This window comes from Psychroserpens ponticola (assembly GCF_023556315.2).
In the GTDB taxonomy this organism is placed as follows: Bacteria; Bacteroidota; Bacteroidia; order Flavobacteriales; family Flavobacteriaceae; genus Psychroserpens; species Psychroserpens ponticola.
In genome coordinates this window covers 3,163,015-3,220,685 of the sequence record NZ_CP116221.1, presented here as the reverse complement: position 1 = coordinate 3,220,685, position 57,671 = coordinate 3,163,015, and the positions used below count along the sequence as shown (strand labels likewise).

Genomic DNA, 57,671 nt, shown 5'->3' with positions numbered 1-57,671 from the left:
TATTCATTTTAAAGTGCCTTCGGAATGATTTACATTCTAACAGGAGCTATTAGAACAGGAAAAACTACAGCTTTACTAGATTGGTCTAATACTAGAACTAATGTTGACGGATTGTTATGTCCAGATGATGAAAATGGAAAGCGCTTTTTTCTGAAAGTAAAATCTAATGAAGGATTTAAACTTGAAGTTGAATCTGAAAATAAGGTAACTATTATTGGAAACTTTAAGTTTTTGAAATCAGCTTTTACTGAAGCAAATGATTTTTTACTTTCAAAATTTTCAGAAACTGAACATAAATTCCTAATTATTGATGAATTAGGAAAGCTAGAATTGAAAAATGAGGGTTTACATCTTTCTACTGAGGCTATAATTCCTAAATATATGCAGAATGAAAATCAACATTTAATTTTGGTGGTTAGAGATTATTTGTTGGATGCTATTTTGAAGCATTATACTATTTCTAAATATAAGGTTCTGAAAAAAGAAGATTTTAAATTATGGAAATGATTTGTTGTTCCTCATCACACAATCTGTTTAGTGGAAGTGTGATGAGGAATCCATTATAGAATAGAGTTATTACTCCAATTTAGCACGTCTGTCTTTCAATATTTTAGCAAACGAACGTGTTCTAATTTCATCTAATGTTAGTCCTGTAGCTAATACTTCGTCAATTGTAATCGCTCCACTGTTTAAGGCTTTTAAAAAGTAATTTAAAAGACCTTGTCCAGTTGCAGCATCATCAAATGTGTCACCAATTAATGTCGCTTGAGCAGCTTTTTCTACGAAGGTTTTTAAACGTAGAACAGCGTCATCATAGCTTTCTAAAAAGAAGGCATAAACTGCAGTGTAACGCATTGGTAATTGTGCTGGATTTAAATCCCAACCTTGATATAAACCTTTGTATAATGAATGACGAATATGCTCATAACCTTTTAACCAAGCACGATGAACAACTTTTCTGTTTTCTTCCTCTTCCTCTTCAGTTAAATCACCACGATGTGGTCCAATTGGCATGGTATTAGTAGCGCCATCAGACAACCAAATTCCGGTGTGTGCTAAAGCCACTTTTGTTGTGTAATGTGCAAAATCACACACGTCATGATCCATTTCTTGATATGAAGCTGTAATATTGTTTGAAGCAGTATAATCGTAAGTTCCAAAATGAGTTGCGATACAGCGACCTTTGCTTGCTGCTATAAATCTGAATAATGGATTTGTTCCATTGTGATCCATTATGGATTGTGTGGTCTCGACCATCATTTCCATTTTTAGTGTTCCAGATTCTAAATTGAATTTGTCTTCAATCACTTCAAAAAAGGATACTAATGCAATAATTTGCTCAGGAATGGTCACTTTAGGTAACATTACCACAAAATTGTTTGGTAATTTCCCATTGGTTTCTGACAGTAATGTTGTTAAGAATAAATCAAGTGTTCTTTGTCCACGATGTTTTAATTCTTCAGTAAAGGGTTTGATACGAATGCCTATAAAAGGAGAAACTGTTCCGTCAGTCATTCCTAGAGCGACTTGTTTTGCTGCAAAAACAGCAGTCTCATCTTCTTCTTTGTCAGAACGATTACCAAAGCCATCTTCAAAATCGATTCTAAAATCTTCAACACCTTCGCTTTTTAATTTTGCAATTACTTTTTGATATATGTTATAAGAAAATCCAGCTGGATGATTTTTTAATTCTTCACTAGAGAAGCCTTCTAACTTTTTTATGAGCTTTAATTGTTTCTTGTTTTTTGATGGTAATTTTTTGCTTCCTTTTAATTTAAAAGCTTTACCAAATTCAATACAATTAGGAGCATAATGCAACAATGATTTTAAAGCGATACCTCCTAAAATGTCGGTTGTATTAGATTTGAATAGATTTGCTCCACCATAAACGGTGTGAATGGGTTGTCTATCTTCTCTGTCTCCTCTATATATTTTATTGAACGTTTGATTTGCCGTTTTTAAATTGTCAAAAATCGTTTCTTTTTTATCTTCTGAAATACTTAAATTCATAATTGTAATTTTATTTAAGACCTCTCGACTGCGCTCGAGGAGACCTCTAAATTGTAATTTTGCTAGTGTCAGGTCGAGCGCAGTCGAGACCTTGTTTTAAAAATATTAACTTCCTCTATAGGTTGAATACCCAAATGGATTAATTAATAATGGAATATGATAATGGCTGCCATCTGTAACTTCAAATTGTATGGAAGCTTCAGGATAAAAACCATTTTGATTATTATTTTTATAATAGTTGGCTGTGTTAAATGTCATGGTATAATTCCCTGGACTTAAAAGTTGTCCTGGAGGTAACACATCAGAAATTCGTCCATCGTTATTTGTAATGCCAACACTCATTGGTTTCCATTGGTTATTACGTAAACCTTTTAAAGTTATGAGCATGTGTTTTGCAGGAACACCAATAGATGTATCTAAAGCGTGAGTGGTTAAATGACTACTCAGATCTGCTTTTTTAGAGAGATCTTCAATAAGTTTTGCTAAACGAATAACGGTGATTTTATGCTGCTCGTTCATTGCTACGTAAATTTCATCTTCTGTATTATTGTTCAATCTAGAATTGACAATAGCCAACATCTCTTCAGCCGATTTTCCACTAGCACTTACAATAAAAATATAGCCAAATTTATCTTCGTATAATTCATTTGCTTTTGCTAAGGCTTCGATGGTTTCCATATTTGCATCAGCAACTTTAGATTGTTCGTTTCCAGCCCAATCAGCTGTATGCGCGAATTTTTCTTTTAAACTATCTACATTTCCAATTTTCGGATGACCAGTAAATGCTTCTTTAAAATCTTCTACAGAACAGTCATTATACCAAATAGAAGCTGCAGTTTTTATCAACTCATTTTCCGAAGAAAAAGGTCTGATTTCAACCATTTTGCCTGCCCAAGTTTTAGAAACACAACATTGTTCTAATTTTGAAAAAGCTTCTTGCTCCGAAAGTAAATTAAGTTGTTCTAATGTTATCATAATCTTTATTTTGGTGCACCTTGATTGATCCAACAATTAATCATATCGCGCTCTTCTTGAGTCATTAGTGTTTGATTATTGTTAAATGGCATATTTTTGCTTACCACTACACGTTGAAAAATCTTGTCACGTAAATTATAAATCTGTTCAGCTGTATCATATTTTACACCATTAGGTGCTACTTTCCAGACATCATCTGTTGGATTGGATGAATGACAAGCAGTACATCTGTTATTAATAATGGTTTGGACTTCTGTAAAGGAAACGATTTCTTGGCAATTTTCATATTTTGGAGGCGTTGGAGCAGTCATGAATGCCATTCCGAATAAAATAACCACAGAAATTGGCATCACCCAAACTGACAATTCACCTTTTTCACGAATGTTTAAATAATGTTTAACACCAGCTGTTCCTAAAGTTATTCCTATAAGAACCAACCATTGATATGTGTTTCCAAAAGTACTAGGGAAATGATTGCTGATCATTACAAACAACACAGGAAGCGTAAAATAATTATTAGTGTACGAACGTAAAAAAGCTGCTTTTCCATCGGCTGGATTTGGTGGTAATCCTTTTTTTGCAGCCGCAACCATACGTTTTTGTCCAGGAATTATAGTAAAAAATACATTGGCTGCCATTAAAGTTCCAAGAAAAGCACCAAAGTGTATATAGGCAGCTCTGCCACTAAAAACTTGTGAATAAAACCAAGCAAATAGGAAAACTAAAGCTGTTATGGCCAAAGTGAAAACCACTTTATTGTTGCTTAATCGTTTGCAAATTTGGTCATATAAAACCCAACCAATAATCAAAGAACTTATACTAATCGCTATTGCTGTAGAAGGTAAAATGTCTAAAACTTCTGGATCTATTAAATATGAACTAGCATTAAAATAATAGACAATAGAAAGTAAACAAAAACCAGACAACCATGTGAAATACGCTTCGTATTTAAACCAATGTAAGTGTTTCGGAATTTTTTTAGGAGCCAGTTTATATTTTTCAACATAATAGAATCCGCCACCATGAACAGCCCAAAGGTTTCCGGCTAATTCATCTCTTACGTTTTCGGTTCTATTCAAAGCGTTTTCTAAAAACACAAAATAGAAAGAAGCACCAATCCAAGCAATGCCAAAGGTAATATGGATAAGTCTGACTGTTAAGTTTAGCCATTCAAAAAAGTGACTTTCGTAGATGGTTCCTTTTAAGAAGAGATACAAAATCCCAATTCCACAGACAGAACCAATAACAATTAAAGCATAAAACCAATTTTGTGATGTTTGAAGCGAGTCTGCTTTATCATCATTTCCTTGTTTTTTTTGTTCTTTAATAGAATGCTGTAATTTATATGTAGCAGCAACGATTACTGAAAAAATAACAACCCAAGCTATAAGTAAGAATACTTCAATCATTTAATTTATTTAATTGTTCCAAGAATACGTAATCTACTTACACCACCATCTGGATATATTTTCAATTTAACGTGTGTAATTGGATGTTCAATTTGTATGATTTCTTTTTCGAAATAATGTTCTTGATCTGCTTCTAATTTTTGTTTAGGCAGTAATGGTTTCCATTCATGGTTTCCACTTAAAACATCGTCACTATCACAATTACAAACATCGATAGCACAAGAATCAGGATAGTTCCCTTTAAAGTGTTTTGTGTCCACTATTATTTTGTGAACGATTCCAGGATGTCCCAATTTTAGAATTACAAAATCTTCATTGTTAGGTGTTCGATTACGTTTTGTTTCCCAACCGTCTCCCATGTTTTTTCCAGTGGTAGGCGAAATAAGATTATCCATGACACTAAAAAACATATCATTGCAATGCAAAGCTTTTCCGCAGTTATTTACCAAGGCTAAATCTATCAGGTCTTCTGAATTAACTTTAGACCAATCCTTGAAAACTTCGCCATAAACTCTAAAACGCGCAACTCCACCATCTGGATAAATATGCAGACGAACGTGTGTAAAAATTTTATCTGAATCGATTTCGAAAAAGTGTTGGCTGCCAGGATCTAAAGGTGATTTTGGTAAAATTTCTTCCCAAGATAATTCGTCACAGTTGCTCCAATCAGAACTATCAGTATCTAGATTTATCGCTTCAACAGATGCAAAAGGCGGATGATTTCCTAAAAAGTGATTGGTGTCAATATCGAAACCTTTAATTTTTCCTTCAGCACCAAGTTTTAAAATTGCCCAATCATGGCCTGAGGTTCTTTTTCGTCTGGATTCCCATCCATCCATCCATTTTCCTCTTTCGGTGTATTTATCTGCAATAAAAATGCCTCGACCTTCTTTAATAAGATTTTCTTTTTCAGCAAAAAAATCGTCTGTTGCGTATAATACTTGTCCGCCAATTCTCTCAGAAGCTAGGTCTGTATATTGTTTAAGTTTATCTTCTATCATCTATCTTTTAATAATAATTGTCCTTGTTGAAGTGTTTTTAATTTTGAATTCTCAACCACTTGAACACCATTAACAAATGTATGAATTACTTTCCCAAAAACCATTTCGTTTAAATATGGCGTTGCTTTGTGTTTGTGTTGAATAGTATCTTCAGTAATTTCAAATTCTTCAGAATCATCCCAAACTACAATATCAGCATCAAATCCAGCTTTTAAATTCCCTTTTTTGTGTTCAATTCCTAAAAATTCCGCAGGTTTTTTTGTGAGTAACGGAATTAGTTTTTCAGTTTGTAACCCTTTCTCTTTTCCATTAGTATATATTATGGGAAGCGTGAATTGTAATCCTGAAATTCCTCCCCAAGCTTTAAAGAAGTCACCACTTTCTAATTGCTTACGTTCGGGTGGAGCAGGTGAGTGGTCTGAGGCTAAAAAGTCGAAACCATCGTCTAATAAGAAATTCCAAAGTTTCTCATTATTTGCTTTCTCTCTAATAGGTGGAGCGCATTTGAAAATTGGCGATTCATTTGGAATTGTTTCAGCGTTAAAATATAGATAATGCGGACAAGTTTCTACTGTCAGTTTATCTGTTTTTGATTTACGTTGTTTGATGCGTTCAATACCTTCAGAAGCTGAAAGGTGCACAATATGCATTTTAATATCGAATCGTTTTTGAATATCTAAAGCTAAATCAATCGCATTGGTTTCCCAATGTTGAGGTCGCGATTTTAAATACTCTTGATAGCTTTTTGAATTTGTGACTTCTGGAACATTGTCATCAGTTAGCTCGCAATGCAATAGCAAAGGAACATTGTATTTTTTTAGAATAGGAGCAATAGCTTCTAAATCAGTTTTTGAAACATTTGGAAACTCATCAATTCCTGAATGCGTTAGAAACCCTTTAATTCCGAAAACACCTGCTTTTATTAAATCTTCAATATCATTTTTGTTGGAAGGAATAATGCCTCCATAAAATCCGCAATTTACATGTAATTTACCTTTTGAAGCGTCTTGTTTTAGTTGGAAAGCTTCTAGGTCTGTAGTCACTGGACTTGCATTTAAAGGCATTTCAATTAGTGTTGTTACGCCTCCAATTGCAGCAGCTTTTGTCGCTGTATCAAAACCTTCCCAATTTTCTCGTCCAGGTTCGTTAATGTGAACATGAACATCGATAATTCCAGGCATAACAATTAGATGTTCATAATCTAAAAAAGGAAGATTTGGCGTTTCATTTCTACCAGAATAAATACAAAGAATTTTATCACTTTTAATATGAATTGTGGACTCAATGAATTGGTCATTGATAAAGCAACGCTTACTGTAAATTAGAAATTCGGTCATCATCTTATTTACTATATAAACTCATTAAAACTTTTTCAGGAGTCATTGGTGCATGGAATTTTAAATCGTAGTTAGGATTGAACGCTTTAATGGCATTTTGAAGTGCAAAATAAGCTCCAATGCCATACATCAAAGGAGGTTCTCCAACAGCTTTTGATTTTAAAATAGCCATATCATTTCCTTCAGTTTCTACAGGAATTACTTCTACGTTTTTAGGAACTGAAAATATATCTGGAACTTTATATGTTGATAAAGCATTTGAAAGTAATCGACCATCTTCATTATAAGCAATTTCTTCCATAGTCATCCAGCCGATTCCTTGAATTAGAGCACCTTCAACTTGACCTAAATCAATACCTTCACTCATACTTTTTCCATAGTCATGAACAATTTTAACGGAATCAAATTCGTAAGTGCCACGAGTACAATCTACAGTAGTTGTAATAATGGCTGTTCCGTAAACATGATAGGCAAAAGGATGCCCTTTTTCTTTTGTTTTATCGAAGTGAATCTCTGGTGTTGCATAATGTGCATTTTCAGTTAAAGCCACACGTTTTAGCATGGTTTTACTGATGAGTTCAGTCCAAGATAATTCTGATTTCTTATTATTTACGTAAACAAACTCATCTTTTAATTCGATGTTGTCTTCGGAAGTGTTTAAGTCTTCAGAAGCTACAGTTTTTAAACGACCAAGTAAAGCATTACAAGCTTTTAGCGTTGCTTTTCCATTCAAATCTGCAGTAGAACTTGCAGCAGAAGGAGACGTATTGGCAACACGCGTTGTATTTGTTGTTTCAATTTTTGTTTTTTCAATAGGAATAGAAAACACTTGTGCAGCGATTTGCATCATTTTAGTGTTGACACCTTGACCCATTTCTACAGCAGCAGTGCTGATTCCGACGCTTCCATCGAGATAAATATGAACTAAAGCACGAGCGTGATTCATTGGTGTATTGGTAAATGAAATACCAAATGTAATTGGCATAAACGCTAAGCCTTTTTTGAAGTTTGAATTGGTCGCATTAAAGTCTTCAATCTCTTTCTCTAAGTCTTCACTATTGAAAATGGATTTTGCTGAATTCCAAGTGTTTTTAGCTTCAACTTTTTTAGCGATTTGACCATAAGAAAAGCTGTTGTTTTCATCTAATAAATTGGCTTCTTGAATTTGTCTAGGTGATACACCAATTTCATTGGCGGCTTTTGCAATAGCGGATTCTATAACGAACATACCTTGCGGACCACCAAAACCTCGAAACGCTGTGTTAGGAGGAAGATGAGTTTTACAACTAATTACTGTGGTTTCTACATTTGGAACAAAATAACTATTGGTTGCATGAAACAACGTTCGCTCAGCAATTGCTGGAGATAAATCGGCTGCAGCACCTGAATTTTGTAGAAATTCGGCTTGGTAAGCCAAAATTTTCAAGTCTTTTGATAAGCCAATTTTATAAGTGCTTTCATAAGGATGACGCTTGCCAGTCATTCGTAAATCGTCATGACGATTCAAGATCAATTTTACAGACTGATTTAAATGGTAAGCTGCTAAAGCAGCCATTACAGCCCAAGGTGTTGCTTGATCTTCTTTACCTCCAAATCCACCTCCAAGACGCGTGACATCGACTTCAATTTTATGCATAGCAACACCCAAAACCTGAGCCACTGTTTTTTGAACAGCAGTTGGCCCTTGAGTTGAAGATGTTATTTTTATGTTTCCATTTTCTAGAGGTTCAGCATAAGCGCCTTGAGCCTCGATGTATAAATGCTCTTGACCATTCGAAAAAGTTTCACCTTCAAAAATATACTCACAATCGTTGAATCCTTTTTCAGCATCACCTAAACTAAAAGAACGTGGTGCATTGATGAAACTTCCTTTAGCTTTTGCCTCTTTTGAAGTTGTAATGACTGGTAAGTCTTCGATTTCAATTTCGATTAAACCCCTTGCTTTTCTGGCAATAAATTCAGATTCAGCAACAATTAAAGCAATTGGCATTCCCCAAAAATGAACGTCATCTTCAGCAAATAAAGGTTCATCTGGAATAATACCTCCAATTTGGTTTTCTCCAGGAACATCTTTGTAAGTAAAAATACGTTCAACACCTTCCAAAGCTTCTGCTTTAGAATAATCGATATGTTTAATTTTTCCGTGTGCTTTTGGAGAATCAAAAACAACACCATGAAACGTGCCTTGCCTGATATTAACATCATCTACATATAGAGATTCACCACGAACATGCGTATACGAATCTAAGTTTTTGATGCTCTGTTTTAAAGCAATTGAAACGGCATTTAATTTAGAATCTAATGTGGTATTTGATTTGTGTTTATGCATGCTGAACAAAATCGTTTAAAGTGAATTGCTTTGGAAATAATTCTATGAAGTGCGCGAAGAATAATTGTCTACCAAGTAAACGCTTGTAATCACTAGTTCCACGAACATCACTAATTGGCGAAATTTCATTTTGAAGCACCTCATTAGCTTCAAGTATAGTTTCCGTAGTTAGTGTTTTTCCTTTTAAAAAACTTGAAGTATCGTGTAAGTATTTCGGAATAGCTGCAACTCCACCAATGGAAACATGCGCTTCAGAAATAACATTATTTTCAACAAATAGATGAATTGCTGAATTGACACTTGCAATATCTAGATGTGTTCGTTTACACACTTTTTCGAAATTGAAAAACGATTGCTTCGTTGGCAATTTAAAGCTAATGGTTTTTAGTAACTCTCCATCATTTAAATCATAGGTTTTATAGCCTTGATAGAAGTCTTTAAGTGGAAGAATTCGCTCTTTTTCGTTTTCATTTGAAATCGTAATAGTACTGTTTAGTGCTAAAAAGAAAATTGTCATGTCACCAATTGGCGACGCATTTGCTAAGTTGCCACCAAAAGATGCCATGTTTCTAATTTGTTCTGAAGACACGAGTTTAAGGTGCTTTTTGAGATTAAGAAAGTGGTTATTGATTTCAGAGTGATTCCATAAATCTGAAACGGTAGAATTCGTACCAATTGTACAAACATTATTTACAATGCTAATTCCTTTTAGATAATCTTTTTCAGCAATTAAATGCACTGAGTTATCAGCTAAATGATCGGCTTGTTGTACATATAAATCGGTTCCTCCAGACACGTATTTTCCTTTGGGTTGATTCAAATCTTTTACTTCAATAGCTTTTAAACGTTGAGGAATGCTTTCAAAATACTCTGGAATAAATCCATTTTCAATTAGCCATTTTAAAGAATTTTTTTCTTGACCCTCTAACTTTTCAACAACTTGATATGCAGCTTTTTCAATAGACTTATAGCCTGTGCATCTGCAAATATTTCCACTAATGGCATCAAGTGCATTATTATAGTTGTTTTCAGAATTAGATAAGGCAAAACCTGTTAGAGCAACCACAAATCCAGGAGTGCAAAATCCGCATTGTGTAGCGTAATTTGCTTTCATGGCTTCTTGAGCAGCGGTTAATTTGTTTTTTAAATTGGTGCCTTCAACAGTAACAATATGTTTTCCATGTGCATTCCCTAAAGGAGAAATACAAGAGGTGATACTTTGGTATTGAATCGTATTATTTTTTAGGGTTCCAACTAAAGCTGTACATGCACCACAATCACCTTCACGACAGCCAATTTTGGTTCCTGTAAGGCGTTGTTCATATCGAACAAAATCTAATAACGTCATTCCTGAATGCTCAGGCGTTTTTATGGTTTTATTATTTAGGATGAAGGTAATCATGTATTAATATTCCGTTTTATCTTCTTTTTTTGTCCATTCTTGAAATGGTTGTAAAGCAATCTCACGAGCTAATTGTTCAAAAGGAATGCTTCTTTCGGCATAAGGCAGTGGGATTTCTTTATAAATAAATTCGTCATCAAAACCAATATTAGCTGCGTCTACTTGATTACTTCCATAATATACTTTGTCTGGTCTTGCCCAATAAATTGCGCCTAAGCACATTGGACAAGGTTCACAAGAGGTGTAAATTTCACAACCATCTAATTGAAATGAGTCTAGGTTTTTACAAGCATCTCGAATGGCTGTAACTTCTGCATGTGCAGTTGGATCATTAGTTGAGGTGACTTTATTGTTTCCTCGTCCGACGATTTTTCCGCCTTTAACGACTACACACCCAAATGGTCCGCCTTCGTTGTTATTCATTCCTTTTAGAGCTGAATTTACAGCTTCCTGCATAAATTTATCTTTGCACATGTGGATTTTAGTTATTTAATTAAAAAAAGTTGAACAAGCTAATATACTATTTTCCTTAATTATAGTGTGATTATTAGCTTAGACTTATTCAAAAATTCAATTTCAGTCATTAATATTTTTTTATTAAATATAGTAGAAAGCACTAAGGACGTAGTAATTCTTAATGTATTTCTTTATCTTTTGTAAGTAGGATATGGCTCGTCTAATACTTTTTATGTTGTTTTAGCAATCATTACAATATTTATTGGTGTCTTTAATATTCACGGTTGTAACGGTGTAGTTGTTTTTGAAAGGAAAACGTTGGATGCATATTAAGCGAGGAACACTTGTTAAACTAAAAAGGCCGATTCAATTGAATCGGGCTTTTTAGTGATGGTGTATTTGTCACTTCTAATTAGGTTTGTAGTAAACCAACTTAATCTTCTATTATAGAATAATGTTGACTAGATTATTGCATAATCATAATTTCTCCATCTTTAGGAATTAAAACATTATCAATTAGATTATTATTTGTTAATACTTCTTTTAGTTCTTTTCTGGTTAATGGGCAATGATTTATAGATTCCATGTGATTTGCAATCACTTTTCCTGATGCATTTTTTATAAATTTAATAATGTCTTCTTTGCTCATAATTAATTGCTTAAATAAGTCAAATTGAGCTGTGCCACAAGCTAAAACACTAATGTCTGGTTTATACGCTTTCAAAACTTTATCTACAGAGTTAGTGTAAATGGTATCTGAACTCAGATAAATTGATTTTTGATTGGGTAGCTTAAAATAAAATCCAATAACATTTCCCATAGGTTTAGCAACAAATCCGTATCCATGTTTAGCAGGAATACCTTCAATGGTTCCACCTAAAAATTGTTGTTTCTCCCAATGTTTTATAGATTGAACAACATTTAACCCTCTTTTTTTTAATGCTTTTTCATCCTTTACACTACATGTAATTGGGATGTTTTTTTTGATTAAGAATTTAACTCCTTTATTATCAATATGATCTGGATGTTGATGTGTTATGAGGCAATGTGTTACTTTTTCTAATATCAAATTAGAATTTATAGGAAGAGGAACTGTTGGATTTCTTCTTGCTTTATGTCTGAAAAAAGTAAAAGAGGGCATGACTCCTTGGTCTCCTAACATTGGATCAATTAAAATGACATCTTTCTCTGTTTCCACAACCATTGTGGCATTTCTTAAATGGTGAATCTTTAGCATTTTTTATGTTTTTATAGTGAAAGTAGCTGTTAAACCAACACCAAAATTTCTAGGTAAACTTTGAACACCAAAAATGGATCTCGAATGCTTTCCTTTTTCTTCTAAGATATTAACAAATATATCAGAAGCTCCATTAACAACTATAGGAGAATCATCCCAATTTTTAGAAGATTGATAATATGCATCAATATGATTTAATCCAATTACATTTTCAAAGCCTACCTTAGTGTGTATTTGTGAAATTACATTTAAAGCACAAAGCTCCATTGCTTTATAACCATCCTGAGTACTTAGTTCATTGCCTAATTTTCCTTGATAGAGGTACACTTCGTTTTTTATAGGAAATTGAATGGCAACATATGCAATATTCCCTCTTATGTTTACGGAAACATAAGAACCTCCCGGAACTGTTAATTCAGGAAGTTCAAGTTTATGCTTCTTAAGATTTGTTATTAGGTTCATCTTTTTTAATTTTTATTTTCTGTTTTTTAAAGCCTCAAACACAGATATCTCAAAAATCTAATCTGGATTATAGATTTAAAACTAATAATTAGTAATCGGTATATCCTACTTCACTCGGTGAATAAAAGGTCTCCATATCTGGAGCTACTAATTTAGTTTTATTCTGAAGTTTTTCAACTAGGTTTGGATTAGATATAAATGGTCTGCCTACGTATACCAAGTCTAAACCACTAGCTAAAATAGCTTTTGCTTTTTCTTCAGAATCAACATCTCCACCAGAAATAACGACACCTTTAAAATTTTCTTTTATAATTTGTTTGATGTTAAGAGTGAAATCGGGAGCACCAAAAGCAACTCTTTGATCTACAATATGAATATAAGCGAGTTCAATTTTCGCTAATTCTTTAGCTAAATAAATAAATGTGCCTTCTAATTCTTCATAATCTGATAGCATATCATTGTAGGCTCCATATGGCGAAACTCGAATTCCAACTTTTTCTGACCCAATCTCATCGGCTACTTTTTTTGCCGTTTCTAATACGAATCTAGTTCTGTTTTCAATTGAGCCTCCATATTGATCTTCTCTTTTATTGGATTTAGGATTGATAAACTGATTCATTAGATATCCATTAGCTGCATGTAATTCAACTCCATCAATACCCGCTTCAGTCAGCAGTCGTCTAGCCGCTATTACGTGTTCGTTTTGAGTATTCACTACCTCTTTGAGTGTCATGGCCTTTGGCGTTTCATGGGTAACCATTCCTGTTTCGGTAAACATTTCGCCAGCCGCTTGAATATTTGAAGGTGCTAAGGTAACTGTTCCATTTGGCATATTTGCCTTGGCAGTAATTCTTCCAGTATGCATAAGCTGAACAAATATTTTTCCTCCCTTAGAATGAACCGACTCAGCAATTTTTTTCCATCCTGAAATTTGTGCATCAGTATATGCGCCTGGTATTCTTGGATATCCAATACCATTTGGTGAAGGTGAAGTGCCTTCACTTATAATAAGTCCTGCACTTGATCTTTGTTGATAATATTTTGCCATCAAATCATTTGGAATATTGTCTATAGCACGACAACGAGTTAATGGTGCCATTACAATTCTATTTTTTAGTTCTATTGCCTTTCCTAATTGGAAACTATTAAATACATTCATCTTTCTAGATTATTTAATTTTCTACTTACTAATAACGTAACTTCTTTGTTTTAAATTCCATGAATTTTAATTCCTTGTGTTTGTCTATAGCTAAATGTAGTTACTCCTAATTATTAGTTTGTATTTGATTAATGCTACCATTTTGTTTGAATTTTAAAGTTTGATTTGTTCTTTTAATTTTTTTAATTCATCTTCTAATTTTGCTATGTAATCTTGCTGTGGTTTAAAAGCTTCATTTATTTCTGTTGTTGTATATCTAGGTGTTATATGTTGCGGGCAGTTCCAATCATAGGCTTCAATATTGAATACCATCATTCTTTCTGGTCGAAACTTATAGTCATTTAAATCCATAAACTCATACAAATCTGGATTGTTTTTAAGTTCCACAATTTCTGATTTAGCAAAAATTTTAAGACGTTTTTTTGTTGGATAATCAATCATTATTAGTGCAACATTTTTGTTAGTTGCTATGTTTCCTACTGAAACATATTGTTTGTTGCCAATAAAATCAATAAAACCTATTCGCTTTGTATCTAGTATTTTTAAAAATCCTTTTGGACCTCCACGATGTTGTATGTAAGGAAATTTATTAGTTCCTATTGAAGCTAGATAAAAACTGTCTCTAGCTTGAATGAAGGAAACTTCATTTATTGTTAATCCATCAATGATATTATATTTCTCCATACGCTCATAAGCGTTGCGACTTCCATGATGTTCTTGTAGTTTTTTTACTGAATCAGTAAAGGCAATTTCTGCAAAATTTTTCGCCATGGTTTTTGTTTTTTAATAATGATGCTCTCGATTTAAAATAAAAAGGGAGAGAAACCATATCAATCTCTCTTCCCGTTTTTTTATTTCCCTATCAAGGTTTTCTGATCATATTGAATAAAGAATATTAAAGGAATTGCATAAGCTAAGTGACGAACTAATGTTATAATTGGCATCATTGGATCCATATCTATTCCTGCGACTCCAGCTCCTAATAATGGGAGCATAAATAGCCATACTAAGGCTACTGTTTCACCAACAACAAATGTAATTGCTCTTGCCCATTTTGGTCCCCAAAGTGATGGCGCGATTCCTGCAAATAATATGGCTAGTAATATTCCATTACTATAATGTCCAATAACTCCATACATTAATCCTAATCCTGTCTTTGCTCCTAAAATGCTTGGAATGTCCCACCAGTTGCCTGTTATTAATAATCCTAATAAGTCAAATAGTATTGTTCCTAAGAAGCCTGCTAGTATTGCTTGTTTCCAATTTATAGTTTTCATTTTTTTAAGTTTTATGTTGAATTTAAGTTTGATGGCCAGTTTGATTGGTGCTATTAATCTCATTTTTTATCAATCAAACTGGTAACATCAATTAATTATTCAAACTATTATTTAATATTATTTTTATTCAAAAAGTCTAAGATGTAATTTGCTATTTCATCTCCTTTTTCTTCTAAGGCAAAATGACCTGTGTCTAATAAGTGAAACTCCAGATTTTTTAAATCTCGTTTGTAAGGAAAGGCACCATCAGCTGGAAAAATGTAATCATTCTTTCCCCAAACAATTAATGTTGGTGGTTGATGATCTCTAAAGTATTGTTGCCATTCTGGATATAGAGGAACATTTGTTCTATAACTATAAAACATAGCTAATTGAATCTCATTGTTTTCTTCTCTAGTTAAATGTTGTAAATCTATATTCCAGTTATCTGGACTAATTTTTAAAGGATCTTGGACACCATGTGTATATTGCCATTTTAATCCATCTGGAGAGTGAAATCCTTCTAATGCTTTACCATTTTCAATTGTGTTGTCGTTCCAATATTTTTTAATTGGAATCCAGAAATCTTTTAAACCTTCATCATAGGCATTTCCATTTTGAATGATTAGTGATTCAACTTTTTCAGGATATTTTGAAGCTATTCTGAAACCAATTGGTGCGCCATAATCCATTAAGTAAATACTGTATTTTTCAACGTTTAATTCTTCTAAAAAGCCTTCTACAACATTAGCCATATTATCAAAAGTATAATCGAAATCTTTCATTTTAGGCTGATCACTTCTGCCAAAACCAGGGTAATCTGGAGCTAAAACATGATATCGAACAGACAAGTCTGTTATTAAATTTCGAAACATATGTGATGATGTTGGGTAACCATGTAATAATAAAATTGTTGGTTTATTTACATCTCCTGCTTCTCTATAGAATATATCCAAACCATTAACCTTTACTGTATTGTGAAGCGTTTGTTGTTTTTTTTCAGTTTTATGAATTATTGTGTTGTTTTCAGGAGTTTCGAAAGAGAATATTCCTATTGATAGTACTGCTATCGTAGCAATACCTAATACTGATTTTAAAATTTGTGTTTTCATGTTGTTTAAATTTATATTGATTAGTTATACTTCTTGTAATTGTTCTAGGTTTTGTGCTTTTGGAAAATCTATTTCAAAACCACCATTATGATATATAGTGTTTGTAATAGTTGTTAGTGAAACGATAGCTATTAATTCTGCAAAAGCCGCTTTGTTATATCCTGTTTCAAAAAAGGTTTGAATAGCTAATTGTGTAGGATGACCTTTAGTGTTTGTAATTTCGCTTGCTAATGTTACCAATGCATTTAGTTTTGCATCTGCAATAGTTTTGCTTCTTAAATTTAAAGTTTCATTTTCAGTAAAACCATTCATTTTACCTAATGCTGTATGTGCTGAAAGGCAATAAGCACAATTATTAGTTTGTGATGTTATCAATGCTATAGCTTCATATTCTTTATTTGAGAATTCTCCACTTTTTAAAGTTTCTGTAAAGTTTAGAAATCCGCTTAGTAATTTATCTGAAATACCCATAGTTGCATATAAGTTTGGTAGCATTCCGATTTTATTTTTGATACCTGTGAAAATTGCTTTGGAATTTTCGTTGGCCTCTTCTATTGTTAAAGGTTGTAATGTCTTCATTTTTTTAAATTGTTTAACTGTGTTTTAAATTAGACTATCTTATCTGTGTTTTCTTTTACTATTCCAGATGGAACTTTTTGAATTGTTTGTTGTTTTCATTTCTATTGGTTTTTATTAATTAAATTTTCTTTCTGTTTTATTAATGCTTATGTCATTTGCACTCATGTCTCTTATTTTCATTAATCCTTCAGAATCAAATTCCCAATGCTCGTTTCCATGAGTTCGTTTCCATTGTTTCGTTTCCGAATCCTGCCATTCGTATTCAAATCGTACAGAAATTCTATTTTCAGAATATGACCATAAGTATTTTTTAAGTTTGTAATGCAATTCTTTATTCCATTTCTCTGTTAGAAATTCTACAATTGCTTTTCTACCAGTAAAAAAATGTTCTCTATTTCTCCATTTTGAATCTATTGAGTAGGCCATAGATACCTTATCTGGATTTTTACTGTTCCAAGCGTCTTCAGCAGCTTGAACTTTTTTTTTCGCTTTTTCTTTGTTGAAAGGAGGTGTTATTTTGTTCATAATTATATACAGACAAGTCTGTTTATTTTTAAGTATTAATTTATTTGTTTTGTTTTAGAGCTTCATAGTTATATGCTTAGATTAAAAGTTTAATACATGCTTTCTTTGCAACTTCAATAGGCCATTTTTCTTTTTGTATTTGTGATAAAATGATTGCTCCTTCAATTAAAATTAAAACTTCATCTCCCAATTCTTCGGGTTTTGGATATTTACCTTCTTCTTTCAATAGAGTATGAATCCATTTTCTAAGATCATTCTTATGATAAATTGCTTGGTCTCTAATCTTATCATGGTCTTTGGGCAAATCTGTAATAATATTTTGCCATCCACATCCTCTAAAATTCACTTCACATAACCATTCTATTAGGTAATCAAAACAACCAATTACTTTACCTTTAGATGTGTTTTGAACAGATACACAGTCTTTTAGTTTGCCCATCCACATACTATGTCTCGCTGTCAAATACGCAACAGCAATATCTTCTTTTGATCTAAAATGTTGATACATGCTTGCTTTTGCTACTCCAGCTTCAGATATTATTTGATTTATTCCAGTTTGATTAAATCCTTGGTTATAAAACAAATCCGAAGCTGTTATGATAATGCGTTCTTTCACTCCTAATTTTTTCATGAGACAAATATATGCGAAAATAATTAAAACAGACAAGTCTGTATTTATTTAACGTATTTTTAACAAATTAATGTTATCGAATAGAAGATGTAATTAATTTTGATTGCCCTATCAATACTAGTGTTTAAATTAATAAAACCAAAAAACCCGATTCAGAAGAATCGGGCTTTTAGTGGTGGTGCCTCCAGGAATCGAACCAGGGACACAAGGATTTTCAGTCCTTTGCTCTACCAACTGAGCTAAGGCACCAGTCGTTTTAAACGAGAATGCAAATATATATGCATTTTTATTATTCGCAAAGGAAACCTTAAAAATTTATAATCTTTATTTATTAAAGTTGATAGTCTCATTATTTTCAAGGGATTAATATGTTATTTTTTGGTTAAACAGACTTTAAGTGTTTGTTGCATTTTGTATGTTTACAGCTTATCTTTTTATATGAATTTAATAATAGATGTAGGAAACACATTAGTGAAACTTGCTGTTTTTCAGGACGATGTATTATTTGAAAAAATTACAGTTCAGCATGACGGGTTTATAAATGCAGTTAGAAAAGTACTTAATAAATATCCTATCATTACTAAAGGAATAATATCTTCTGTAGGAAAATTGAATAATCAAGATGTTCAAATAGTAGCATCCGAGATTGAACTATTAGTTCTAAATTCTGAAACTAAACAGCCATATAAAAATTTATACAAAACACCTAAAACTCTTGGAGTAGACCGTATAGCTTTGGTTAGTGCTTCAGTAGAACAATTTCCAGATATGAATGTTCTTATCATTGATGCTGGAACTTGTATTACATATGATTTTATAAATACACAAAATGAATATTTTGGAGGAGCAATTTCTCCTGGTATTAGATTGAGATATCATAGTTTACATAATTTAACCGCAAATCTTCCGTTACTTGAATCTAAACTCCCTAAATCATTGATTGGAAATACAACAGAAAGTTCAATTCATTCTGGAGTTGTATTTGGTGTTTTGAAAGAAATAGAAGGTGTTATTAATGAGTATAAAGAAAAATATTCGGATTTAACAGTTATTTTAACAGGTGGTGATGCCAATTTCTTGTCAAAACAATTAAAAAATGGCATATTTGCGAATTCAAATTTTCTTTTAGAAGGTTTGAATTTTATTTTAGAATATAATACACAATAATGATAAAAAAACTTGTAATAGTTTTAGTTGCTTTTTTTGCATTACAAATGAATGCACAAGAAGGTACAGCTTCACCATATTCTTTTTATGGAATAGGATCTTTAAAATTTAAAGGTACAGTTGAAAATAGGAGTATGGGAGGATTGAGCATCTATACAGATAGTATTCATGTTAATCTTAGAAACCCAGCAGCATATGTTGGTCCGAACCTTAAGGTTTTAAATTATGAAAATCGTCCAGTTAAATTTTCTATAGCAGCGAGTCATAATAGCATAAACTTAAAATCAGATTCAGGAAGTGAAAAGACAAGTGCTACAACAATTGACTATATGGCTTTGTCAATTCCATTAGGAAATAAACTTGGATTTGGCCTTGGGATTTTACCGTATACTTCTGTTGGTTATAAATTAGAAGATCAAAACAATAACAATGATGTTTTAAATAGATATCGAGGAGAAGGTGGTTTAAATAAGGCCTTTCTTGGGTTTGGATATCGTATTACAGATGAATTGAGTTTGGGTATAGATGTGCATTATAATTTTGGAAATATCCAAAATACAGCCATAGAGTTTCTTTATGATGATGAAGGAAATGTGATTCAATACCAATCAAGAGAACAAAATAGATCTGATCTAAGTGGATTAAATATTAATTTGGGTTTGACCTATAAAACCATGATTAATGAGAAACTTGAATTGCAATCAGGATTAACCTATTCGCCCCAAAGCAACATAACATCTAAAAACACTAGAACATTTTCTACAATTGTTATCAATCAGCAAAATGGACAAGAATTTGTGGTAAATACAATTGATGCAGATTTAGAAGCACTAGACTTAGAGAGTACTGAATTAAAATTGCCAGCCAGATTGTCTTTTGGAGGAGGAATTGGAGCACCAAGAAAATGGTTTTTAGGAGCCGAATATACGTTTCAAAATACCAGTAAGTTTTCAAACCCAATAGTAGCAATAAATAATGCAAACTTTGTAAATGCATCAAATATATCAATTGGTGGTTTCTTTGTTCCAAATCCTGATTCATTTTCGAGTTACTGGAAAAGAGCGACTTATAGAGCTGGAATGCATTTCGAAAATACAGGTTTAGAAATAAATAATGAAAACATAAACGAGTTTGGCATATCTTTTGGAGTTGGATTACCTGTTGGGAAATGGTTCTCAAATGCTAATCTTGGATTAGAAGTTGGTAGAAGAGGTACAACTAACCAAAATTTAATACAAGAGAATTTTGTGAATTTCCAATTTAGTATGTCTTTAAATGACATATGGTTCGAAAAAAGAAAATATAACTAACGAAAAATGAATACAATGAAAACGAGAATTATTTTAATATTAGCTGCTTTGTTCTTAACAGCAAACTTCGGTTTTGCGCAACAAGATGAAGAGTGTATGCTTAATTTAACTTTAATGAGCGACTTCGTTAAGAGTAAAAAATATGATGAAGCTTACGAACCTTGGATGAAAGTAAGAAACAAATGTCCTAAGTTTAGTTATGCTATTTATGCTTATGGAGATAAGATTCTTAATCATAAAATTGATAATTCTAGTGGTCAAGAAAAATTAGATTTTATTACAGATCTTATGGTTGTTTGGGATAAGGGAATGGAGTACTTTCCAAGTAAATATGATTTAGGTGATGTGCTTTCTGATAAAGGACTTTTAATGTATGACAACCAAAAAGAACTTGGTCTAACTGATAAACAAGTATATGATGCATTTGATAAAGCATATACACAGGATCTAAAAAACTTCACTAGTGCTAAAGGTTTGTATGTGTATTTTACTAAGGTTGTAGATTTAAATAAAGCAGAACAAGCACCAATTCAAGATGTCTTTAATAAGTATGATGATGTGTCTGAGCAATTAGAAACGATCAATGCTAATTACACAATTAAATTGAATAAACTTATTGAGAAAGAAGAAGCAGGAACGGTATTGACAAAAAAAGAAGGTAAATACAAAACGTTTTATCAAAAATCTTTGGAGGCTAATGGTAAAATATCAGGAAGTTTAGATACATATCTAGGTCAGTTAGCGAATTGTGAGAATTTAATTCCACTATATCAGAAAGATTTTCCAACATATAAAAATGATGCAGTTTGGTTGAAAAGAGCTGTAAGCAGAATGTATAACAAAGAATGCACTGATGATCCTTTATATATTGAATTAGTAAAAGCTTATGATGCAACTGCACCTTCTGCTGATACAAAATACTTTGTTGCAACAATATTGTATAAACAAGGTAAAAATAAAGAAGGAGATGATTACATCAAACAAGCTTATGAATTAGAAACTGATGTGTTTAAAAAAGGTCGTTTAGCAAAAAAAATTGCTCATGGTTATAAAAAACGCGGAAGTTATGGAGCTGCAAGACAATATTATAGAGAAGCTTTAAAGTTAAATCCTTCAGACGGAACGCCTCATTTGCAAATTGCATCTATGTATGCTAAGAGTGCCAATAGTTGTGGAGATACTAACTTTAATAAAAGAGCTGTATTCTGGTATGCTGCTCAAGAAGCTTTAAAAGCAGGAAGAGTAGATGCAAGTATGAAGTCTAGTGCACAACAAGCTGCTAATTCTTATAACGCAAATGCACCTACTAAGTCTGAGATTTTCCAAGCTGGAAATGCAGGAACTACAATCTCTATTGGTTGTTGGATAGGTGGAAGTGTGCAAGTTCCTAACCTGTAAATGAAACGTAAATTTTTACATATAAATATATTCATAGTCACAACGTTTGTTGTGACTATGTTTTTTTCATGTAAGAACAATTTTAAAGATGTTCAGCAAATAGGAATACTTCAAAATCAACCTATTGGTGAAGCTAAAAATATTGATTTAAGATATACCGAAGCCGAAGATACTACTGGTAAAGTTATCGCAAATCTTAAAAGCCCTAGAATGTTAGATTACTCTAATAGAGGCTTTGGGTTTTCTGAATTTCCAGAAGGTGTGAACTTATCATTATATGACGAAAATGGTGAGAAGAATGTAATTTTAGCTGATTATGCAATCGTATATAACAAAACAGATTTAATCGATTTACAAGGTAATGTTATTCTTATTACGCCTCAAAATGATAGTCTTTTCGCAGATCAATTATATTACGATCAGAAACAAGAGTGGCTGTTTACGAATCAAAAGGTGCGATTAAAGTCTATAACCTCTAATAATGGTAGAGGGAATATTTTTGACTCAGATACTAAATTTAAAAACTATACCATTCTAGAAGGAAGTGGTAATATGCTTTTAAAAGACTAATAGTTTAATTAGTTTAGTAAAACATCTTTATCTTTGTCGTAAATATTTTTATTCAAGATGAAGCTACTTCAATATATTTCATACGTATACCTCTTTTTTGTGGTACTTTTTATTTATGATGGATTTGATAAATGGAATGATGGTACCAGTAGATCTTACATTTCTTTTTTCTTTGCTGCATTAGCTCTGTTCATGTATTTTTTTAAAAAACGGTTTAATAAAAGAATTGACGATAAGAACAATAAATAAGTATGGACTTAAGCATTCTTATCATTGTTGTAATGTTATTGCTCTCTGCCTTCTTTTCAGGTATGGAGATTGCTTATGTGTCCTCTAATAAAATTCATATTGAAATTGAAAAAAAGCAAGACGATTTTCTTGCTAAAATTTTAACCCTTTTAACAGCTAAACCTTCCAAGTTTATCGCTACGATGCTGATTGGTAATAATATAGCATTAGTGATTTATGGTTTTTTAATGGGAGATGTTTTGGTAGAATGGTTTCAATCTAAACTCCCAACAGATTATCAGGTTATTAATTATTTACTTAACGATTTAAGTCTGTTAACCCAAACTATTATATCTACTGTAGTCATATTGATTTCTGCAGAATTCTTACCAAAAGTGTTTTTTCAGATTTATGCGAATTCATTCTTGAAAATATTTGCATTTCCTGCTTATTTATTTTATTTGCTATTTTGGTTTATTTCTTCATTTATAATATGGATATCAGATAAGGTTTTGAAAACATTTTTTAAAACAGATGGCGATGATGTAGAATTAGCTTTAACTAAAGTTGAATTAGGGAATTATATTAGCGAACAAATGCAATCTATTGAAGCGCATGATGAGGTCGATAGTGAGATTCAAATTTTTCAGAACGCCTTAGAGTTTTCAGGCGTAAAGGCTCGCGAGGTTATGGTGCCTCGAACAGAAATTATTGCTGTAGACGTTAAAGAATCTGTGAAAAATATTAGCACAATGTTTATTGATAGTGGATTGTCAAAAATATTAGTGTATCAAGATTCTATTGATGACATTTTAGGATACGTGCATTCGTTTGAGCTTTTTAAAAAACCTAAAACAGTAAAAGCGATTACCTTACCTGTAGTCTTCGTTCCTGCAACTATGTTAGTAAAAGATGTGCTTAATATTTTAACTAAAAAAAGGAAAAGTATAGCTGTAGTTATTGATGAATATGGTGGAACTGCAGGTATTATGACTGTTGAAGATATCGTTGAAGAACTTTTTGGTGAAATTGAAGATGAACATGATAGTGTTGAATTAACAGAAGAAAAAATTGATGAAGATCATTACAGGTTTTCAGCACGTTTGGAAGTTGATTATGTCAATGAAACCTATAAATTAAACCTTCCGGAAGGTGAAAATTACGAAACCCTTGGAGGATTAATTGTAAACGAAGCTGAAGAAATTCCTCAAGAAGGTGACGTGGTCACTATAGGTGTTTTTAAATTTAAGATTTTAGAAGTGTCTTCTACCAAGATCGATGTCGTAGAGTTGCATATTATAGAAGAGGATTAATTCTTCCTTAATTTAAGTAGTTCAATTCATACGAATAGTGCTTAAACTCAGCATTACATTTCTTCGGTATTTAACCGATAAAATCTGATACTTAACTAAAGACTTGAATATACCTTACTATTTAAGCAATAAAAACATAATTCTCCTTTTATTATTTAATAGAAAATGGTATTTTCGCCCACTTATTATTCGATAAAATATACATAAAATGGCAGTTTTAAATAAAATTAGACAACGTTCTTTGTTTTTGATTCTAATCATTGCACTAGCATTGTTCTCATTTGTACTTACCGATTTGTTTAGAAACAGTGATGCTCTATTTGGAGGTTCTCAAGATGTAGTTGCTACCGTAAATGGTACAAACATTAACAGAACTGACTTTATGAATAGAGTTGAACAAATGCAAAGTCAGTTAGGTCCAAATTCTACTTCAACTCAAGCGATGTCTAGAGTTTACGATCAAGAAGTGAGAAAAGCTATTATGGCTTCTCAATTTGAAAACCTTGGTTTAAGTGTTGAGCAAGATCAAATGAAAGATTTATTAAAGCAAAGTTTTTCTAGCTATCCAGAGTTTCAAAATGAAGCAGGTGTTTTTGATGAAAACAAACTGACAGAATTTGTAAATAACTTGAAAACACTTAATGGGCAAAGTGCTCCGTTAAGTACTTTTCAAATTAACTATCAACAATGGGTAAGTACTGAAAATAATATTGCCTTAGGTGCTCAAGAAAGAGCATATTTCGCGATGGTTAAAGCAGGAGTTAATGCTACTTTAGGTGAAGCTGAAGTTGATTATATGTTAGAAAATGCTACTAGAGATTTAAATTACGTTCAAGTACCTTTTACATCTATCGCAGATAGTTTAGTGGATGTTTCTAAAGCAGACATCACAAAATATATTGGTCAGCATAAAGATAAATATGAAGTTGATGCTACTAGAGATATTAGCTTTGTAGAGTTTAAGGAAGTTGCTAGTGTTGAAGATGAAGAGAATCTTAAAACTGAATTATTAAAGTTATTAGATGATAAAGTTCTTTTTAATGAAGCAACTAATGCTAATGAAACTATAATTGGACTTAGAAACACAAAAGACATTGAAAGTTTTGTAAATTCTAATTCTGATATTACTTATAATGATGCGTTTTTAAGTAAGTCTCAATTGCCTTCAGTAGCTGCTGATACAATCTATAATACCAATGTTGGTGGAATTTACGGTCCTTACAAAGATGCTGGATTCTATAAGTTGTCTAAAGTTGTTGCAGAAACTCAATTGCCAGATTCAGTAAAAGTAAGACACATTTTAGTTCCTTACGCTGGTGCTCAAAGTGCTCAGCCAACAGTAACAGCTACTCTTGATGAAGCAAGATCATTAGCAGATAGTATTAAAACGGTTGTAACGGTTAATCCTTCTAAGTTTCCAGAATTAGTAACTGAATTTTCTTCAGATCAAGGAAGTGTTGCTAATGGTGGTGAATATGACTTTCACCCAATTACGCAAATGGTTAAGCCTTTTAGTGATTTTGAATTCCAAAACCAAATAGGTGATATTGGTGTGGTTCAAACCGTGTTTGGATTCCATATTATTGAAATATTAGATCAAAAAAATAAATCTAGAGCAATAAAAGTTGCAACGATAGCTCGTGAAATTGAACCTTCTGAAAAAACGATTGATGCAACATTTACTGAAGCGTCTAAATTTGAATTGGCATTGCAAAAGGAATCTTATGATGATGCGGCTAAAGAACGTAATTTTACAGCTAAGCCAGTAAACGGAATTAAAGTTCTTGATGAAAATATTCCTGGTTTAGGAAGTCAAAGAACAATTGTTCGTTGGGCTTTTGAAGATGGAACGAAAGTAGGAGACTACAAACGTTTCTCTATACCTAGTGGAGGTTATGCTGTAGTTCAAGTTGTAAAAGCAACTAAAAAAGGACTAATGGATGCAGAAAGTGCTTCCGCAACAGTTCTTTCTGAAATAAGAAATGAGAAAAAGGCGGCTATGATTTTAGATGGAATTACAGGAACTACAGTTGCTGATATTGCTAAAAATCAAGGTAGAGCTTCAAGTAATGCGTCTGCTGTTAATATGAAAAATCCAACTTTATCAGGAGCTGGAGCAGAGCCTAAAGTAGTTGGTGCTGCTTTCGGATTAGAAGAAGGAGGAGTGTCTAAGCCTATCGTAGGAAATAAAGGTGTATATGTAGTAGAAGTTACTAAAATTAACGAAGCGACTTCTTTAGACAACTACCAAGCTATTGCTAATCGTTTAAGTACAGCAAGAACGAATGCTGCTCAAACTAAAGTATATGAAGCTTTAAAAGAAACTGCAGATATAGATGATAACAGAGCTAGATTTTTCTAGAGTTTGTAATTGAAATATAAAAAAAGCTTCACGTTATGTGAAGCTTTTTTTATTTTAAAATCATATCGTTGAACGCAATAATAGTTGAAAATCCCTTGCCTTTAAAATAAGTCTTAGGATCATCTTTAGATGCCGCTAAAACAAAATCGCCTCCCCAAGCACCAAGACTTTTTATGCTGCCGTTAAAGTCTTTAAATAAACGTTTTTTAACGGGTTTTTGTTTTATGATATTAGAAATGATTTGTTCATGACGATCAATTAGTTTTTGAAAGTCTTCTAACAAATCACAATCAATCATATCTCGAGTAATTTGATTGATGTTTTTAATATCATCGCTTAAACCTGATGTATTTGCTCGGTATTGAGCAATACCTTCTCTGCTATTTTGCTTTTGATTCAAATGAACAAAATATAAGTCGTTTTTAAATGAAGGATTAAAATCAACTGTTTTAATTTCTCTTTTGTTGTCATCCTGAACTTGATTCAAGATTGCATCTTGGTTAATCTTGTAAGTAATAGGCTCGTTAGCTTCTGCACAAGCAATATCATAACCACTACCACTAAAAGATAAGTCAAGTAAGGTGTAAGGGTTGATATTTGCCCAATTTGAAATATTATTGATTAACGTTGAAGATGTACCTAAACCCCAAATTTTTGGAAATTCAAGTTGTGTCGTAACTTTATACCCTTTTTCATCAGCTAAAAAATCAGGATTAAGTTTTTTGGCAGTGTTTAATACTTGAAGTAACCGATTAGAAATAGAATTGCCATTCTGCAATTGTTTCAGGGTCCCATTAGTTTGAATTTTAAATGTGTCTTCAAACCAAACCTGTCCGTTTTCATCAATACTGATCCAATGTAATTCACCAAAAGTGTTGTCTTCCACCTTTAGATTTTGTCCTAATTTTGTTGGAATAGCTAATGACAAAGCACCATCAAGAACGACATATTCTCCAGTTAGAAGCAATTTTCCATGACTGTAAAAATGTTTCACTAGTGGTTGGCTCTTAAATTAGTAATTGCTTCCACAACAGAGCTATGGGTTACAGTATGTGTTTTAAAATGTGACACAAGTTTGTCTTTTTCTTCTGTAGTGGCTTCAAATTGGTTTAAAATATTCATAAGGTGCATTTTCATGTGTCCTTCTTGAATTCCAGTAGTTGTCAGTGAACGTAATGCTGCAAAATTTTGTGCTAATCCTGCAACAGCAACAATTTGCATGAGTTCTTTTGCTGAAGGTTTGCCAAGCATTTCTAAAGCTAATTTCACCAAAGGATGCAAACTTGTTAAACCACCAACAGTTCCGAGAGCTAAAGGGATTTCCATCCAAAATTTGAACGTACCATCTTTTACTTCAGCATGAGTTAAACTTGAGTATGACCCATTTCTGGACGCGTAGGCATGTACTCCTGCCTCAACTGCTCTAAAATCGTTTCCAGTTGCTAAAACCACAGCATCTATACCATTCATAATGCCTTTGTTATGAGTTACAGCTCGATAAGGTTCAATTTCTGCTATTCTTACAGCTTGTATGAATTTTTCAGCGAAAGCCTCTGGAGATACATTTGGATTTTCAGTTAAATCCTCAATTTTACAATTCACTTCAGCCCTAACTAAACAGTTTGGAACGTAGTTAGATAAAATACTCATTACGACATTTAAATTGCCTTTCAAAGTTGTTTTTGCTTCAGATTTAAGAGTTATTGCGAATTGTTCTAAGCAACTATTTATGAAATTTGCTCCCATGGCATCCATGGTTTCAAAAGTGGCATGTAATTGATAATAATTATTGAGCTTTTCTGTTTGGTTTTTAAGTTCAATATCAAGAATACCACCACCACGATTATTCATGCTTTTAGTGATAGAAGTCGTGTCTTCAAAAAATTTAGATTTCATTCCTTTAAAAAAGGACGTTAATTCTTCGGTGTTTCCATCATATGTAAAATGAACTTGTCCAATTTTTGTAGTTGAAATCACTTCCGTTTTAAATCCACCACGATCAAACCAAAATTTTGCAGCTTTACTTGCAGCAGCCACAACCGAACTTTCTTCAATCGTCATTGGTATGGTATAAGTTTTACCATTAATTAAAAAATTTGGAGCAACGCCAAAAGGAAGATAGTAGTTGGTTATTGTGTTTTCTATAAATTCATCATGTAACTGCTGGAGTTTATTGTCACTGTTCCAATATTGTTTGAGTATGATTTTGGCACTATTGTTATTTGGAAAATAAGTATCTACTATCCAATCGATTTTATCAGATTTCGACAATTTAGAAAAACCAGTAATAGTTTTATGCATTAACTTGAATTTAAGGATACAAAGATACTATTCTTGTGTGTAATTTTCTTTACTGTTATGATAATTGCATATTTAACTGTTAATAGTTGGTGTTTTTTGCTTAATTTTTAGTAAACTTGACATATTTTTATCAAAAAATAGCACGATTCTTGATGCTTCATTAAGAACAGTGAAAAAACTAACTAACACTAATTTTTATGTCAACAACAACACTAAAACCTCACCAAAAAGAACTTTGGGGACATCCAATAGGACTTTATGTTCTGTTTTTTACTGAAATGTGGGAACGCTTTTCATATTATGGAATGCGTGCATTACTTGTAATTTATATGATTGCAAAGGCAGGCCATAAAGATGGTCCAGGTTTAGGTTGGTCAAAAATTGAAGCATTGCAGTTATATGGTTGGTATGTTATGTTGGTATATGTGGTTTCTATTCCTGGAGGAATTTTAGCAGATAAATATCTAGGACAAAAAAAAGCAGTCATGCTTGGAGCAATTATCTTGTGTTTAGGTCATGGTACATTAGCAATAGAAGCTGATTGGGCTTTCTTTACAGGTTTAGGCTTAATTATTTTGGGTGTTGGTTGTTTAAAACCTAACATTTCAACAATGGTTGGAGGATTGTATAAAAAAGGAGATATCAGAAGAGATAAAGGCTTCAGTATTTTTTATATTGGAATTAATTTAGGGTCATTGTTAGCAACTACATTTGTAGGAATGATTGTAGCAAAATGGGGTTGGCACGCAGGTTTTGGTATGGCAGGAATTGCAATGTTATTAGGACTTTTTGTCTATGTTTGGGGACAAAAATATATCAAGCATGTTGGTAATAAACCGACAGTTGAAGAAACGAAAAATGATGTTTCAATGGTTAAGTTGTTTTCAAACATCTTTAAATCACCTTTGCAATTAGTGATTTTTGTAATTTTATTAGCATTTTCTTTATATGCAGGATTTACTTTTGAAGGTGTTGATCATTGGGGCTATGGTGCGTTATTTATCTTTTTGTCATTTGTAGTAGGATTATTGATGATGATATTTAAAAGTTTGGAAACACAAATTGAAAAAGATCGATTTTTAGTAGTGCTTTTATCTTTTTTATTAGTCATTGTTTTTTGGGGAGCATTTGAACAAGCTGGTGGCTTAATGAGTATTTACACAGAACAGAAAACAAATAGAATGTTGTTAGGGTATTTAATCCCAACGCCTATGTTTCAAGGTTTAAATGCTGGATTTATTATATTATTAGCAGTTTGGATTGCTAATATTTGGGCAAAACGTAAGCTTAAAAATAAAGAAGCGTCTTCATTATTTAAAATGGCTACAGGAACAATTATCATGGGCTTAGGCTTTGTGTTTATGGTTTTTGCTGTTAGAGAATATAGTATTGAAGGTCATTCAGGAATGCAATGGTTAGTTTTAGCATATCTATTTCATACTATTGGAGAGTTGTGCTCTTCACCTGTGTCTTTATCATTTGTTACTAAATTGGCACCTGTTAAATATGCATCGTTAATGATGGGATTATATTTTGCAGCTACTGGACTTGGAGGAAAAGTTGCGGGAATCATAGGTGAATATGCTCAATTAAAGCCTTACGAGGCAAAAATGATTGCAAGTAAAAGTGATATTAATGTATTTGTTACTAAAGACACCTTAACTCTTACTGATGATATAGGAAAAGAATTTAAAGCATTTGATTTTCCAATATCAAGAGATCAAGAATTTAAAATTAAAGCAGATGTTTATTTAGAAAACAATAATATTGTTTTTGAAGAAGTGGTTACTAAAGAAAATATTAATCATTTATTTAATATTACAAAAGACGATAAAAATGATTTTACAGCAAATCTGAAATCATATTTAACTGAAAATAAAGTTTCTAAAGCAATCCCTTTTCATACGGAATTAACATTTCAAAAGAATGAAGAAAAATTATTAAATAGAAAAAATATAGGTGATGGTAAAAACTATGAAGTTTCTTTTGTATTAGAAGAACAGCAGACAAAACAAGAATTTAAAACATTTGCAGGAATAACTATTTTTACTGTAATCTTCGGTTTATTGGTTATCGTATTGTTAAAACCTTTAAAACGTTTAACACATGGAGCTGAAGATAATGAAGTTGAAATGCATAATGATGAAGCAGAAGGATTTGAATTAGCAGATAATTAATAATTACATAACAATATATAAACCCTCTTTTTTGAGGGTTTTCTTCTTATAACTAAACTTTCTTTTATGAATACTGATATCGAAAATCTATTTAAAGACAAAGTCATTGGACATCCAGCAGGTTTGTTCGTTTTGTTTTTTACTGAAATGTGGGAGCGTTTTTCATTTTATGGGATGCGTGTTCTTTTGGTGAATTTCTTAACCATGGCTGCAATAGGATACAATCCAGGTTGGGAATGGTCAGTTGAAAATGCAGGAGCTCTTTTTGGTACTTATGCTATGCTTCTTTATATAACACCGATTATTGGAGGTTGGATTGCTGATAAATATACAGGTTATAGGTGGGCAGTAATCATTGGGTCTTTAATTATGACTTTAGGTCATGCATCTATGGCATTAGAAACAGAATTCTCTTTATATCTTGGATTAGTTTTATTAGTTATAGGAACAGGGTTTTTTAAGCCAACAATGACCTCTATGATTTCAGAAATGTATAAAAAGAATCCAGAAAAAAAGGATGGTGCTTATACCATTTATTATATGGGTGTTAATGCTGGTGCATTTTTTGGAATGATGCTTTGTGGTTATTTAGCTGAAAAAGTTGGATGGGCTTATGGTTTTGGTCTTGCTGGAATTTTTATGCTTTTAGGTACAATTCAATTTTGGTTAGCAGGAAGTCTTTTTGGAAAGATAGGTGCTAAACCTTCAAAAGTACACGAGGTTGAGTTGCCTCAAAACATCAATGAAGAAAGTATTGTTGTCGATGAAACTGAAGTTGAAGAAAAGCCAAATCCATTTACATCATTAGATAAAATATTAATAGTGCTATCATCAGTACTTGGTTTAGGTTATGCTATTAATGATCCAATGTCTAAAATTGCAGGAATAGATATTTTTTCTGCATTACAAATTGGTGATTTTGAAGGGCAATATGTAGCTGTATTAGTTGCTTTGGCTTTGTTTGTGTTTTTAGCAATTGGTCGAATATTGCGTTACACAAAAGTAGTTAGACACAGAATGTTTGCATTTATCATATTTGCCTTTTTTACTGTATTCTTTTGGTTGTCGTTTGAACAAGGCGCATCATCATTAGTGATTTTTGCGAGAGATAATGTAGATCGCTTGTTAAGTGGATCTTCTGCTACTATTTTTAATATAGTGAATACATTGTTGACAGTAGTTCCTCTTATAATTATTTCATACGTCCTTTATGTTTTATGGAAAAAAACATATAGTAAAATTCCAGGCTCTAATATTGTTTTAGTGATCTGTTTTGTTGCAATGTGGGCAATTGTTGGATGGATGCTAAATAGAGATTTTAATACAACGGCTTATGATGTAAGTTATAATGCTGTAGAGCAACCAGATTTAGATGAAAAGGGCATTCAAAAAAAGAATGAACAAGGAGAATTACAGTTTAAATATACTCCTGTTACTCATGGTATGAATGCAAATTCTTCTCAAAAAATAGTTTCTAAAACCATAACTGTTGGAGAACCTTTTGCTGATTATAAAGTAGGCGATAAAAAACTAATTATAAATAAAAATAAAGAATTAACAGAGTTTTCTTTTATCTCCTCTGAAGAAGTGAAACAGAGGTTATTAAGTCATTCTGAATCAATAAACAAAGATAATGGTTTTGTTAATGCTACAGTAACCAAAGTAAGAGATAATGAAGTTGAAATCACTGTATCTTGGTTTAGTATTTTGAATTCATTTTTTATTATTGTTTTTGCTTCATTCTTTTCAAAATGGTGGGAAAGTAAGTACAACCCTTCAGCAGCAACTAAATATGCAATTGGCCTAGTTGTTATGGCAATAGGCTTTGGTTTGTTGGCTTTTGGATCAATGGGTATTGTTGATGGTGTTAAAGTAAGTATGGTTTGGTTAATATTAGCTTATTTATTTCACACACTTGGAGAGCTTTGTTTGTCACCTGTAGGCTTGTCTTATGTAAGTAAATTGGTGCCAGCACGTATGATTGCTCTAATGTTTGGTATGTGGTACCTAGCTATTGCAATTGGAAATAAATTAGCAGCAGTATTAGGTGGGCAAATAGAAAATATTACTAAAGAATATAGTTTATCTACATTCTTTTTAATATTTACAATAGTGCCATTTGTTGCTGGACTATTAGTATTTACACTTAATCCTGTACTCAAAAAATTGATGCATGGTGTCAAATAACGAATAAATCGTTAAAATAAACGCAAAATGCTCCTCTTTTGGAGCATTTTTTGTAAGTTCGGAACAGAAATTGCAACAAATCAGATATGAAAAAAATAACTTACTTATTCGTTTTAGCTTTATTAACTTCGGTTAGTGGTTTTGCTCAAGTAGCAGAAATTAATTGGGTAACTTTTGAAGAAGCCTTAGAACTTCAAAAGAAAAATCCTAAGAAAATCATGATGGATGTTTACACAAGTTGGTGTGGTCCATGTAAAATGTTAGACAAAAACACATTCCATAATAAAGACGTTGTGGAGTTTGTAAATAAAAATTATTATGCAGTTAAGTTTGATGCTGAAGGTGACTCTACAATAGATTACGATGATAAAACATTTAGTAATCCTAATTATAAAGCTGAATTAGCTAACAGAAGAAATAGCGCGCATGAATTAACTCGTTATTTAAAAGTTAGTGCTTATCCAACTATCGTATTCTTTGATGTTGATGCTAAAGTGATATCTCCAATTAGAGGCTATCAAAAACCACAACAAATTGAATTATACTTGAAATTATTTCTTGGTGATGACTTTAAGTCAATGACCACACAGGAAGATTTTAATGCCTACTATGAGGCATTTAAACCTGAGTTTCAGCAATAATTTGAATTACTTAATAATAAATGCTCCCTTTTCATTTGTTTGATGAAAAAGGAGTTTTTCTTTTAAACAAGTTGCTTTCCAACGTTTAACATAGGATTTATAATTACTGCCATCTGCAATTATAAGTTGTGGTTGTAAAGAATCAATCATCCGTTTTAAATTTATTCTTGGCGAATTCCTTAAGAGAATAATATCTGGTTTAAAACGTACTTGGTAAATACCAACACTATCAATGACTAAAAGTGTCTTATGTGGCGTTTTATATACATTGTGTAAAGAATCATATGTGATAGACTTTATAAAGCTTCCAACGTTGTAGCTGCTTAACATTTTTTCGGTTTTTACAGCACTACTGTCTAAATTATGCCATACTTTTAAACTTGTATTTTGCTTTTTTCCGATGACACTATATCTGGTTTTATGGAATATAATAAAAGCTTCAGCGCTATTTTTGCTTTTTGTATAGATTGAAACACTTTGTAATATCAATATAGACACTAATAGAAATGTGATTTGTTTAAATCGAAATTTTTTATACACTAAAATCAAAGCAAACAAAAAGAGATAAGTTGAAATAACGTGAGTAAATTCAAAAGAAATGTCTTTTATTAGAAATGATTCTTGTTTAGAAACCCATGTTACTATATAATTCATTGAGCTAATAAGGCTTCCGTAGAGATTTGCAATGGCTTCAGGAAGTACATTTAAAAGTGATAATAGAATCACTAAAATACCAAAACCTAAGATCAAACCTAAAAAGGGGATAATGGCTAGATTTGAAATGAAAAACAATCCTGGGAATTGATGAAAGTAAAATAAACTAATTGGTGCTACTCCTAATTGAGCAGCGATTGTCACTGTGAATATCTGCCAGAAGTAATTTGTAACTTTCCATTTAGGCATCCATAGTTTTTGCAATAGTGGTTGAATTGAAACTATTGCAAACACAGCTAAATAACTCATTTGAAAACCAACATCAAATAAAAACATTGGTTTTACTAAAAGCAGTATAAATATAGAAATAGATAACGTGTTGTAAATGTTCGTTCGACGTTTCAAATGCATGGCTATAGCAACAATACTAAACATAGTTACTGCTCTAGTTACCGAAGCCGATAATCCTGCAACTACGGCAAAACTCCACAATAAAATAAGTATGATTATAACTTTTATGGTGCTACCTCGTTTTAAATTTTCTAAAGGTCTTAATATAAAATTTAGCATCATTAGTATGATGCCAACATGTAATCCTGAAACGGCTAGTATATGGATTGCTCCAGCATTAGCATAATCCGTATACATATCCCGATTCATGTCTTGTCTTTGACCTAGAATGAGTGCGTTTATAATGGCTAATTCTTCTGGTTTAAAATTGAAACCCTTTAATTTTGTATTTATAGTTTGTCTTAAATCATCAGCATAACCTAAAATAGTTTCTCTTGTTGAAGATATTTGAAATACGAGTTGCTGTTCTGTAAATAGTTGATGATAGATGTATTGTTTTTCTAAATAGGCTTTGTAATTGAATTGATTTGGATTTAGCGGATTTTTTATTTCTTGAAATGCTGTGCGAATTAATAAGACTTCATCAACGTCATATAATTTTGATTTATCATTTTTTTCAATATTTAATAGTACGTTTCCTTGTGTATTTATCTGATTTACTTTTAATAATTCTACAACGTATTTATTGTGATATCGCGTTGGTTTAAGTCGTTCTTTTATTCTTAAAGTTATTTCATTTGAGATGAATGCTTCAATGTTTTTAATATTGATATAGTGACTAGGATAGTTTTTGTGTTGATGAGAATTATATGATAATATACCTAAACTAAACATTACCAGATATGCAACAACTCCAAACCAAATTGCTTTTTTTAGTGTTCGACCTGAAAAATGAAGCATTATAAATAAAACAATAAGTAACCCTATTGTAACACAAAGCCAATGACATAATGTTAGGGTAAAATAATACGAAAATAGAATGCCTGTTACTAAACAGAACGTTAACTTGATGATTATAAAATTAAGAGATTTCACACTCTAAATATAGTAAATAATCTATATATAGAAAATTATCTACATCATTCGTCTTGCTTGTACATAAGCCTGATACCAATAGCGTTCAGATAAATTTGAAGTAATTACGCCTTTACTAGACGTAGAATGTATAAATTCAACAAAACCAGGTCTGCTTTTGGTGACAATACCAACATGATTGACATTTCGATTATTCTTTTTTGTAGCAAAAAATAACAAATCACCTTCTTTCACATTTTTAACATCGATCCATTCTCCAGTGTTTTTGAGGTCTCCAGTAGTTCTCGGTAATTTGATGTTTTCTTTTTCAAAAGCTACTACAACAAGGCCTGAACAATCCATACCTCGTTTAGTGGTGCCACCATATTTATATCGTGTGCCTTCAAAAGTTTGAGCATAATTAATAATACGTTCAATAGTTTTTGAAGGTCTAGAAATAGAAGTGTGTTTACTAACTTTAGTGGTTTTTGACTTTTTAGTTTTTATGCCTTTGGAAGAATTACAACTACCAAAACTAAGGCATACAATAAGAAGTAGGGTGATTTTTTTCATAAACTAAATTTGATTATCAAAAATAGATAATAGATTGAATTAAGTTAAGAGTTGGTTTTTGTCTTTTCAACAATGTTATTTACAACTGTCAAAAATAAGTTTTGCTGTAGTATCACTTGCGCCTTTTCCACCTAATTTCTTTTCTAAATCGTAGTAATCAATAAACAGTCGAATTCGTTCGTCGTCATTAAGAATCTTTACAAGTTCTTTTTTAAGTCGTTTTTTGTTTAAATCACCTTGAATTAATTCAGTAACAACTTCACGATCCATTATTAAATTAACCAGAGAAATGAATTTTAATGTAATAATTCGTTTTGCTATTTGATACGAAATACTATTCGCTTTATAACAAACCACTTGAGGTACTTTAAATAATGCAGCTTCTAAAGTTGCTGTTCCAGAAGTAACCAGAGCAGCATGAGATACACTTAATAAATCGTAGGTTTTATTTGAAATAAAAGCCACATTGTCTTGCTTAATATATGAGTTATAAAAACTAAACTCTTGACTAGGTGCTCCAGCGATTACAAATTGATAGCCTTTAAAATCATTGACTAAACTCAACATGACACCAAGCATTTTTGTGATTTCTTGTTTCCTGCTTCCAGGTAAAAGTGCTATTATAGGTTTGTCACTAAGATTGTATTCATTTCTAAACGTTTTTTCATCAACCTGCTGCCTGTCTGATATGGCATCAATTAATGGATGTCCAACAAAATACACATCATAATTATATTTGGCGTAAAATTCCTTTTCAAAAGGAAGGATGACATACATGGCATCAACATCACGCTTTATTTTTTCAACACGACCAGCTCGAGATGCCCATACTTGAGGTGAGATATAATAATGTGTTTTATAATTTTTTTCTTTTGCCCATTTAGCAATACGAAGATTAAATCCAGAATTATCTATGAAAATAATTACATCAGGTTGGTAGCATTCAATGTCGTTTTTACAGAAACTAATCAAGCCTAAAATTTTACGAAGATTAAAAACCACTTCTGCAAAACCCATAAAAGAACGATCCTTATAGTGTGTTACTAAATTGCCACCAACTGCTTGCATAAGATCGCCTCCCCAAAATCTAAATTCGGCATTTACATCATGATTTTGTAATGCTTTCATCAGATTGGAACCATGTAAGTCTCCAGAGGCTTCGCCAGCAATGATATAATATTTCATTTATTTAAAATTCCTCAAATAAGTAGTTGAATATATTATTTTAGAGTTATTGATTATTGCCAATTATCGGCTATCATTTATGTAAATCTAATAATAATGGTTATTAAAGCTACAATTATTGTAGCAATAAGAACACCTTTAGCTCTTAATTCTTTGTCAGTATTTACAAACAAAAAGAAAGCACCTAAATTTAAAAGTGCACCAATACTTACTAGTTTAGTAAAAACGCTTTGAGCTATTGCGATACTTAAAGAATCACTTATAGATTCTCCTGTGCCAAAAAATAATAGCGATAATATAACTCCTACTGCGCTGGCAATTAAGCCTATTATTATTCCAATGAGTACTTCTTTATTAGTCAAATCTCCAAGTGTTTAGTTGTTGAATGCTTTGATGAGCTGTTAAGTCAAATTGAATTGGAACAACAGAAACATAGCCATTAGCTAAAGCCCATTCATCTGTGTCTTCTCCATGGTCTAAGTTTACAAATTTACCTGTTAACCAATAATAATCTCTACCTTGTGGATTAGTACGTTTGTCAAACTCTTCTTCCCAATTGGCTTTTGCTTGACGACATATTTTTATACCTTTAATGTCGTTTTTATCTAGATTAGGGAAATTCACATTGAGAACAGTTCCACTGTCTAGACCATGATCAAGTACGTTTTTAGCTATAGATTTTATATAGGTCTTACAAGCATCAAAATTCGCACTCCAATTATAATCACATAACGAAAACCCAATTGCAGGAATTCCTTCTACTCCAGCTTCAATGGCAGCACTCATTGTGCCTGAATAAATAACGTTTATTGATGAGTTTGATCCATGATTAATTCCAGACACACATAAATCAGGTCGTCTGTCTAATAGCTGTTTTACACCAAGCTTTACACAATCTGCTGGAGTACCAGAACAACTATACTCTTCCTGTAAGCCCTTGTCTATAATTACTTTTTCAACATGTAACGTAGAATTTATAGTAATAGCATGACCCATTCCGCTTTGAGGACTATCTGGAGCAACAACAACTACATCTCCAATTGTAGTCATGACTTCAATTAGCGTTCTAATACCAGGAGCTGTGATACCATCATCGTTGGTTACTAGAATAAGTGGTTTTTTCGACATTTGTCTGTTTTTTTGACACTTGCAAAAGTACATAAACAGGCTTGGAAATCCTATAAATAAAGGTTTAACAAAAAATTATTAGCACTTGATTTTATTGGCATGGTTTTTTCTTTTACTTTAGTAGAAATTATGAATTCTATGTCATTACATAAAATAGGTTAATTAATAAGCTTAAATATGTTCTGTTACATAAAAAATGAACTATGAGAAATATTATGCAAAGGAATTATAAATTATTGCTTTTGGTGTTACTGTTGGCTTTTGCTTCATGCAGTTTTACATCTAAAAAATTTGAAGGACCAGATAAAGATCAGTTAGTGATTGAACTAGTCACTTATTTACTTGATCAAACACACTTTAATCCTCTAGATATTAATGACGATTTTTCACAAGAAATTTTTGATGAGTTTCTAGAACAACTAGATCCATTAAAACGCTATTTTCATGCGTCTGATATTAGTGAATTTGAAAAATACAAAACAGATTTAGATGAACAGCTAAAGGCATATGATTTGACGTTCTTTGATTTGGCTTATAGTCGTTATGTGCAAAGACTAGCAGAGTCTAAAGAAATTTATAAAGATGTTTTAAAGAATCCTTTTGATTTTTCGCGTAATGAAGATTTTTCGACAAAGTATGAAGAGTTAGAGTATGTCAATTCTAAGGATGAATTAATAGAAAGATGGAGGCATCAACTTAAGTTTTCAACTATAGCTAATTACGATGATTTAATCGCGCAACAGGAAAGAGGTCTGAAACGTACTAACGACTCAGATTCTGAAGGCAAAAAGGAAATAGATAATTCTAAAAAGTCTGTTCCAGTTGAGAAATCACTTACAGAATTAGAAGAAGAAGCACGTGGACTTACATTAAAAGCATTAAATGAATTATATGAATACATGGAAGACAGACAAAGAGAAGATTTATTGTCTGTTTATTTAAATGTAATTGTTCGTGAATACGATCCTCATACGGCATATTATGAGCCAGAAGATAGAGAGCGTTTTGATGCTGATATATCTGGGAAATTTGAAGGGATAGGTGCGAGGCTTCAAAAAAAGATGGATGTTATTACTATTATGGAAGTCATTGCTGGTGGACCAGCTTGGAGGCAGAAGGAACTTGAAGCTGGAGACCAAATCTTAAAAGTGAGGCAAGAAGACGAAGAGGAAGCACTAAATGTTGTCGGTATGCGAACGAGTGATGCTGTTAAGTTTATTAAAGGGCCTAAAGGGACAGATGTAATACTTACAGTGAAAAAAGTAGATGGAACAATTCAAGATATTACGATAACAAGAGACGTTGTAGAAATGGGTGAAACTTATGCTAAATCTTCAACAGTTATCAAAGACGGAAAAAAGTATGGTATCATTGATTTACCTAGATTTTATGTCGATTTTAATGATGTGAATAATCGTAATGCGGCTTCAGATGTGAAAATTGAAATTGAAAGATTAAAAGCTGAAGGAATGGAAGGTCTTGTTCTTGACCTAAGAAATAATGGTGGTGGATCTTTACAAACAGTTGTAGATATGGCAGGATTCTTCATTAAAGAAGGTCCAGTGGTACAAGTTAAAACATCAGGTGAGCCTAAAGAAGTGTTGATGGATCGAGATCGCTCTATAGTTTGGGATGGACCGTTAGTGATTTTAGTTAATGAATTTTCAGCTTCAGCTTCAGAAATTATGGCTGCTGCAATGCAAGATTATAAAAGAGCAATCATAATTGGTAGTGATCAAACTTTTGGAAAAGGAACAGTGCAAACTGTTGTAGATCTTAACCGAATGGTTAAAAATAATACAAGTGGTGATGTTGGTGCTTTAAAATTGACCATTCAAAAATTCTATAGAATTAATGGAGGATCTAATCAATTAGAAGGTGTTAAAAGTGATGTTGTGATTCCAAATCGATATAGTTATATTGATATTGGAGAAAAGAACGAAGAAAATCCTTTGCCTTGGAGTCAAATTGAACCTGCAGATTATGAGGTTTGGGATAGTTATTTTGATTATGATGCTACTATTGCAAAAAGCAAAAAACGCATGTCTGATAATGAACAGTTAAAGTTAATTGATCAAAATGCACAATGGGTTAAAAAGATTAGAGATAAGGATTTGTTTCCTTTAAACTATAACGACTACAAAGCCTCATTAGAAGTTAGTGAAAAAGAAGCTAAACGATTTGAAGATCTTTCAAAATATCAAACGAGTCTTACTTTTGAATCGCTATCTCAAGAGTTGAAATTAATGGAACAAGATTCTGTTTTAAAAGAAAAGCGTGAACGTTGGCACACAAGCTTAAGTAAAGATGTTTATATCGAAGAAGCTCTTAATGTTTTAAACGATTTAAAAATGACTTACGGAATTAAAACAAAAGTTGCGACTTCTGTAAAAAATTAATATGAGTAATAATAGTGGCTCATTAACACAATTAGCGCTTCAAAAGTTTAAAAAAAACTTTTGGGGCGTTTTAAGTTTTTGGCTTATTGTAAGTATTGGTCTCGTTTCTGTATTTGCTTATGTTATTGCACCAGATAATTCACAAAATGCAAATCAAATGCATTTGTCTATTCATTCAAAATCTCCAGGGTTTAAAGTGACGCTTCTGTGTTTTCCCTCAGAATTAGATATCGAACAAAGTTTTTTATCACAATTTTTTTATGGAAAGCTTAAGACCGATACAGAGATTCCAATAACAAACTACAAAATTGAAAAGCAAGAATTAGTTTACACAGAATATGCTTCAGATGGCTTGATTGGTGTTGATAAGTCAATTAGTATTAGTCGTTTTCCTAGCAATGACTATACGGCTTTTATTAAAGAAAAGACCTTCGTTTTTGGAACTGATAAATATGGAAGAGATCTTTTAAGTAGAGTTTTGGTTGGTTCAAGAATTTCTTTTTTTATTGGTTTTATTGCCGTTTTTATTTCTTTAGTAATTGGCATAATCATGGGAAGTATAGCAGGCTACTATGGAGGTAAAATTGATACCTTAATAATGTGGTTCATAAATGTTACTTGGTCAATTCCTACATTACTTTTGGTTATTGCAATTACTTTAGCTTTAGGGAAAGGGTTTTGGCAAGTGTTTATTGCTGTTGGATTAACAATGTGGGTTGAAGTGGCTAGAGTTGTAAGAGGACAAATTATTAGTGCTAAGGAAATGCAATATGTTACAGCAGCTAAAGCTTTAGGGTTTAATGATTTTAGAATTATTACTAAGCATATTTTGCCAAATATAATGGCTCCAATTATAGTAATATCTGCTGCTAATTTTGCCGCAGCAATACTTATAGAAAGTGGGCTTAGTTTTTTGGGGATAGGAGCTCAGCCACCAATGTCAAGTTGGGGAGCAATGATAAAGGATCATTATAATTATATTATTTTGGGCAAACCTTATTTAGCGTTAATACCTGGTTTTTGTATTATGATTTTGGTAATGGCCTTTATGTTAATAGGAAATGCACTTAGAGATGCTTTAGATGTGAAAACTTAAAAAGGGACTAACGCATTGTGTTAATCTGTAGATTTGTGTTTCCTATAAACTGAAGCACTTCGTCACGTCCAATAGCTTTGGAAGATGAACTTACAAAATGTGGAGGTAATTCTTCCCATGTCTTTAGGAGTTCTTGACAATAATATTCAACATTTCTTTCAATTGCTTTTGGTTTTAACTTATCAGCTTTGGTGAAAATAATTGAAAACGGAATTTCACTAATGCCTAAATATTCCATAAATTCTAAATCAATTTTTTGAGGTTCATGTCTAATGTCAACTAAAACAAAAGCTGAAACTAATTGTTTTCGCTTCTCAAAATAATTCGTAATAAACTTCTGAAATTTCCGTTTTGCTGTTTTTGAAACTTTCGCATACCCATAACCGGGTAAGTCAACTAGAAACCAATTTTTATTAATTAGGAAGTGATTTATAAGTTGTGTTTTTCCTGGTCGTCCTGAAGTCTTTGCAAGGTTTTTATGATTCGTCAACATATTGATTAATGAAGACTTTCCTACATTACTTCTGCCTATAAAGGCATATTCTGGTAGCATATCTTTAGGACATTTATCTACATCAGAATTACTTATTACGAATTCAGCAGTTTTAATAAGCATAAAATAGGTTTTTCGTGAAAGCGATAGTGTTAGAAATTACGTTCTTTAAACCAAGAATAAAGTATATCGTTGAATTGTTTTGGATGCTCCATCATTGCTGCGTGTCCACATTTGTCAATCCAAAATAAATCAGAATTTGGTAAAAGTTGATTGAATTCATTTGCTACTTCTGGAGGAGTGACAGTGTCATTTTTGCCCCAAATTATACAAACTGGCAAAGCCATTTTCGGCAAATCTTTAGCCATATTGTGTCTTATTGCGCTTTTTGCTATAGCAAGTGTTTTTATGAGTTTATTCCTGTCGTTAACCGTTTCGTAAACTTCATCAACGATGTCTTTAGTTGCAACTTCTGGATCATAAAAAACTTCTTGTGCTTTTTTCTTAATCACTTCATAGTCACCTCGTTTTGTGTAACCTCCACCCATTGCGCTTTCATATAAACCAGAACTTCCAGTAATTATTAGTCCTTTAACTTTAGTTGGATATAATTTTGTATGATAGAGACCAATATGTCCTCCGAGAGAATTTCCTAACAAGATAACTTCATCAAAACCTTTGAACTCTATAAAATCATAAAGGTATTTTGCGAAATTTTTCACATTAGTCTTTATCAGCGACATCGAATATATAGGCAGCTCTGGTATCAGAACTTTATAGCCTTTTTCACTGAAAAAAGTAGTTACTGCATCAAAGTTGCTTAATCCACCCATTAGTCCATGTAATACTATAATTGGTGTGCCTTCACCAACTTCAATATAACTGAATTCTTTTTCCTTCTTTAAACGATACGCCATTAATTATAGGTCATTTGATCAAAAACAAATATAGGTATTTCAATTAAAACATTTCTATAATTTTTAATTGTAATTAATCTAATGCTAATGAGATGTTAACAATGATTTTGGGATTGATTTTTTTTCATTAGAGCTCTGATTTTTAAAATCTTAATACTTAATAAGGGCTTTGAAATCGGTCGAAAATCATGATCGATTGAAAATTTATCAACAAAAGTGGAGTATAGTGGTAAATTGTGGGATATTTTTCGATATATTTGACTCTTAATCGCTAGTAGCGTTAAATCAATCAGTTTGAACCCATTAATTGGAACTTATGAATGTAAAGTGGATGCCAAAGGAAGGCTTATGCTTCCGGCTGCAATAAAAAAGCAGTTGCTTCCAGTTTTGCAAAACGGTTTTGTTTTGAAGCGCGCTGTTTTTCAGCCTTGTTTAGAGCTTTATCCAATGAGTGAGTGGGAGGTTTTGATGCAGAAAGTGAATAAGTTAAATCGTTTTAAAAAAAAGAATAATGATTTCATTCGTCGATTTACAGCTGGCTTGAAAATGGTAGAAGTTGATGCAGCTGGTCGATTATTGATTCCGAAAGATTTAGTTGTTTTTTCTGGTATTACTAAAGAAGTTGTAGTGTCTTCAGCAATTAATATTATTGAAATTTGGGATAAGGATAAGTATGAAAAAGCTATTGATGATGCCACAGGTGATTTTGCTGATTTAGCAGAAGAAGTTATGGGACAAGATGATGAAGATGGAATATCATAATCCAGTTTTACTTAAAGAGACCGTTGATGGTTTGGATATAAAGCCAGATGGAATATATGTCGACGTGACGTTTGGTGGTGGTGGTCACAGTAAAGAAATTTTAAAGCGATTAGGTCCTAGTGGAAAACTATTTGCTTTCGATCAGGATAAAGATGCTCTTTTAAATACGATTGATGATGATCGATTCACATTGATCAATGAGAATTTTAGATATGTTAGGCGGTTTTTGCGATTCTATGGTGCAAAAGAAGTAGACGGAGTCTTAGCCGATTTTGGGGTCTCATCTCATCAGTTTGATGTTGCTGGACGTGGATTTTCTACACGCTTTGAAGCTGACTTGGATATGAGAATGAATCAAGATGATGCGGTTTCGGCCTATCATGTGGTTAATGATTATGATGAGGAGCAAATAAGACAAGTCTTGTTTCTGTATGGTGAATTAAGACAAGCGCCAGCAATGGCAAAAGCTATTGTTGAAGAAAGAAAAAATGACGAAATAAAAACGAGTCAACAATTAAAAACGGTTTTGAAGCGGTTTTTAAATCATAAAAAAGAAAATAAAGTATTGGCTCAAATTTATCAAGCTATTAGAATAGAGGTGAACCAGGAGATAGAGGCTTTAAAAGAGTTTTTGATGCAAACACCAGAAGTTTTAGTTAAAGGTGGGCGATTAAGCTTGATCTCGTACCATTCGTTAGAAGATAGATTGGTAAAACGTTTTATAAGAAATGGCATGTTTGAAGGTGAGCCTGAGCGTGATGTCTTTGGGAATTTTGAAGTGCCTTTAAAAAAAGTGGGTAATCTAATTGTTCCAGCCAACGAAGAAGTAGCTATAAATAATAGAGCTAGAAGCGCAAAGCTTCGTATTGCTGAAAAATTATGAAAAAAAATATTTACAGCATTTTAAGAGGTAAGTTTTTAGTGAGTGATGACTCCTTTAAAAATTGGAGAATCATCATTTTCATTTCGTTTTTAGCGATTATTATGATTGCTAGTTCGCATAGTGCAGATCAAAAAGTTTATGAGATAGCACGACTTAAAAATGAAGTAAAAGAGTTGAGGTCTGCATTTGTAGATGGCAGATCAAAATTGATGAGACTCAAAATGGAATCATCAATAATTAAAAAAGTAGCAGATAAAGGAATCGTAATATCAGAGATTCCGCCAAAAAAAATAAAAGTAAAATCACAAGATTGAATTAAGTGGCAACAACCGAAACTAACATATTAAACAGATTGTATTTCATAGCTGGATGTATGTTTGTCTTCGCTTTGGCTGTTGTTTTTAAATTGTGTACCATTCAGTTTGTTCAAGGTGATGAGTATAGAGCACTTGCTCAAGAACGAACCGTTAAAAATCATGACATTCCAGCGAATAGAGGTAATGTGTATTCTGCCGATGGAAGTCTGTTGGCAACGTCAATTCCTAAATATGATATCAGATTTGATGCTATTCAACCGAAACAGGCTACGTTTAATAAATATATAAAGCCGTTGTCAGATTCTTTAGCAAAATATACAGATAAAACTTCAAGCTATTATCAAAATTCTATCACAAAAGCGAGATCTAATAAAAATAGATATTTCCTTTTAGCCAGAAATATTAGTTATTCAGATTACATCAGATTGAGAAATTTTCCAATGCTGGAGCTGGGTGCAATTAAAGGAGGACTTATCGTAGAGCAAACAACAAGACGAGAGCATCCAATGGGAGGAATTGCTGAGCGAACCATTGGGTATGAAAGGGAAGATGAAAACGGAAATGTAACACGTCCAGGAATCGATGGTGCTTTTGGAGTTAAATATTTAAGAGGTGTTAATGGTTCTAGATTGAAACAGAAAATTGGCAACGGACAATGGAAACCTATTGTAGATTATAATCAAGTGGATCCTCAAGATGGTTACGACGTGTATACAACGATTGATGTCAATATTCAAGATATCGCTCATCATTCTTTATTAGGTCAACTAGAAAAATATGAGGCTGAACATGGTTGTGCAGTGGTTATGGATGTGAAAACTGGAGAAATCAAAGCGATTTCAAACCTTGGAAGAAATAAAAACGGAAAGTACTATGAGCGTTTAAATTATGCTGTTGGAGAAAGTCATGAGCCTGGTTCTACTTTTAAAGTCATGGCATTAATGGCTGCTTTAGAAGATAAAGTGATTGATACATCTACAATTATTGATACGAAGCGAGGTTCAAAACGTTTCTATGGAAGAACGATTACAGATTCAAGAGGTTATGGTGAAATTTCTGCAGCTAGAGCTTTAGAAGTGTCTTCAAATATTGGTTTAGCAACTATTGTAGATGAACATTATTCTGAAAAACCCAAAAAGCTTATTAACCGTTTAAAAAGTTGGCGATTAAATGAGCCGCTAGGTATTTCTATTATTGGAGAAGGGCAGCCTGTAATTCCTGAACCAGGTCATAAGTTATGGAGTAAGAATGCACTTCCTTCAATGGCATATGGTTATAATCTTAGAATGACTCCATTGCAAACATTAGCATTCTACAATGCGATTGCAAATGATGGAGAAATGGTAAAGCCAAGATTTATTAAATCGGTTAAAGAATTTGATAGGGAAATTGAAACGTTTGAAAAAGAAATAATCCATCAAAATATTTGTTCTGATAAAACTTTAGGAGAAATACGAGAGATACTTAAAAATGTAGTGATTAGAGGTACAGGTAGACGAATGTATTCTAAAAATTTCTCTATGGCAGGTAAAACAGGAACGGCTAGAACTGAGTATTGGATGAAGGATTGGAAGGAGAATCCGAGATATATTTCATCATTCGCTGGTTATTTTCCAGTAGATAACCCTAAATATTCTTGCATCGTTGTGATTCATAAACCAAGTACTAAAGTTGGGTTTTATGGTGCTGATGTGTCTGGCCCTGTGTTTAAAAGAATTGCACAAAAAATATATACAGAAACACCTTTGATAGATGAAGTAGAGTCATTAGAAGTCGTAAATAATGAGGTTAATACCTCTTTTGAAGCTTATTATGATATTGCAAATACATATAAAACGATAATGCCAAATGTTGTTGGATTGCCAACGATGGACGCATTGGCTTTATTAGAAAATATGGGATTAAAAGTGAAGCTACAAGGTGTTGGAGTTGTTAAAAATCAATCAATAACCAAAGGGGTAAAAGTAACGTCTAACCAAGTTGTTGTGTTAAATATTTAATGGCAGAATTAAAAGACATATTATATAAGGTTACTATCAATGCAGTGGTTGGAAGCACTAGTGTTGCTATAAATAACATTCATTTTGATTCACGAGCTGTTTCAAAAGGAGATGTCTTTGTAGCTATAAAAGGTGCTACTGTCGATGGTCATGATTATATTCAAAAGGCATTAAGTTTAGGTGCTATTGCTGTCGTTTGCGAAACACTTCCTGATGATATACAAAATGGAATTACCTATATAGAAGTTGAAGATACAAGTAGTGCTTTAGCTTATATGGCTTCAAATTATTATGATAATCCATCAAGTAACTTGAGATTAATTGGTGTTACTGGAACTAACGGAAAGACAACAGTGACAACACTTTTATATCAGCTGTTTAAAAAAGCAGGTTATAAAGTTGGCTTATTATCTACAGTTAAAATTATGGTAGATAATACCGAATATAAAGCAACACACACAACTCCAGATTCTATAACCATAAATAAATATCTAAAGTTAATGAATGATGCTGGTGTTGAATTTTGTTTCATGGAAGTGAGTTCACATGGAATTCACCAAAAACGTTCTGAAGGATTACAATTTGAAGGTGGTGTCTTTACTAACTTATCTCACGATCATTTAGATTATCATAGCACGTTTGCTGAATATAGAGACGTCAAGAAATCATTTTTTGATCACTTACCAAAACAAGCTTTTGCACTTGTGAATATTGATGATAAAAATGGGGTAGTGATGTTGCAAAATACAAAGGCTAAACAGTATTCATATGCATTAAAAACATATGCTGATTATAAAGCTCAAGTTCTCGAAAATGAATTAAGTGGCCTGCTTTTGAAGCTTAATGAAAGCGAATTGTGGACGAGACTAATAGGGGATTTTAATGCTTATAATGTAGCAGCAATTTATGGAACTGCTGAGTTATTAGGTCTTGAAAAAGTTGAAATCTTAAGGTTGATTAGTGAGTTGGAAAGTGTAAGTGGTCGATTCCAATATATGATTTCAGATGAAAAAATTACTGCTATCGTAGATTATGCACATACGCCTGACGCACTTAAAAATGTATTAGAAACTATAAATAGCATTCGTACTAAAAACGAAGCGTTGATTACTGTTGTTGGTTGTGGTGGAGATAGAGATAAAACCAAGCGTCCAAAAATGGGACACATTGCTTCAGCATTAAGTAATAAAGTGATTTTTACTAGTGATAATCCAAGAAGTGAAAAACCTGAAGTAATTATTGAAGGTATAGAAAAAGGTGTTGAACCTCAAAACTTTAAGAAAGTAATTTCAATCTCAGATAGAAAACAAGCAATTAAAACCGCTTGTCAAATGGCGAATTCAAATGATATCATTTTAATAGCTGGAAAAGGACACGAAACGTATCAAGAAATTAATGGTGAACGCTTCGATTTTGATGATTACCAAATAGTGCAAGAATGTTTAAAGCAGTTACAGAAATAAATTAACCAATGTTATATTACCTATTCGAATATTTAGAAAAACAGTTTCAGTTTCCTGGAGCTAGTCTCTTTGGGTTTCTAACATTTAGAGCTGCTATTGCAATGATTTTGTCGTTGCTTATTTCCATTGTGTATGGAAAACGAATCATTCGTTTTTTACAAAAACAACAAGTAGGAGAAACCATTAGAGATCTTGGTTTAGAAGGTCAGGCTCAAAAAGCTGGAACACCAACAATGGGTGGAATCATTATAATTCTTGCGACCTTAATTCCTGTATTGTTATTAGCAAAATTAGCGAATATATACATCATTTTACTAATTGTTACAACAGTTTGGATGGGAGTCATCGGATTTATTGATGACTATATAAAGAAGTTTAAAAATGATAAAGAAGGTCTAAAAGGACGTTTTAAAGTTCTTGGGCAAATTGGCTTAGGGATTATAGTTGGAGTGACATTGTTTTTCCATAACGATGTAACTATAAGGGAAAAACTTCCGATAGAACAACAACAAGAATTGCTTGCTGAAGATCCAAACATTTCACCTTTTAAATTGTTTCAAGTCGAAGAACAATCGACTAAAACTACAATTCCGTTTGTAAAAAACAACGAATTCAATTATTCAGATTTAGTAACATGGATCCATCCTGATTTGGAAAAATACTCTTGGTTGATTTTTATCATAGTTGTGATTTTTATTATAACTGCAGTTTCTAATGGCGCAAATCTCACTGATGGAATTGATGGTTTAGCGGCAGGAACATCTGCCATAATTGTACTCACATTAGGGATTTTTGCTTGGGTTTCTGGTAACATCATTTTTTCAGATTATCTCAACATTATGTACATCCCAAGAGTAGAGGAAATCACCATATATATCGCTGCGTTCGTTGGTGCATTAATTGGGTTTTTGTGGTACAATACGTATCCAGCTCAAGTGTTTATGGGAGATACAGGGAGTTTGACAATTGGCGGAATTATAGCAGTTATTGCCATTGCTGTTAGAAAAGAATGGTTAATTCCGTTGTTATGTGGAATTTTCTTAGCAGAGAATTTATCCGTCGTCATGCAAGTGAGTTGGTTTAAATACACACGAAAGAAGCATGGTGAAGGTCGACGCATATTTAAAATGTCGCCATTACATCACCATTATCAAAAATCAGGATATCACGAAAGCAAAATTGTAACGCGTTTTTGGATTGTTGGCATTTTACTTGCCATACTAACTATTGTGACATTGAAAATTAGATAATTTGAATTTTCCTGAAAAGTTTTTAAAACCTAGTAGGTATTGAATAAAATGAAGAAACAAAGATTAATAATTCTTGGAGGAGGAGAAAGTGGAGTAGGTACAGCGCTTCTTGGGAAAGATAAAGGATATGAAGTTTTTGTTTCAGATAAAGGAATAATAAAAGAAAAGTACAAAAAAGTTCTTATACATAATGAGATTGAATTTGAAGATGGACAGCATACAGAGGCTAAAATCTTAAATGCAGACATAATAATGAAAAGTCCTGGAATTCCCGATAAAGTGGTTCTAATAAAACAGATTAGAGCAAAAGGAATTAAGGTCGTTTCAGAAATTGAGTTTGCGTCAAATTTTACCAAAGCTACTTTAATTGCAATTACTGGTAGTAATGGTAAAACAACAACTGCGAGTCTAACACATCACTTGTTAAAGCAAGAATTAAATGTTGGATTGGCAGGCAATATTGGTGATAGTTTCGCTAAGCAAATATTAGAAGAAAATTATCCAAACTATGTGTTGGAGATTAGCAGTTTTCAGTTGGATGATATTATAGAGTTTAAACCAAAAATAGCAGTTTTACTTAATGTCACACCAGACCATTTAGATCGATATGATTACGTTTTTGAAAATTACATCGCTTCAAAATTCAGAATAATAAAAAACCAAGCTAAAGAGGATTATTTCATCTATGATGCAGATGATGAAGTCATCGAGTCGTGGTTAATGCAACATCCTATTCAATCCACATTATTGCCGTTTTCATTAACAAAACAAATTGAAAATGGAGCGTATTTAGACAAAGACAATATTAAAATAACAATAGATAATAACCAGATAATTATGCCAACAAAAAATCTAGCATTAGAGGGTAAGCACAACGTTAAAAATGCAATGGCTGCTTCAACAGTAGCGCACTTATTAAAAATAAGAAAACAAACCATTCGTGAGAGTTTAGAAAACTTTCAAGGTGTTGAGCATCGTCTGGAAAATGTACTCAAGATTAATAAAGTGCAATACATAAATGATTCAAAAGCAACTAATGTTAATGCAACTTATTACGCATTGGAAAGTATGGATGCTCCAACAGTTTGGATTGTTGGTGGACAAGATAAAGGTAATGATTACCAGGAGTTGTTTCAGTTTGTGAATGAAAAGGTAAAAGCAATTATTTGTTTAGGAGTTGATAATGAGAAACTCATGGCTAATTTTGGACATATGGTTGATGTGATTGTTGAAACTCAATATATGAGTGAAGCTGTAAAAATTGCATATAAAATTGCAGAAGCTGGTGAGAATGTATTGTTATCGCCTGCTTGTGCAAGCTTTGATTTGTTTGAAAACTATGAAGATAGAGGACGTCAATTTAAAGATGCTGTGAGAAATTTATAAAAAAGTAGTTTGTCATTCAAAATGAGGAACTATTGTAGAATCTATAAATATTGAGATTCTTCGCTTTACTCTGAATAAAAAGACAAATATTAATATAAGTGATAAAAAAGTGCAAACACTATTTAAAAACATAAAAGGAGATCGATTAATTTGGGCAATTGCTGCTTTATTGGCAGTTTTCTCATTTCTTCCTGTGTATAGTGCTGCAAGTAATTTAGCTTATGTCGGAGGTTCAGGAAATACCTTCGGGTTTTTTATTAAGCATTTCATGCATTTGTTTTTAGGATTTGCAATTATGTATGGAGTGCACAAAATTCCATATCGATATTTCAGAGGATTGTCAATGATTATGATTCCTATTGTAATTGTGTTACTTATTGTTACAATGTTTCAAGGAACGACCATCGATGGCGCAAACGCAAGCCGTTGGATACAAATTCCGTTTGTAGGTATGTCATTTCAAACATCAACTTTGGCTGCGGTTGTTTTAATGGTGTATGTGGCTAGATATTTATCGAAAATTCAAGACAGAAAAGTAACATTTACAGAGACACTCTTGCCACTTTGGGCTCCAGTATTTTTGATTTTAATACTCATATTACCTGCAAATTTTTCTACAACTGCTATTATGTTTCTCATGATTATGATGCTGGCATTTATTGGCGGCTATCCAATAAAATATTTGGCTGTAATTATAGGTACAGGTATTGTTGCGTTGTCTCTTTTTGTTTTGATTGCAAAAGCATTCCCAGATGCGATGCCAAATCGTGTTGATACATGGATAAGTAGAATTGAAAATTTTTCAAATGGCGAAGATACCGAAGGGGATTATCAAATTGAAAATGCTAAAATAGCTATTGCTTCAGGTGGAATTCCTGGAAAAGGTCCAGGTAAAAGTACACAGAAAAATGTGTTGCCTCAATCGTCATCAGATTTTATTTTCGCAATAATTATAGAAGAATATGGATTAATTGGAGGCTTTTTTTTATTGATAATGTACTCTTGGCTGTTGTTTAGAATTGTAATCGTATCTCAAAAGTCGGATACGATTTTCGGTAAGTTGTTAGTGTTAGGTGTTGGTTTGCCTATTGTATTTCAGGCATTGATAAATATGGCTGTTGCGGTAGAATTATTCCCAGTAACAGGACAGACCTTACCATTAATAAGTAGTGGAGGAACATCTATTTGGATGACCTGTTTAGCTATCGGAATAATTTTAAGTGTAAGCGCAAAGCGTGAAGAAATAAAAGAACAAGAAATTAATGAAGATAATCCGCTTGAAATATTAAGCGAAACAATTTAATGAGTCACTATAAAATTATATTGTCTGGTGGAGGAACAGGAGGTCATATCTATCCTGCAATCGCTATTGCAAATGAATTAAAATCTCGCTTTCCAGATGCTCAGTTTTTATTTGTTGGTGCTTCTGATCGCATGGAAATGGAAAAAGTTCCTGAAGCAGGTTATGATATTGAAGGTTTATGGATTTCAGGGCTTCAGCGTAAACTGACGTTGAAAAACCTTATGTTTCCATTTAAATTAATCGTTAGTTTATTGCGTTCAAGAAAAATCATCAATACGTTTAATCCTGATGTGGCAATTGGAACAGGAGGTTTTGCTAGTGGTCCATTATTGAAAGTTGCATCTTCAAAAGGAATTCCTAGTTTAATTCAAGAGCAAAATTCATATCCAGGAATTACAAATAAGCTATTAGGAAAAAAGGTGAACACTATATGTGTCGCTTATGAAGGTCTTGAAAAATTCTTTCCTAAGGAAAAAATAATAGTGACAGGAAATCCAATTCGTAAAGACTTATTAAATGTTGGAGATAAGCATATTCAAGGAAAAGATGCGTTTACATTAATACATAGTAAGCACACGCTTTTGATTTTAGGAGGAAGTTTAGGTGCAAGACGAATCAATGAATTAATAGAAAGCAAGTTGGAGTATTTCATGTCGCTAAATGTACAGTTGATTTGGCAATGTGGGAAACTGTACTATCAGCAGTATAAGAAGTATAACAAGTTAGATCATGTGCAAGTTCACGCCTTTTTGAATAATATGGATATGGCTTATGCTGCAGCAGATATTATTATTTCAAGAGCTGGAGCGAGTTCGGTGTCTGAACTGTGTGTCGTAGGAAAACCTGTGATTTTTATACCATCTCCAAATGTCGCTGAAGATCATCAAACCAAAAATGCTAAATCAATAGCAGATAAAGGTGCAGCGATTTTGATTAAGGAAAGTGATTTAGATGATCAATTTGAGAATGGGTTTTCCGAGGTGTTAAAATCAGCAGAGAAAAGAGAAGATTTAAGTCAGAATATAAAAGGGTTGGCATTGGTAAATGCAACAAAAGATATCGCAAACGAAGTAGAAAAACTGTTGAAGCAATAAATGAGTTTAAAACATATAAATAGCGTTTATTTTATAGGTATTGGAGGCATTGGTATGAGTGCTTTAGCACGTTATTTTGTAGCTAAAGGGTTAACGGTTGGTGGTTATGATAAAACTAAAACTGATATTACGAATACACTAGTAGATTTAGGTGTTTCTATTCATTTTGAAGATAATGTAGAGCAAATTAATGAAGTATTTTTAAGAAATGATGATACGCTTATTGTTTATACTCCAGCAATTCCTAAAAGTCACAAGGAGTTAAATTATTTCGATTCAAATGGGTTTGAGGTTTTAAAACGTTCAGCTGTTCTAGGGGAAATTACAAGACAAACGTTTTGTTTGGCAGTTGCAGGTACGCATGGAAAAACAACAACAACAAGTATTTTAGGTCATTTGCTCAACGCATGTGATGTTAAAGTTACCGCATTTTTAGGCGGAATTAGTGAAAACTACAATTCTAACCTTATCCTTAATGGAACTGATGTCACAGTTGTTGAAGCTGATGAATTTGATCGTTCCTTTTTAACCTTATCTCCAGATTATGCATGCATTACGTCTATGGATCCTGATCATTTGGATATTTATGGAGATGCTTCAGAATTAGTGAAATCTTTTGAAGATTTTTCAAATAAAATTAAACCAAACGGAAAACTGTTCGTTAAAAGTGGATTGCCAATACAAGGGATTACTTATGGCATCGAAGACGATTCAGATTATTCTGTACAAAACATAAAAATAATAAATGGTAGCTATGTATTTGATGTAAAAACACCAAATGAGCTGCTCGAAGATTTTAAATTTAGCCTACCTGGTAGACACAATCTGTCGAATGCTTTAATTGCCTTGGCGATGACTGTAGAATACGGAATCCCTAAACCACAGCTCGCCAAAGCTTTAGCATCCTATAAAGGAGTGAAGCGTAGATTTACGTACCAGATTAAAAGTGAAAATTTAGTGTTTATTGATGATTATGCACATCATCCAGAAGAAATAAATGCAGTTCATCAAGCTGTTAGAGAAATGTACCCAAATAAAAAAGTATTAGCTATTTTTCAGCCGCATTTATTCAGTAGAACAAAAGATTTTGTAGACGATTTTGCTAAGAGTTTATCACGTTTTGATGAGGTTATTTTGTTAGACATTTATCCAGCAAGAGAATTACCATTAGAAGGTGTGACTTCAGAATGGCTTTTAAATAAAATTAACAATGAACATAAAAAATTAATTCAAAAAACGGAATTAATTCAACATATAAAAGAATCTTCGGCTCACGTTATTTTAACTATTGGAGCAGGAGATATTGGAGAAGAGGTAAAACATATTAAAAAAGCATTAAGTATTGCGAGTTAATTATAATCACATAAAGGTCTTATTATTAGTGCTACTAGTTGGTTTTCTATACGTGTTTTCATCGTTTAGAAATTCTATTAGAACAGTGAATGCTCCAATGATACAATTTGTTGGTGATGATAACCTGTTTGTAACACAAGAGAATGTTAGTAAATTGTTAATACAAAATCAGGAGAGTGTTGCGAATAAGCCTAAAGATATTATAGATTTGAACGCGTTGGAAACTGCCCTGAATTCCAATCCAATGATTAAGCAAGCGCAAGTGTTTATGAGTGTTGAAGGCTCTATCACTGCTAATATTGAACAAAAAAAACCTATAGCAAGAGTAAGTACAAATGCCTCCTATTACATTGATGAGCAAGGTTCGTTTATGCCTTTATCAACAAATTACACAGCTCGTGTGCCTTTAGTAACTGGAGTAATTGAAAAAAATAATTTATCAAATGTATTCACTATAGCTCAAAAAGTTAAATCGGATGCGTTTTTGAAAAAGCACGTTGTTGAGATTCATCAAAATGAAGATCAATCTATTGATTTGAGATTGCGTAATGCCGATTTTAATGTGCATTTAGGACGTTTAAATCTATTAGATAAAAAAATTAATAACCTAAAAGCGTTTTATTTAAAGGCTATAAAAGATAAAACATTAGATAGTTATAGTGTTGTGAATTTAAAGTTTGATAAGCAAGTTATTTGCACCAAAAAATAAGTGATGGAGAACAATAAAATTTCAGTAGGATTAGACATCGGAACCACAAAAATTGTGGCTATGATTGGTCGTAAGAATGAATATGGAAAGGCAGAAATTTTGGGTATTGGTAAATCCAAAAGCTTAGGCGTGCATAGAGGTGTCGTAAATAATATTACACAAACAATACAGTCGATTCAGCAAGCTGTTCAAGAAGCAGAAGCAGAAGCAGGAATGAAAATTGAAGATGTCACTGTTGGTATAGCTGGTCAGCATATTAGAAGTTTGCAACATAGTGATTATATCACTAGAGCAAATTCTGAAGTCGTTATAGACGAAGAAGATATTGATAGATTAATCAATCAAGTGCACAAATTAGTAATGTTGCCTGGTGAAGAGATTATTCATGTCCTTCCTCAAGAATATAAAATTGATGGTCAACCAGAAATTAAAGAACCAATTGGGATGTATGGTGGACGATTAGAAGCGAACTTCCATGTCGTTGTCGGACAAGTATCGTCGATTAGAAATATTGGTCGTTGTGTAAAAAGTTCTGGTTTAGAATTAGAAGGCATCACATTAGAACCTTTAGCATCAGCAAATGCAGTGTTAAGTCAAGAAGAAAAAGAAGCAGGAGTAGCTTTGATTGATATAGGAGGAGGAACAACAGATTTAGCTGTTTTTAAAGATGGAATTATTCGCCATACAGCAGTGATTCCTTTTGGAGGAAATGTGGTTACTGAAGACATAAAAGAAGGTTGCTCTATAATTGAAAAGCAAGCTGAATTGTTAAAAATAAAATTTGGTTCAGCATGGCCAGGAGAAAATAAAGACAACGAAATTGTATCTATTCCTGGTTTACGTGGTCGTGAGCCTAAAGAGATTACTTTAAAGAATTTGTCTAAAATTATACACGCAAGAGTCGTAGAAATCGTAGAACAAGTTTATGTAGAGATCAAAAATTATGGTCACGAAGAACAAAAAAAGAAATTAATTGCAGGTATTGTTTTAACAGGTGGTGGAAGCCAATTAAAACACTTAAAGCAATTAGTAGAATACATAACAGGAATGGATACTAGAATTGGCTATCCTAATGAGCATTTAGCTGGAGACAGTGATGATGATATTGCAAGTCCTTTATTTGCAACAGCTGTTGGATTAGTAATGGATGGCTTAAAGCGTCAAGAACGAAAACGCGTAGAGAAAGAAGTAGAAGAAATGGAACTTGCTATGGAAGAGCATTCCGAAGAGCAAATTACACATGAAGAAGAACGTATTCAGCAACCAAAAAAAGAACGTAAATCGTTTTTAGATAAATTGACTGAGCGTGTCAAAGATTTTTTAGACAACGCTGAGTAATCAGAGAAATAAATCTATTGAATAAAACATATTAAGTACAAAACAACAACCAGTAAAAAGAATATTTATGAGCAACAACATTGAATTAGGCGATATTTCATTCGATTTGCCAAAGAACCAATCAAATGTCATCAAAGTGATTGGAGTTGGTGGAGGAGGAAGCAATGCTATTAATCACATGTTTCAACAAGGGATTAAAGGAGTTGACTTCGTTATCTGTAATACAGATTCCCAAGCATTACAAAATAGTGGTGTCCCAAACAAGATCCAATTAGGAGTAAATTTAACCGAAGGTTTAGGAGCAGGAGCAAATCCTGAAGTAGGAGAACAAGCTGCCGTTGAAAGTCTTGAAGATTTAAGACGAATGTTAGGTACCAATACAAAAATGGTATTTATCACAGCAGGAATGGGTGGAGGTACAGGAACTGGAGCTGCACCAATCATTGCCAAACTTGCTAAAGAGATGGAA

At 32.5% G+C, this 57,671-nt stretch carries 52 protein-coding genes and 1 tRNA gene (2 of these 53 only partly in view); 26 read left to right on the top strand and 27 right to left on the bottom strand.

The window, feature by feature from the left end:
* Together MUN68_RS14195 and MUN68_RS14190 are read left to right on the top strand one after the other, a co-directional pair.
* On the top strand, positions 1–28 hold the end of the coding sequence (locus MUN68_RS14195; protein ID WP_249993825.1) for a hypothetical protein. Its footprint begins 980 nt before the window's first position; the window shows 28 of its 1,008 coding nt (coding positions 981–1,008); the start codon falls outside the window, past its left edge; it ends in the stop codon at positions 26–28.
* Complete coding sequence (locus MUN68_RS14190; protein ID WP_249993827.1) at positions 25–507, top strand: nucleoside-triphosphatase; 483 nt, start codon at positions 25–27, stop codon at positions 505–507. The genes MUN68_RS14195 and MUN68_RS14190 overlap by 4 nt, the downstream gene beginning before the upstream one ends.
* A 69-nt stretch (positions 508–576) precedes the next feature.
* Here the strand turns inward: MUN68_RS14190 and MUN68_RS14185 are convergent, their stop codons facing one another.
* The 18 genes from MUN68_RS14185 to MUN68_RS14100 all read right to left on the bottom strand — a co-directional run bounded on the left by MUN68_RS14185 (position 577) and on the right by MUN68_RS14100 (position 18,129).
* Entirely contained in the window at positions 577–2,010 is a 1,434-nt protein-coding gene (locus MUN68_RS14185; RefSeq protein ID WP_249993829.1) for a DUF6986 family protein, read from the bottom strand.
* A 105-nt stretch (positions 2,011–2,115) separates the two neighbouring features.
* Complete coding sequence (gene uraD / locus MUN68_RS14180) at positions 2,116–2,985, bottom strand: 2-oxo-4-hydroxy-4-carboxy-5-ureidoimidazoline decarboxylase (RefSeq protein ID WP_249993831.1); 870 nt, start codon at positions 2,983–2,985, stop codon at positions 2,116–2,118.
* Positions 2,986–2,990: 5 nt separating this feature from the next.
* Positions 2,991–4,394, bottom strand: coding sequence for a urate hydroxylase PuuD (locus MUN68_RS14175; RefSeq protein ID WP_249993834.1), 1,404 nt, complete (start codon positions 4,392–4,394; stop codon positions 2,991–2,993).
* A 5-nt stretch (positions 4,395–4,399) separates the two neighbouring features.
* The gene (alc, locus tag MUN68_RS14170; RefSeq protein ID WP_249993836.1) at positions 4,400–5,395 is read right to left on the bottom strand and encodes an allantoicase; all 996 of its coding nucleotides are present in this window, start codon (positions 5,393–5,395) and stop codon (positions 4,400–4,402) included.
* Entirely contained in the window at positions 5,392–6,735 is a 1,344-nt protein-coding gene (gene allB, locus MUN68_RS14165; protein WP_249993846.1) for an allantoinase AllB, read from the bottom strand. The genes alc and allB overlap by 4 nt, the downstream gene beginning before the upstream one ends.
* A 1-nt stretch (position 6,736) precedes the next feature.
* Positions 6,737–9,061, bottom strand: coding sequence for a xanthine dehydrogenase molybdopterin binding subunit (locus MUN68_RS14160; protein WP_249993848.1), 2,325 nt, complete (start codon positions 9,059–9,061; stop codon positions 6,737–6,739).
* Complete coding sequence (locus tag MUN68_RS14155; protein ID WP_249993850.1) at positions 9,054–10,463, bottom strand: FAD binding domain-containing protein; 1,410 nt, start codon at positions 10,461–10,463, stop codon at positions 9,054–9,056. The genes MUN68_RS14160 and MUN68_RS14155 overlap by 8 nt, the downstream gene beginning before the upstream one ends.
* A 3-nt stretch (positions 10,464–10,466) precedes the next feature.
* Positions 10,467–10,937: a nucleoside deaminase gene (locus MUN68_RS14150; protein ID WP_249993852.1), complete on the bottom strand. Its 471-nt coding sequence runs from the start codon at positions 10,935–10,937 to the stop codon at positions 10,467–10,469.
* Positions 10,938–11,385: 448 nt separating this feature from the next.
* The gene (locus tag MUN68_RS14145) at positions 11,386–12,156 is read right to left on the bottom strand and encodes an MBL fold metallo-hydrolase (protein ID WP_249993854.1); all 771 of its coding nucleotides are present in this window, start codon (positions 12,154–12,156) and stop codon (positions 11,386–11,388) included.
* A gap of 3 nt (positions 12,157–12,159) precedes the next feature.
* Positions 12,160–12,618, bottom strand: coding sequence for a RidA family protein (locus MUN68_RS14140; RefSeq protein WP_249993856.1), 459 nt, complete (start codon positions 12,616–12,618; stop codon positions 12,160–12,162).
* Between the two features lie 88 nt (positions 12,619–12,706).
* Complete coding sequence (locus MUN68_RS14135; protein ID WP_249993859.1) at positions 12,707–13,717, bottom strand: alkene reductase; 1,011 nt, start codon at positions 13,715–13,717, stop codon at positions 12,707–12,709.
* 213 nt (positions 13,718–13,930) lie between these two features.
* Positions 13,931–14,548, bottom strand: coding sequence for a pyridoxamine 5'-phosphate oxidase family protein (locus MUN68_RS14130; RefSeq protein ID WP_249993861.1), 618 nt, complete (start codon positions 14,546–14,548; stop codon positions 13,931–13,933).
* An 80-nt stretch (positions 14,549–14,628) separates the two neighbouring features.
* Entirely contained in the window at positions 14,629–15,054 is a 426-nt protein-coding gene (locus MUN68_RS14125) for a hypothetical protein (RefSeq protein ID WP_249993863.1), read from the bottom strand.
* Positions 15,055–15,161: 107 nt separating this feature from the next.
* A complete protein-coding gene (locus tag MUN68_RS14120) occupies positions 15,162–16,145 on the bottom strand; it encodes an alpha/beta fold hydrolase (RefSeq protein WP_249993865.1) in 984 nt (327 codons plus the stop codon).
* A gap of 24 nt (positions 16,146–16,169) precedes the next feature.
* Entirely contained in the window at positions 16,170–16,724 is a 555-nt protein-coding gene (locus MUN68_RS14115) for a carboxymuconolactone decarboxylase family protein (protein WP_249993866.1), read from the bottom strand.
* Between the two features lie 114 nt (positions 16,725–16,838).
* Positions 16,839–17,249, bottom strand: a complete 411-nt coding sequence (locus tag MUN68_RS14110) for a nuclear transport factor 2 family protein (protein WP_249993868.1) — start codon at positions 17,247–17,249, stop codon at positions 16,839–16,841.
* A gap of 76 nt (positions 17,250–17,325) precedes the next feature.
* Positions 17,326–17,880: a TetR/AcrR family transcriptional regulator gene (locus MUN68_RS14105; RefSeq protein WP_249993871.1), complete on the bottom strand. Its 555-nt coding sequence runs from the start codon at positions 17,878–17,880 to the stop codon at positions 17,326–17,328.
* A 173-nt stretch (positions 17,881–18,053) separates the two neighbouring features.
* Positions 18,054–18,129: transfer RNA gene (locus tag MUN68_RS14100), tRNA-Phe, on the bottom strand.
* Positions 18,130–18,318: 189 nt separating this feature from the next.
* Between MUN68_RS14100 and MUN68_RS14095 the strand changes: the two genes are divergently transcribed.
* The 6 genes from MUN68_RS14095 (at position 18,319) to MUN68_RS14070 (ending at position 26,228) form a co-directional block, all read left to right on the top strand.
* Positions 18,319–19,047, top strand: a complete 729-nt coding sequence (locus tag MUN68_RS14095) for a type III pantothenate kinase (RefSeq protein WP_249993873.1) — start codon at positions 18,319–18,321, stop codon at positions 19,045–19,047.
* Positions 19,047–20,357 (top strand): outer membrane protein transport protein, encoded by a 1,311-nt coding sequence (locus MUN68_RS14090; protein WP_249993875.1) that lies wholly within the window; start codon positions 19,047–19,049, stop codon positions 20,355–20,357. The genes MUN68_RS14095 and MUN68_RS14090 overlap by 1 nt, the downstream gene beginning before the upstream one ends.
* 15 nt (positions 20,358–20,372) lie before the next feature.
* The gene (locus MUN68_RS14085; protein ID WP_249993877.1) at positions 20,373–21,755 is read left to right on the top strand and encodes a tetratricopeptide repeat protein; all 1,383 of its coding nucleotides are present in this window, start codon (positions 20,373–20,375) and stop codon (positions 21,753–21,755) included.
* Positions 21,756–22,325 carry an LPS export ABC transporter periplasmic protein LptC gene (gene lptC, locus MUN68_RS14080; RefSeq protein WP_249993880.1) on the top strand — a complete coding sequence of 190 codons (570 nt, stop codon included), beginning with the start codon at positions 21,756–21,758 and terminating at the stop codon, positions 22,323–22,325.
* 251 nt (positions 22,326–22,576) lie between these two features.
* Positions 22,577–23,866, top strand: coding sequence for a hemolysin family protein (locus MUN68_RS14075; protein ID WP_249993882.1), 1,290 nt, complete (start codon positions 22,577–22,579; stop codon positions 23,864–23,866).
* A 208-nt stretch (positions 23,867–24,074) separates the two neighbouring features.
* On the top strand, positions 24,075–26,228 hold the full coding sequence (locus MUN68_RS14070; protein WP_249993884.1) for a peptidylprolyl isomerase: 2,154 nt from the start codon (positions 24,075–24,077) through the stop codon (positions 26,226–26,228).
* A 49-nt stretch (positions 26,229–26,277) separates the two neighbouring features.
* On the opposite strand, the gene MUN68_RS14065 is transcribed toward MUN68_RS14070, so the two are convergent.
* Both MUN68_RS14065 and MUN68_RS14060 read right to left on the bottom strand, forming a co-directional pair.
* Entirely contained in the window at positions 26,278–27,222 is a 945-nt protein-coding gene (locus MUN68_RS14065; protein ID WP_249993886.1) for a GYDIA family GHMP kinase, read from the bottom strand.
* Positions 27,222–28,529: a hydroxymethylglutaryl-CoA reductase, degradative gene (locus MUN68_RS14060; RefSeq protein ID WP_249993887.1), complete on the bottom strand. Its 1,308-nt coding sequence runs from the start codon at positions 28,527–28,529 to the stop codon at positions 27,222–27,224. Before MUN68_RS14060 ends, MUN68_RS14065 begins: the two co-directional genes overlap by 1 nt.
* A gap of 197 nt (positions 28,530–28,726) precedes the next feature.
* Here MUN68_RS14060 and MUN68_RS14055 point away from each other — a divergent pair, with 197 nt between their 5' ends.
* The 3 genes from MUN68_RS14055 (at position 28,727) to MUN68_RS14045 (ending at position 33,534) form a co-directional block, all read left to right on the top strand.
* Positions 28,727–30,706: a peptide MFS transporter gene (locus MUN68_RS14055; protein ID WP_249993888.1), complete on the top strand. Its 1,980-nt coding sequence runs from the start codon at positions 28,727–28,729 to the stop codon at positions 30,704–30,706.
* A 66-nt stretch (positions 30,707–30,772) separates the two neighbouring features.
* Positions 30,773–32,893, top strand: coding sequence for a peptide MFS transporter (locus MUN68_RS14050; protein ID WP_249993889.1), 2,121 nt, complete (start codon positions 30,773–30,775; stop codon positions 32,891–32,893).
* A gap of 86 nt (positions 32,894–32,979) precedes the next feature.
* On the top strand, positions 32,980–33,534 hold the full coding sequence (locus MUN68_RS14045) for a thioredoxin family protein (RefSeq protein ID WP_249993890.1): 555 nt from the start codon (positions 32,980–32,982) through the stop codon (positions 33,532–33,534).
* 6 nt (positions 33,535–33,540) lie between these two features.
* On the opposite strand, the gene MUN68_RS14040 is transcribed toward MUN68_RS14045, so the two are convergent.
* The 5 genes from MUN68_RS14040 to surE form a co-directional block, all read right to left on the bottom strand.
* The gene (locus tag MUN68_RS14040; protein ID WP_249993891.1) at positions 33,541–35,439 is read right to left on the bottom strand and encodes a ComEC/Rec2 family competence protein; all 1,899 of its coding nucleotides are present in this window, start codon (positions 35,437–35,439) and stop codon (positions 33,541–33,543) included.
* A gap of 174 nt (positions 35,440–35,613) precedes the next feature.
* Positions 35,614–36,126 carry a C40 family peptidase gene (locus tag MUN68_RS14035; RefSeq protein WP_249993892.1) on the bottom strand — a complete coding sequence of 171 codons (513 nt, stop codon included), beginning with the start codon at positions 36,124–36,126 and terminating at the stop codon, positions 35,614–35,616.
* A gap of 75 nt (positions 36,127–36,201) precedes the next feature.
* A complete protein-coding gene (gene lpxB, locus MUN68_RS14030; RefSeq protein WP_249993894.1) occupies positions 36,202–37,311 on the bottom strand; it encodes a lipid-A-disaccharide synthase in 1,110 nt (369 codons plus the stop codon).
* A gap of 77 nt (positions 37,312–37,388) precedes the next feature.
* The gene (locus MUN68_RS14025) at positions 37,389–37,673 is read right to left on the bottom strand and encodes a hypothetical protein (protein ID WP_249993896.1); all 285 of its coding nucleotides are present in this window, start codon (positions 37,671–37,673) and stop codon (positions 37,389–37,391) included.
* On the bottom strand, positions 37,666–38,439 hold the full coding sequence (gene surE, locus MUN68_RS14020; RefSeq protein WP_249993897.1) for a 5'/3'-nucleotidase SurE: 774 nt from the start codon (positions 38,437–38,439) through the stop codon (positions 37,666–37,668). The genes MUN68_RS14025 and surE overlap by 8 nt, the downstream gene beginning before the upstream one ends.
* 215 nt (positions 38,440–38,654) lie before the next feature.
* Here surE and MUN68_RS14015 point away from each other — a divergent pair, with 215 nt between their 5' ends.
* Entirely contained in the window at positions 38,655–40,838 is a 2,184-nt protein-coding gene (locus MUN68_RS14015) for a carboxy terminal-processing peptidase (protein ID WP_249993964.1), read from the top strand.
* A gap of 1 nt (position 40,839) precedes the next feature.
* A complete protein-coding gene (locus MUN68_RS14010) occupies positions 40,840–41,934 on the top strand; it encodes an ABC transporter permease (RefSeq protein WP_249993899.1) in 1,095 nt (364 codons plus the stop codon).
* A 7-nt stretch (positions 41,935–41,941) separates the two neighbouring features.
* On the opposite strand, the gene yihA is transcribed toward MUN68_RS14010, so the two are convergent.
* Together yihA and MUN68_RS14000 are read right to left on the bottom strand one after the other, a co-directional pair.
* Entirely contained in the window at positions 41,942–42,550 is a 609-nt protein-coding gene (gene yihA / locus MUN68_RS14005) for a ribosome biogenesis GTP-binding protein YihA/YsxC (protein WP_249993901.1), read from the bottom strand.
* Between the two features lie 29 nt (positions 42,551–42,579).
* Positions 42,580–43,344 carry an alpha/beta fold hydrolase gene (locus MUN68_RS14000; RefSeq protein ID WP_249993903.1) on the bottom strand — a complete coding sequence of 255 codons (765 nt, stop codon included), beginning with the start codon at positions 43,342–43,344 and terminating at the stop codon, positions 42,580–42,582.
* Between the two features lie 294 nt (positions 43,345–43,638).
* Here MUN68_RS14000 and mraZ point away from each other — a divergent pair, with 294 nt between their 5' ends.
* From mraZ to ftsZ, 13 genes are all read left to right on the top strand, one after another.
* Entirely contained in the window at positions 43,639–44,106 is a 468-nt protein-coding gene (mraZ, locus tag MUN68_RS13995) for a division/cell wall cluster transcriptional repressor MraZ (protein WP_249993906.1), read from the top strand.
* A complete protein-coding gene (rsmH, locus tag MUN68_RS13990) occupies positions 44,093–44,989 on the top strand; it encodes a 16S rRNA (cytosine(1402)-N(4))-methyltransferase RsmH (protein ID WP_249993966.1) in 897 nt (298 codons plus the stop codon). Before mraZ ends, rsmH begins: the two co-directional genes overlap by 14 nt.
* The gene (locus tag MUN68_RS13985; protein ID WP_249993908.1) at positions 44,986–45,303 is read left to right on the top strand and encodes an FtsL-like putative cell division protein; all 318 of its coding nucleotides are present in this window, start codon (positions 44,986–44,988) and stop codon (positions 45,301–45,303) included. The genes rsmH and MUN68_RS13985 overlap by 4 nt, the downstream gene beginning before the upstream one ends.
* A gap of 59 nt (positions 45,304–45,362) precedes the next feature.
* Positions 45,363–47,306: a penicillin-binding protein gene (locus MUN68_RS13980; protein ID WP_249993968.1), complete on the top strand. Its 1,944-nt coding sequence runs from the start codon at positions 45,363–45,365 to the stop codon at positions 47,304–47,306.
* The gene (locus tag MUN68_RS13975) at positions 47,306–48,769 is read left to right on the top strand and encodes a UDP-N-acetylmuramoyl-L-alanyl-D-glutamate--2,6-diaminopimelate ligase (RefSeq protein ID WP_249993910.1); all 1,464 of its coding nucleotides are present in this window, start codon (positions 47,306–47,308) and stop codon (positions 48,767–48,769) included. The genes MUN68_RS13980 and MUN68_RS13975 overlap by 1 nt, the downstream gene beginning before the upstream one ends.
* A gap of 8 nt (positions 48,770–48,777) precedes the next feature.
* Positions 48,778–50,019 (top strand): phospho-N-acetylmuramoyl-pentapeptide-transferase, encoded by a 1,242-nt coding sequence (mraY, locus tag MUN68_RS13970; protein ID WP_249993912.1) that lies wholly within the window; start codon positions 48,778–48,780, stop codon positions 50,017–50,019.
* A gap of 48 nt (positions 50,020–50,067) precedes the next feature.
* Complete coding sequence (gene murD / locus MUN68_RS13965) at positions 50,068–51,405, top strand: UDP-N-acetylmuramoyl-L-alanine--D-glutamate ligase (RefSeq protein ID WP_249993915.1); 1,338 nt, start codon at positions 50,068–50,070, stop codon at positions 51,403–51,405.
* A gap of 109 nt (positions 51,406–51,514) precedes the next feature.
* Complete coding sequence (locus MUN68_RS13960) at positions 51,515–52,708, top strand: FtsW/RodA/SpoVE family cell cycle protein (RefSeq protein WP_249993917.1); 1,194 nt, start codon at positions 51,515–51,517, stop codon at positions 52,706–52,708.
* The gene (murG, locus tag MUN68_RS13955; RefSeq protein ID WP_249993919.1) at positions 52,708–53,802 is read left to right on the top strand and encodes an undecaprenyldiphospho-muramoylpentapeptide beta-N-acetylglucosaminyltransferase; all 1,095 of its coding nucleotides are present in this window, start codon (positions 52,708–52,710) and stop codon (positions 53,800–53,802) included. Before MUN68_RS13960 ends, murG begins: the two co-directional genes overlap by 1 nt.
* Positions 53,803–55,155, top strand: a complete 1,353-nt coding sequence (gene murC / locus MUN68_RS13950; RefSeq protein ID WP_249993921.1) for a UDP-N-acetylmuramate--L-alanine ligase — start codon at positions 53,803–53,805, stop codon at positions 55,153–55,155.
* A 97-nt stretch (positions 55,156–55,252) separates the two neighbouring features.
* On the top strand, positions 55,253–55,864 hold the full coding sequence (locus MUN68_RS13945) for a cell division protein FtsQ/DivIB (protein WP_249993923.1): 612 nt from the start codon (positions 55,253–55,255) through the stop codon (positions 55,862–55,864).
* A gap of 3 nt (positions 55,865–55,867) precedes the next feature.
* The gene (ftsA, locus tag MUN68_RS13940) at positions 55,868–57,202 is read left to right on the top strand and encodes a cell division protein FtsA (RefSeq protein ID WP_249993925.1); all 1,335 of its coding nucleotides are present in this window, start codon (positions 55,868–55,870) and stop codon (positions 57,200–57,202) included.
* A gap of 67 nt (positions 57,203–57,269) precedes the next feature.
* A protein-coding gene (ftsZ, locus tag MUN68_RS13935; RefSeq protein WP_249993927.1) for a cell division protein FtsZ crosses the window boundary here: on the top strand, positions 57,270–57,671 show its start. Its footprint extends 1,518 nt past the window's final position; the window shows 402 of its 1,920 coding nt (coding positions 1–402); it begins with the start codon at positions 57,270–57,272; its stop codon lies off the right edge, out of view.

Coding starts and splice junctions, on each gene's coding strand:
- MUN68_RS14075 (WP_249993882.1), top strand. CDS start 22,577: ATGGACTTAAGCATTCTTATCATTGTTGTAATGTTATTGCTCTCTGCC.
- MUN68_RS14095 (WP_249993873.1), top strand. CDS start 18,319: ATGAATTTAATAATAGATGTAGGAAACACATTAGTGAAACTTGCTGTT.
- MUN68_RS14190 (WP_249993827.1), top strand. CDS start 25: ATGATTTACATTCTAACAGGAGCTATTAGAACAGGAAAAACTACAGCT.
- MUN68_RS14155 (WP_249993850.1), bottom strand. CDS start 10,463: ATGATTACCTTCATCCTAAATAATAAAACCATAAAAACGCCTGAGCAT.
- MUN68_RS14060 (WP_249993887.1), bottom strand. CDS start 28,529: ATGCATAAAACTATTACTGGTTTTTCTAAATTGTCGAAATCTGATAAA.
- MUN68_RS14040 (WP_249993891.1), bottom strand. CDS start 35,439: ATGCTTCATTTTTCAGGTCGAACACTAAAAAAAGCAATTTGGTTTGGA.
- rsmH (WP_249993966.1), top strand. CDS start 44,093: ATGGAATATCATAATCCAGTTTTACTTAAAGAGACCGTTGATGGTTTG.
- MUN68_RS14085 (WP_249993877.1), top strand. CDS start 20,373: ATGAAAACGAGAATTATTTTAATATTAGCTGCTTTGTTCTTAACAGCA.
- MUN68_RS14115 (WP_249993866.1), bottom strand. CDS start 16,724: ATGAAGACATTACAACCTTTAACAATAGAAGAGGCCAACGAAAATTCC.
- MUN68_RS14120 (WP_249993865.1), bottom strand. CDS start 16,145: ATGAAAACACAAATTTTAAAATCAGTATTAGGTATTGCTACGATAGCA.
- MUN68_RS14150 (WP_249993852.1), bottom strand. CDS start 10,937: ATGTGCAAAGATAAATTTATGCAGGAAGCTGTAAATTCAGCTCTAAAA.
- MUN68_RS14070 (WP_249993884.1), top strand. CDS start 24,075: ATGGCAGTTTTAAATAAAATTAGACAACGTTCTTTGTTTTTGATTCTA.
- MUN68_RS13945 (WP_249993923.1), top strand. CDS start 55,253: ATGATACAATTTGTTGGTGATGATAACCTGTTTGTAACACAAGAGAAT.
- allB (WP_249993846.1), bottom strand. CDS start 6,735: ATGATGACCGAATTTCTAATTTACAGTAAGCGTTGCTTTATCAATGAC.
- murC (WP_249993921.1), top strand. CDS start 53,803: ATGAGTTTAAAACATATAAATAGCGTTTATTTTATAGGTATTGGAGGC.
- MUN68_RS14135 (WP_249993859.1), bottom strand. CDS start 13,717: ATGGCACCATTAACTCGTTGTCGTGCTATAGACAATATTCCAAATGAT.
- murD (WP_249993915.1), top strand. CDS start 50,068: ATGAAGAAACAAAGATTAATAATTCTTGGAGGAGGAGAAAGTGGAGTA.
- MUN68_RS14160 (WP_249993848.1), bottom strand. CDS start 9,061: ATGCATAAACACAAATCAAATACCACATTAGATTCTAAATTAAATGCC.
- MUN68_RS14125 (WP_249993863.1), bottom strand. CDS start 15,054: ATGAAAACTATAAATTGGAAACAAGCAATACTAGCAGGCTTCTTAGGA.
- murG (WP_249993919.1), top strand. CDS start 52,708: ATGAGTCACTATAAAATTATATTGTCTGGTGGAGGAACAGGAGGTCAT.
- MUN68_RS13975 (WP_249993910.1), top strand. CDS start 47,306: ATGGCAGAATTAAAAGACATATTATATAAGGTTACTATCAATGCAGTG.
- MUN68_RS14050 (WP_249993889.1), top strand. CDS start 30,773: ATGAATACTGATATCGAAAATCTATTTAAAGACAAAGTCATTGGACAT.
- mraY (WP_249993912.1), top strand. CDS start 48,778: ATGTTATATTACCTATTCGAATATTTAGAAAAACAGTTTCAGTTTCCT.
- MUN68_RS14130 (WP_249993861.1), bottom strand. CDS start 14,548: ATGGCGAAAAATTTTGCAGAAATTGCCTTTACTGATTCAGTAAAAAAA.
- MUN68_RS14145 (WP_249993854.1), bottom strand. CDS start 12,156: ATGCTAAAGATTCACCATTTAAGAAATGCCACAATGGTTGTGGAAACA.
- MUN68_RS13985 (WP_249993908.1), top strand. CDS start 44,986: ATGAAAAAAAATATTTACAGCATTTTAAGAGGTAAGTTTTTAGTGAGT.
- MUN68_RS14035 (WP_249993892.1), bottom strand. CDS start 36,126: ATGAAAAAAATCACCCTACTTCTTATTGTATGCCTTAGTTTTGGTAGT.
- MUN68_RS14055 (WP_249993888.1), top strand. CDS start 28,727: ATGTCAACAACAACACTAAAACCTCACCAAAAAGAACTTTGGGGACAT.
- MUN68_RS14015 (WP_249993964.1), top strand. CDS start 38,655: ATGCAAAGGAATTATAAATTATTGCTTTTGGTGTTACTGTTGGCTTTT.
- yihA (WP_249993901.1), bottom strand. CDS start 42,550: ATGCTTATTAAAACTGCTGAATTCGTAATAAGTAATTCTGATGTAGAT.
- MUN68_RS14000 (WP_249993903.1), bottom strand. CDS start 43,344: ATGGCGTATCGTTTAAAGAAGGAAAAAGAATTCAGTTATATTGAAGTT.
- lptC (WP_249993880.1), top strand. CDS start 21,756: ATGAAACGTAAATTTTTACATATAAATATATTCATAGTCACAACGTTT.
- uraD (WP_249993831.1), bottom strand. CDS start 2,985: ATGATAACATTAGAACAACTTAATTTACTTTCGGAGCAAGAAGCTTTT.
- MUN68_RS14175 (WP_249993834.1), bottom strand. CDS start 4,394: ATGATTGAAGTATTCTTACTTATAGCTTGGGTTGTTATTTTTTCAGTA.
- alc (WP_249993836.1), bottom strand. CDS start 5,395: ATGATAGAAGATAAACTTAAACAATATACAGACCTAGCTTCTGAGAGA.
- MUN68_RS14110 (WP_249993868.1), bottom strand. CDS start 17,249: ATGAACAAAATAACACCTCCTTTCAACAAAGAAAAAGCGAAAAAAAAA.
- MUN68_RS14185 (WP_249993829.1), bottom strand. CDS start 2,010: ATGAATTTAAGTATTTCAGAAGATAAAAAAGAAACGATTTTTGACAAT.
- ftsA (WP_249993925.1), top strand. CDS start 55,868: ATGGAGAACAATAAAATTTCAGTAGGATTAGACATCGGAACCACAAAA.
- MUN68_RS14010 (WP_249993899.1), top strand. CDS start 40,840: ATGAGTAATAATAGTGGCTCATTAACACAATTAGCGCTTCAAAAGTTT.
- MUN68_RS14105 (WP_249993871.1), bottom strand. CDS start 17,880: ATGAAAAAATTAGGAGTGAAAGAACGCATTATCATAACAGCTTCGGAT.
- MUN68_RS14140 (WP_249993856.1), bottom strand. CDS start 12,618: ATGAACCTAATAACAAATCTTAAGAAGCATAAACTTGAACTTCCTGAA.
- MUN68_RS14090 (WP_249993875.1), top strand. CDS start 19,047: ATGATAAAAAAACTTGTAATAGTTTTAGTTGCTTTTTTTGCATTACAA.
- MUN68_RS13980 (WP_249993968.1), top strand. CDS start 45,363: ATGTTTGTCTTCGCTTTGGCTGTTGTTTTTAAATTGTGTACCATTCAG.
- MUN68_RS14045 (WP_249993890.1), top strand. CDS start 32,980: ATGAAAAAAATAACTTACTTATTCGTTTTAGCTTTATTAACTTCGGTT.
- surE (WP_249993897.1), bottom strand. CDS start 38,439: ATGTCGAAAAAACCACTTATTCTAGTAACCAACGATGATGGTATCACA.
- lpxB (WP_249993894.1), bottom strand. CDS start 37,311: ATGAAATATTATATCATTGCTGGCGAAGCCTCTGGAGACTTACATGGT.